53 protein-coding genes are annotated in these 57,671 nt (G+C 57.3%); 30 read left to right on the forward strand and 23 right to left on the reverse strand.

Features of this window, described 5'->3' with window-relative positions; all coding sequences use genetic code 11:
• A partial coding sequence (gene glmS / locus VFA76_15175) for a glutamine--fructose-6-phosphate transaminase (isomerizing) (GenBank protein ID HZR33186.1) occupies positions 1-1,818 on the forward strand: 1,818 nt, incomplete at its 5' end.
• A 39-nt stretch (positions 1,819-1,857) separates the two neighbouring features.
• On the opposite strand, the gene VFA76_15180 is transcribed toward glmS, so the two are convergent.
• A complete protein-coding gene (locus VFA76_15180) occupies positions 1,858-3,081 on the reverse strand; it encodes an AI-2E family transporter (GenBank protein ID HZR33187.1) in 1,224 nt (407 codons plus the stop codon).
• A gap of 240 nt (positions 3,082-3,321) precedes the next feature.
• On the opposite strand from VFA76_15180, the gene dnaK reads away from it, so the two are divergent.
• The 5 genes from dnaK (at position 3,322) to VFA76_15205 (ending at position 8,992) form a co-directional block, all read left to right on the forward strand.
• Positions 3,322-5,262, forward strand: coding sequence for a molecular chaperone DnaK (gene dnaK, locus VFA76_15185; GenBank protein HZR33188.1), 1,941 nt, complete (start codon positions 3,322-3,324; stop codon positions 5,260-5,262).
• Between the two features lie 89 nt (positions 5,263-5,351).
• Entirely contained in the window at positions 5,352-5,537 is a 186-nt protein-coding gene (locus tag VFA76_15190) for a hypothetical protein (GenBank protein ID HZR33189.1), read from the forward strand.
• A gap of 16 nt (positions 5,538-5,553) precedes the next feature.
• Positions 5,554-6,795 carry a J domain-containing protein gene (locus tag VFA76_15195; protein ID HZR33190.1) on the forward strand — a complete coding sequence of 414 codons (1,242 nt, stop codon included), beginning with the start codon at positions 5,554-5,556 and terminating at the stop codon, positions 6,793-6,795.
• A gap of 221 nt (positions 6,796-7,016) precedes the next feature.
• Positions 7,017-8,429, forward strand: a complete 1,413-nt coding sequence (locus VFA76_15200) for an APC family permease (protein HZR33191.1) — start codon at positions 7,017-7,019, stop codon at positions 8,427-8,429.
• Between the two features lie 167 nt (positions 8,430-8,596).
• Positions 8,597-8,992 (forward strand): helix-turn-helix transcriptional regulator, encoded by a 396-nt coding sequence (locus tag VFA76_15205; GenBank protein HZR33192.1) that lies wholly within the window; start codon positions 8,597-8,599, stop codon positions 8,990-8,992.
• Positions 8,993-9,010: 18 nt separating this feature from the next.
• Here VFA76_15205 and VFA76_15210 read toward each other — a convergent pair whose 3' ends face one another.
• Positions 9,011-9,385 (reverse strand): hypothetical protein, encoded by a 375-nt coding sequence (locus VFA76_15210; GenBank protein ID HZR33193.1) that lies wholly within the window; start codon positions 9,383-9,385, stop codon positions 9,011-9,013.
• Positions 9,386-9,505: 120 nt separating this feature from the next.
• On the opposite strand from VFA76_15210, the gene VFA76_15215 reads away from it, so the two are divergent.
• The 10 genes from VFA76_15215 to VFA76_15260 all read left to right on the forward strand — a co-directional run bounded on the left by VFA76_15215 (position 9,506) and on the right by VFA76_15260 (position 16,984).
• Positions 9,506-10,495, forward strand: coding sequence for a histone deacetylase (locus tag VFA76_15215; GenBank protein HZR33194.1), 990 nt, complete (start codon positions 9,506-9,508; stop codon positions 10,493-10,495).
• Between the two features lie 29 nt (positions 10,496-10,524).
• Entirely contained in the window at positions 10,525-11,883 is a 1,359-nt protein-coding gene (gene ffh / locus VFA76_15220; GenBank protein HZR33195.1) for a signal recognition particle protein, read from the forward strand.
• Positions 11,884-11,907: 24 nt separating this feature from the next.
• On the forward strand, positions 11,908-12,594 hold the full coding sequence (locus tag VFA76_15225; protein ID HZR33196.1) for a peroxiredoxin-like family protein: 687 nt from the start codon (positions 11,908-11,910) through the stop codon (positions 12,592-12,594).
• A gap of 307 nt (positions 12,595-12,901) precedes the next feature.
• Entirely contained in the window at positions 12,902-13,153 is a 252-nt protein-coding gene (rpsP, locus tag VFA76_15230) for a 30S ribosomal protein S16 (GenBank protein HZR33197.1), read from the forward strand.
• 51 nt (positions 13,154-13,204) lie between these two features.
• On the forward strand, positions 13,205-13,459 hold the full coding sequence (locus tag VFA76_15235; protein HZR33198.1) for a KH domain-containing protein: 255 nt from the start codon (positions 13,205-13,207) through the stop codon (positions 13,457-13,459).
• A gap of 38 nt (positions 13,460-13,497) precedes the next feature.
• A complete protein-coding gene (gene rimM, locus VFA76_15240; GenBank protein HZR33199.1) occupies positions 13,498-14,076 on the forward strand; it encodes a ribosome maturation factor RimM in 579 nt (192 codons plus the stop codon).
• A gap of 28 nt (positions 14,077-14,104) precedes the next feature.
• The gene (gene trmD, locus VFA76_15245) at positions 14,105-14,935 is read left to right on the forward strand and encodes a tRNA (guanosine(37)-N1)-methyltransferase TrmD (protein ID HZR33200.1); all 831 of its coding nucleotides are present in this window, start codon (positions 14,105-14,107) and stop codon (positions 14,933-14,935) included.
• A gap of 64 nt (positions 14,936-14,999) precedes the next feature.
• The gene (rplS, locus tag VFA76_15250; protein HZR33201.1) at positions 15,000-15,347 is read left to right on the forward strand and encodes a 50S ribosomal protein L19; all 348 of its coding nucleotides are present in this window, start codon (positions 15,000-15,002) and stop codon (positions 15,345-15,347) included.
• A 75-nt stretch (positions 15,348-15,422) separates the two neighbouring features.
• Positions 15,423-16,202 carry a ribonuclease HII gene (locus tag VFA76_15255; GenBank protein HZR33202.1) on the forward strand — a complete coding sequence of 260 codons (780 nt, stop codon included), beginning with the start codon at positions 15,423-15,425 and terminating at the stop codon, positions 16,200-16,202.
• A 38-nt stretch (positions 16,203-16,240) separates the two neighbouring features.
• Entirely contained in the window at positions 16,241-16,984 is a 744-nt protein-coding gene (locus VFA76_15260) for a PIG-L family deacetylase (protein ID HZR33203.1), read from the forward strand.
• A 30-nt stretch (positions 16,985-17,014) separates the two neighbouring features.
• On the opposite strand, the gene VFA76_15265 is transcribed toward VFA76_15260, so the two are convergent.
• Positions 17,015-18,895, reverse strand: coding sequence for a M61 family peptidase (locus VFA76_15265; GenBank protein ID HZR33204.1), 1,881 nt, complete (start codon positions 18,893-18,895; stop codon positions 17,015-17,017).
• Between the two features lie 138 nt (positions 18,896-19,033).
• Here VFA76_15265 and tmk point away from each other — a divergent pair, with 138 nt between their 5' ends.
• The 5 genes from tmk to VFA76_15290 all read left to right on the forward strand — a co-directional run bounded on the left by tmk (position 19,034) and on the right by VFA76_15290 (position 22,953).
• Positions 19,034-19,705, forward strand: a complete 672-nt coding sequence (gene tmk / locus VFA76_15270) for a dTMP kinase (protein HZR33205.1) — start codon at positions 19,034-19,036, stop codon at positions 19,703-19,705.
• 13 nt (positions 19,706-19,718) lie between these two features.
• Positions 19,719-20,819 (forward strand): DNA polymerase III subunit delta', encoded by a 1,101-nt coding sequence (locus VFA76_15275; protein HZR33206.1) that lies wholly within the window; start codon positions 19,719-19,721, stop codon positions 20,817-20,819.
• A 211-nt stretch (positions 20,820-21,030) separates the two neighbouring features.
• Complete coding sequence (locus VFA76_15280; protein ID HZR33207.1) at positions 21,031-21,444, forward strand: RNA chaperone Hfq; 414 nt, start codon at positions 21,031-21,033, stop codon at positions 21,442-21,444.
• 124 nt (positions 21,445-21,568) lie between these two features.
• On the forward strand, positions 21,569-21,838 hold the full coding sequence (locus VFA76_15285; GenBank protein ID HZR33208.1) for an HU family DNA-binding protein: 270 nt from the start codon (positions 21,569-21,571) through the stop codon (positions 21,836-21,838).
• Between the two features lie 77 nt (positions 21,839-21,915).
• Entirely contained in the window at positions 21,916-22,953 is a 1,038-nt protein-coding gene (locus VFA76_15290; GenBank protein HZR33209.1) for a site-2 protease family protein, read from the forward strand.
• Between the two features lie 6 nt (positions 22,954-22,959).
• Here VFA76_15290 and priA read toward each other — a convergent pair whose 3' ends face one another.
• From priA to VFA76_15365, 15 genes are all read right to left on the reverse strand, one after another.
• Positions 22,960-25,440: a primosomal protein N' gene (gene priA / locus VFA76_15295; protein ID HZR33210.1), complete on the reverse strand. Its 2,481-nt coding sequence runs from the start codon at positions 25,438-25,440 to the stop codon at positions 22,960-22,962.
• 13 nt (positions 25,441-25,453) lie between these two features.
• Entirely contained in the window at positions 25,454-26,332 is an 879-nt protein-coding gene (locus VFA76_15300) for a uracil-DNA glycosylase (GenBank protein ID HZR33211.1), read from the reverse strand.
• 3 nt (positions 26,333-26,335) lie between these two features.
• Complete coding sequence (coaBC, locus tag VFA76_15305) at positions 26,336-27,571, reverse strand: bifunctional phosphopantothenoylcysteine decarboxylase/phosphopantothenate--cysteine ligase CoaBC (GenBank protein HZR33212.1); 1,236 nt, start codon at positions 27,569-27,571, stop codon at positions 26,336-26,338.
• Positions 27,572-27,640: 69 nt separating this feature from the next.
• Positions 27,641-27,892: a DNA-directed RNA polymerase subunit omega gene (gene rpoZ / locus VFA76_15310; protein HZR33213.1), complete on the reverse strand. Its 252-nt coding sequence runs from the start codon at positions 27,890-27,892 to the stop codon at positions 27,641-27,643.
• A gap of 23 nt (positions 27,893-27,915) precedes the next feature.
• Entirely contained in the window at positions 27,916-28,602 is a 687-nt protein-coding gene (gene gmk / locus VFA76_15315; GenBank protein ID HZR33214.1) for a guanylate kinase, read from the reverse strand.
• Complete coding sequence (locus tag VFA76_15320; protein HZR33215.1) at positions 28,599-29,486, reverse strand: YicC/YloC family endoribonuclease; 888 nt, start codon at positions 29,484-29,486, stop codon at positions 28,599-28,601. Before VFA76_15320 ends, gmk begins: the two co-directional genes overlap by 4 nt.
• A gap of 2 nt (positions 29,487-29,488) precedes the next feature.
• Positions 29,489-31,342 (reverse strand): ABC transporter ATP-binding protein, encoded by a 1,854-nt coding sequence (locus tag VFA76_15325; protein ID HZR33216.1) that lies wholly within the window; start codon positions 31,340-31,342, stop codon positions 29,489-29,491.
• A gap of 186 nt (positions 31,343-31,528) precedes the next feature.
• Positions 31,529-32,542 (reverse strand): hypothetical protein, encoded by a 1,014-nt coding sequence (locus VFA76_15330; GenBank protein ID HZR33217.1) that lies wholly within the window; start codon positions 32,540-32,542, stop codon positions 31,529-31,531.
• A gap of 47 nt (positions 32,543-32,589) precedes the next feature.
• Positions 32,590-33,534, reverse strand: coding sequence for an RNase adapter RapZ (gene rapZ / locus VFA76_15335; GenBank protein HZR33218.1), 945 nt, complete (start codon positions 33,532-33,534; stop codon positions 32,590-32,592).
• A 75-nt stretch (positions 33,535-33,609) separates the two neighbouring features.
• On the reverse strand, positions 33,610-34,203 hold the full coding sequence (gene raiA, locus VFA76_15340) for a ribosome-associated translation inhibitor RaiA (GenBank protein HZR33219.1): 594 nt from the start codon (positions 34,201-34,203) through the stop codon (positions 33,610-33,612).
• A 44-nt stretch (positions 34,204-34,247) separates the two neighbouring features.
• A complete protein-coding gene (rpoN, locus tag VFA76_15345) occupies positions 34,248-36,047 on the reverse strand; it encodes an RNA polymerase factor sigma-54 (GenBank protein HZR33220.1) in 1,800 nt (599 codons plus the stop codon).
• A 189-nt stretch (positions 36,048-36,236) separates the two neighbouring features.
• Complete coding sequence (lptB, locus tag VFA76_15350) at positions 36,237-36,965, reverse strand: LPS export ABC transporter ATP-binding protein (GenBank protein HZR33221.1); 729 nt, start codon at positions 36,963-36,965, stop codon at positions 36,237-36,239.
• A complete protein-coding gene (locus VFA76_15355; GenBank protein ID HZR33222.1) occupies positions 36,966-39,275 on the reverse strand; it encodes an LptA/OstA family protein in 2,310 nt (769 codons plus the stop codon).
• 201 nt (positions 39,276-39,476) lie between these two features.
• Positions 39,477-41,240, reverse strand: coding sequence for a single-stranded-DNA-specific exonuclease RecJ (recJ, locus tag VFA76_15360; protein ID HZR33223.1), 1,764 nt, complete (start codon positions 41,238-41,240; stop codon positions 39,477-39,479).
• Between the two features lie 3 nt (positions 41,241-41,243).
• Positions 41,244-41,714, reverse strand: coding sequence for a hypothetical protein (locus VFA76_15365; protein ID HZR33224.1), 471 nt, complete (start codon positions 41,712-41,714; stop codon positions 41,244-41,246).
• A 162-nt stretch (positions 41,715-41,876) separates the two neighbouring features.
• On the opposite strand from VFA76_15365, the gene VFA76_15370 reads away from it, so the two are divergent.
• The gene (locus VFA76_15370; GenBank protein HZR33225.1) at positions 41,877-42,155 is read left to right on the forward strand and encodes a DUF507 family protein; all 279 of its coding nucleotides are present in this window, start codon (positions 41,877-41,879) and stop codon (positions 42,153-42,155) included.
• Entirely contained in the window at positions 42,152-42,427 is a 276-nt protein-coding gene (locus VFA76_15375; GenBank protein ID HZR33226.1) for a DUF507 family protein, read from the forward strand. The genes VFA76_15370 and VFA76_15375 overlap by 4 nt, the downstream gene beginning before the upstream one ends.
• A 45-nt stretch (positions 42,428-42,472) precedes the next feature.
• Here VFA76_15375 and VFA76_15380 read toward each other — a convergent pair whose 3' ends face one another.
• Complete coding sequence (locus VFA76_15380) at positions 42,473-44,323, reverse strand: alkaline phosphatase family protein (GenBank protein HZR33227.1); 1,851 nt, start codon at positions 44,321-44,323, stop codon at positions 42,473-42,475.
• Positions 44,324-44,415: 92 nt separating this feature from the next.
• Between VFA76_15380 and queG the strand changes: the two genes are divergently transcribed.
• From queG to VFA76_15395, 3 genes are all read left to right on the forward strand, one after another.
• Positions 44,416-45,495, forward strand: a complete 1,080-nt coding sequence (queG, locus tag VFA76_15385; protein ID HZR33228.1) for a tRNA epoxyqueuosine(34) reductase QueG — start codon at positions 44,416-44,418, stop codon at positions 45,493-45,495.
• Between the two features lie 115 nt (positions 45,496-45,610).
• The gene (locus tag VFA76_15390; GenBank protein HZR33229.1) at positions 45,611-47,473 is read left to right on the forward strand and encodes a tetratricopeptide repeat protein; all 1,863 of its coding nucleotides are present in this window, start codon (positions 45,611-45,613) and stop codon (positions 47,471-47,473) included.
• 153 nt (positions 47,474-47,626) lie between these two features.
• Entirely contained in the window at positions 47,627-48,544 is a 918-nt protein-coding gene (locus VFA76_15395; GenBank protein ID HZR33230.1) for a Kdo hydroxylase family protein, read from the forward strand.
• An 86-nt stretch (positions 48,545-48,630) separates the two neighbouring features.
• On the opposite strand, the gene VFA76_15400 is transcribed toward VFA76_15395, so the two are convergent.
• On the reverse strand, positions 48,631-48,834 hold the full coding sequence (locus VFA76_15400; protein ID HZR33231.1) for a cold-shock protein: 204 nt from the start codon (positions 48,832-48,834) through the stop codon (positions 48,631-48,633).
• 566 nt (positions 48,835-49,400) lie between these two features.
• Here VFA76_15400 and VFA76_15405 point away from each other — a divergent pair.
• The 4 genes from VFA76_15405 to VFA76_15420 all read left to right on the forward strand — a co-directional run bounded on the left by VFA76_15405 (position 49,401) and on the right by VFA76_15420 (position 54,726).
• Entirely contained in the window at positions 49,401-50,189 is a 789-nt protein-coding gene (locus VFA76_15405) for a YihY/virulence factor BrkB family protein (protein HZR33232.1), read from the forward strand.
• A gap of 130 nt (positions 50,190-50,319) precedes the next feature.
• The gene (locus VFA76_15410) at positions 50,320-50,853 is read left to right on the forward strand and encodes a hypothetical protein (protein HZR33233.1); all 534 of its coding nucleotides are present in this window, start codon (positions 50,320-50,322) and stop codon (positions 50,851-50,853) included.
• A gap of 28 nt (positions 50,854-50,881) precedes the next feature.
• Positions 50,882-53,788 carry a hypothetical protein gene (locus VFA76_15415; protein ID HZR33234.1) on the forward strand — a complete coding sequence of 969 codons (2,907 nt, stop codon included), beginning with the start codon at positions 50,882-50,884 and terminating at the stop codon, positions 53,786-53,788.
• Positions 53,789-53,874: 86 nt separating this feature from the next.
• Positions 53,875-54,726 (forward strand): hypothetical protein, encoded by an 852-nt coding sequence (locus VFA76_15420; protein ID HZR33235.1) that lies wholly within the window; start codon positions 53,875-53,877, stop codon positions 54,724-54,726.
• Between the two features lie 25 nt (positions 54,727-54,751).
• Here VFA76_15420 and VFA76_15425 read toward each other — a convergent pair whose 3' ends face one another.
• The 3 genes from VFA76_15425 to VFA76_15435 form a co-directional block, all read right to left on the reverse strand.
• On the reverse strand, positions 54,752-55,771 hold the full coding sequence (locus VFA76_15425; protein HZR33236.1) for a hypothetical protein: 1,020 nt from the start codon (positions 55,769-55,771) through the stop codon (positions 54,752-54,754).
• 279 nt (positions 55,772-56,050) lie between these two features.
• Positions 56,051-56,656 carry an HNH endonuclease gene (locus VFA76_15430; GenBank protein HZR33237.1) on the reverse strand — a complete coding sequence of 202 codons (606 nt, stop codon included), beginning with the start codon at positions 56,654-56,656 and terminating at the stop codon, positions 56,051-56,053.
• 9 nt (positions 56,657-56,665) lie between these two features.
• The gene (locus VFA76_15435; GenBank protein HZR33238.1) at positions 56,666-57,469 is read right to left on the reverse strand and encodes a ComF family protein; all 804 of its coding nucleotides are present in this window, start codon (positions 57,467-57,469) and stop codon (positions 56,666-56,668) included.
• Positions 57,470-57,671 lie beyond the last annotated feature (202 nt).

Raw genomic sequence — 57,671 nt, forward strand, 5'->3', positions numbered from 1 at the left:
GGATTGAAGCGGCTGGAGTATCGCGGCTACGATTCGGCGGGGATTGCGGTGGCGGGCAATGGCGCGGGTCTGGAGATCCGGCGGGCGGAGGGCAAGCTCCGAAACCTGGAAGAAGTGATCCGGCTGAAGCCGCTGAATGGCACCTACGGCATCGGCCACACGCGCTGGGCGACGCACGGCCGTCCGACGGAAGAGAACGCCCATCCCCACCGCGACTGCTCCGGCCGCGTGGTGGTGGTGCATAACGGCATCATCGAGAACTACGTGGCGCTCAAGAAGAAGCTGATGGAAGAGGGCCACCGCTTCTCCACCGAAACCGACACGGAAGTGATCGCCCACCTGGTGGAGAAGTATTTCCTGCTGAAGAAAAACGGCCATGCCATCGCGCTTGAAGAAGCGGTGCGCAAGGCGGTGCGCGAGCTGCGCGGAGTGTTTGCGCTGGCGGTGATCGCGGAAGAAGAACCCAACACGATAGTGGCGGCACGCAACGGGCCGCCGGCGGTGATCGGGTTAGGCAACGACGAATACTTCGTGGCCTCCGATGTGCCGGCGATTCTCTACCACACCCGCGATCTGTTCTTCCTCGCCGATGGTGACCTGGCGGTGATCACCCCGGCAGGAGTGGAACTGAGCGACTTCGATGGGCAGCCGATCGCGCGCCAGGTGCAGCACGTGACCTGGGACCCGATCATGGCGGAAAAGGGCGGCTTCAAGCATTTCATGCTCAAGGAGATTTACGAGCAGCCGCGGGCCATCCGCGACACCACGCTCGGCCGCGTGTCGCAGGAATCGGGGCAGGTATTTTTAGACGAGATGGAGATCTCGGAAGCCGAGTTCCGCGCCGCGCGCAAGCTGAACATCGCCGCCTGCGGCACCAGCTGGCATGCCGCTCAGGCGGGCAAGTTCATGATCGAGCGGCTGGCGCGCATGCCGGTCGAGGTGGATTACGCGAGCGAATGGCGCTACCGCGATCCCATACTCGGCCCGGACACGATTACCCTGTTGATCTCGCAGTCAGGGGAGACGGCGGACACCATCGCCGCCCAGCGCGAGGCCCAGGGCAAGGGCTCAAAGACGCTCGCCATCTGCAATGTCGTCGGCTCCATGGTGACCCGCGAGGCCCAGGGCACGATCTACACGCATGCCGGGCCGGAGATCGGGGTGGCCTCGACCAAGGCCTTCACCGCCCAACTGACAGCACTCTATCTGTTCGCGCTCTATCTCGGTGAAGTGCGGGGCACGCTCTCGCGAGACGAAGCCGGCAAACTGATCCACGAGCTGGCCCTGATTCCGGGAAAACTCGAGACCCTGCTCACCCACGAAGAGGCCTGCGAGGAGCTGGCGCGGGAGTACTCGCGGGCGCAGGACTTCCTTTTCCTCGGCCGGGGCATTCACTATCCGGTGGCCCTTGAGGGCGCGCTCAAGCTGAAAGAAGTTTCCTACATCCACGCCGAAGGCTATCCCGCAGGCGAGATGAAGCACGGGCCCAACGCGCTGATCGATGAAAATCTGCCGGTGGTGATTCTCGCCACCTGCGACAAAAACGATCCCGGCTCAGTGGTGCGCTACGAGAAAACGCTATCTAACTTAAAAGAAGTGAAGGCCCGCTCCGGACAGGTGATCGCCATCGCCAATGAGGGCGACGAAGAGATCGCCGATTCTGCCGACCATGTGCTCTGGATCCCGCAGGCGCCGGAGATGCTCCTGCCCATCCTCGAGGTCGTGCCCTTGCAGCTCCTGGCCTACCACGTCGCCGTGCGCCGCGGCTGCGACGTCGACCAGCCCAGGAACCTGGCCAAGTCCGTCACCGTTGAGTAGGCGTAAAAGGTTCCCACAGTTCTGTTGCAGTGTGGATAGTTACTCTCCCAACCACACTCCAACCGGCCGCAGTGAATCCACGTGATCGCAGATTATCTTGGTCGCGGCCACAATGGGAACAGCGAGCAATAGGCCCATTGCTCCCCAAATCCACGACCAAAAAAGAAGGCCAAGGCTCACCGCTAATGGATTGAGTTGCACCCGGCGGCCGACTAACTTTGGATAAAGCACGTTCATGCTCACCAGATGAAGCACGAAAACGGCCGCAATCACGAGGAGCACGCCCGACCGATCCAGTACGCCGATGCCGCTCGCCAGGGGAGGCACTACGGCCAGCACGATGCCTAGGTACGGAATCACGCTGACAAATCCGCTGATGATGCCGATGAAGTACCAGTAAGAAATTCCAAGCTGCCAAAACACAATCGCACTCACGGTGGAATTAACCAGTCCGACCACCAGATTGCCGATAATAAAGCTGCGGATCATGCTTGAAATTCTGCCTAACGTACGGTGTGCGGTAATACGGTGCTCTTTGGGAAACAGTTGGACTGTGGCGCGTCGGGCGTGCTCCTGCCAGCTCAGCATGAAGTACACCAAAAAGGGTATAAAGCCCAACGACAGTAGAAGATTTCCTACCATCCCGGCCCCTCCCGCTATCAGGTGAAGCACACCGGGCGCTTGCTGCACCTGGACGGGCACGGCGTTCTTGCCCTTGTCCGCAGGCTGGAGCAACTTGGAGGTGTTTTCCTCGATTTTGCGGGTCTTTGACGTGACCTTACTGATGACGCCACGGACCTCTTCCGAGTACTTCGGCAATTCATTGGAGAAGGCAACAACCCGGTTGTAGAAAAAGTAAGTCAATGCTCCAGAGACCGACAACAGCAGCAGAACTGTTATAAGCGCCCCTACCGGACGCGGTACCTTCAACCGCCCCAGCCCATTCACGATTGGTTCCAACATGAAGGCTATGAGTACAGCAGTCAAGACTGTGACCAATACGATTTTTGCCAAATAGAACAGTCCGATCACCGCGACGGTGGCGACAACTAATTGGCCAACAGAGGCAGCACGGATCGACGCATGCAGAATTTCATGCTCTTCTTCCATGGCGGCCGCGGTTTCCGCGGGCAGCACCACGGTGTCTCCGTTCTGTGCGGCTGGCTCTGGGGATTCCTGGGCAGCCCTGTCCACTGGAACCGGTCCTGTGCCCTGGTTGCCTCTGGGGGTTAGCTTGCGCGGTGAAGTAGGTTCTGCGGCCATGGGCTCTTTTTACCTTTCGTGCTGCATCTACGATGCGCCCTAAAACCACCGAAGCAGTACGTCGCGGTGGGGAGCAGGCCCCCTGGAAAATCCTCGTACAAGACTGCATCCGCAAGGCTAACCTAGACATCTAAGACCTTGACAGTAACGCACTCAAGTCTTATCATCAGTCCGCTGTTAGATCAGAGTCTCAGCTGAACTTGTTTAGCTACAATGATTTGCGGCAGGAGGGTTTTTTAAATGGCAAAGATTATTGGCATTGATTTGGGCACTACGAACTCCGTAGTGGCGGTCATGGAAGGCGGCGAGCCGAAGGTCATCCCCAATGAAGAGGGGGGGCGAACCACTCCATCGGTGGTGGCTTTTACCAAGACCGGCGAACGCCTGGTTGGCCAAGTGGCCAAACGGCAATCCATTACCAATCCCGAGAACACCGTGTATTCCATCAAGCGGTTTATGGGACGCCGCTACGATGAAGTTTCTGAAGAAATGAAGATGGTCCCTTACAAGGTGGTCCCCGATGGCGACCGAGTGGCAGTCGAGATCATGGGCAAAAAACACACTCCGCCTGAAATCTCGGCCATGATTCTGCAAAAACTCAAGAAAGCCGCGGAAGACTACCTCGGCGAAAAAGTTGCCGAAGCCGTGATCACCGTGCCGGCATATTTTAATGACGCCCAGCGCCAGGCTACTAAGGACGCCGGGAAGATTGCTGGGCTCGACGTAAAGCGCATCATCAACGAACCCACTGCGGCGGCGCTCGCCTATGGTCTGGATAAAAAGAAGGATGAGACGATCGCGGTCTACGACTTCGGGGGCGGCACCTTCGACATTTCGATTCTCGAGGTCGGCGAAGGCGTCATTGAGGTTAAGGCCACGAATGGCGACACCCACCTGGGTGGCGACAACATCGACCAGCGCATCGTGGACTGGCTCATAGACGAATTCAAGAAGGATGAAGGCCTGGATCTGCACGCCAAGGGCAACGAGATGGCTCTCCAGCGTCTGCGTGACGCGGCCGAGCGGGCGAAGATTGAACTCTCCACCACCATGGAGACCGAGATCAACCTGCCCTTTATTACTGCCGATGCCAGCGGCCCGAAGCATCTGGTGAAGCGTCTCACTCGTGGCAAACTCGAGCAGATGGTGGAAAACATCGTTCAGCGCTCGGTGGGCCCGTGCAAGCAGTGCATGAAAGATGCTGGCGTCACCGCGGACAAGATCAACGAAGTAGTGCTGGTCGGTGGCCAGACGCGCATGCCGCGTATTCAGCAATTGGTGAAGGAGTTGTTCGGTAAAGAAGGTCACAAGGGAGTTAATCCTGATGAAGTGGTGGCAGTGGGTGCGGCCATTCAGGGTGGCGTCCTCAAGGGCGAGGTTAAAGACCTGTTGCTCCTGGATGTGACTCCGCTGACCCTCTCGATCGAAACGTTGGGTGGGGTGGCGACTCCCATGATCCCGCGCAACACGACGATTCCGACGCGCAAGACGGAGACTTTCTCCACGGCTGCCGATAGCCAAACGTCGGTAGAGGTGCACGTGCTGCAAGGTGAGCGACCGCTGGCGCGCGACAATCGCACGCTCGGCAAGTTTCACCTGACCGGCATTCCACCCGCTCCACGCGGCGTGCCGCAAATTGAGGTGACGTTCGACATTGATGCCAACGGCATCCTGAACGTGACCGCCAAGGACACGGCGACGCAGAAGGACCAGAAGATCACCATTACCTCTTCTTCCGGCCTCAGCAAGGAAGAAGTGGAACGCATGGCCAAAGAAGCGGACGCTCACTCGGCGGAAGACAAAGCCAAGCGGGAGGAAATCGATGCCCGCAATCAGCTCGACACCCTGGTGTATAGCGTAGAGAAAATGCTTCGCGAGCACGGTGACAAGATCTCCGGCTCGGAGCGAGGTGACGTTGAAAACGCTGTAGCCGACGCCAAGAAGGCGCTCGAGAGTAACGATAAGGACCAGATGACTCGGGCCCGCGATACCCTCACCCAGGCTTCGCACAAGCTGGCCGAGCAGATGTATCGCGGGGCCCAGCCACAGGGAGCGCCCGGGGCGGGCGCCCAGCCCGGAGCAGCAGGGCCGGGTCCACAGCCGAACGCAAACGGTGGCGGCAGTAAGAAAGAAGGCGAAGTCATAGACGCCGAGTACGTAGATGTAGACGAGAAGAAGTAATTATTCAAAAACTGGGCCACGGATTTACACGGAAGAAGCAATCCGCATATCCGTGAAATCCGTGGCTGATTTTTCAAGGGAGAATTAAATTGCAATTTGAAGTGAAAGGTCAGCAATATTTTTTAAGCTTTGTCTCCGAACGAGGCGGGTGGTATTTGTTCACTCCCTCGCGGAAGGGTATCAAAGGAATTCCTGTGGTGGATGACGACGCACTGTCATTTGTAGGCGGTGTTGATCTGCCGGATGGTATCGAAGGACCGCACAAAATCCAGTAACCCGTAGGTTGGATCAATGCCAACCCAGACCAAAGACTATTACGGCACCCTCGGCGTAAAAAAGAACGCCTCGACGGACGAGATCCGCAAGGCGTTCCGCAAGCTGGCACGTAAGTACCATCCTGATGTCAATCCCGGCGATAAAACTGCGGAAGAGAAGTTCAAGGCCCTTTCCGAGGCCAATGACGTCCTCAGCGATCCTAAGAAGCGCAAGATCTACGATCAGCTCGGCTACTACTCCGACAATATCGATCCGGCCGCAGCCGAGGCTTATGCCCGTGCTGGAGGCGGGGCGGGCGGTGGCGGCGGGTTTGGAGCAGGCGGCTTCGGCGGCTTCCCCGGCGGTCAAGGTGCGGGACAAGCGCAAGGGGTGCCATTTGACTTCGGCGGCTTTGACTTCTCCGACATGTTCGAGGGCAGTGGCGGGCGAGGCGAGCGCAAGCGTGGCGGTGGCGGATTCCGGGACATCTTTTCCGGCATCTTCAGTGGCCGCGGTCAGCAACCCAGTGGCCCCGAGCCGGGCACTGATCTGGAATACCAGGTCACGGTCGGCTTCTGGCAGGCAATTCGTGGCGCCGTGTTGCGCTTGAACATTACCCGTCGCGATACCTGCAGCAATTGCCAGGGTCGCGGCTTTTTGGAAGCCCCGGGCGTGTGTCCGGAATGCAAAGGCACGGGACAAGTCACACAAACCGGTGGACGGATGAAATTCAACGTCCAGTGTCCGCGCTGCCATGGAACGGGAAAGAACGTTACGGTTTGCCCGGTGTGCGGAGGCGAAGGCGTAGTAGAGCGAACTGAGCCTCTGGAGGTACGCATCAAGGCCGGCACTCGCGATGGGCAGCGCATTCGGATCGCAGGTAAAGGTAACGCAGGAGCCCATGGTGGCTCACCGGGGGACCTGTACGTGATTATCCGCACCGGAGAGCATCCGGTATTTAGGCGCGAAGGTGACGATATTTACCTCACCGTGCCGGTAAGCGCGAGCGAAGCCGGCTTAGGCGCCAAGATTGAAGTTCCCACGATTGATGGACGGGCGCTGCTGAAAATCCCGCCAGGCACCCAGTGCGGCCAGAAGCTGCGCCTGCGCGAAAAGGGCGTGCCTTCAGCGACCAGGGATGGCGTACGCGGCGATGAGATCGTCGAAATCAAGATAAGCGTTCCCATGCCGCGTGATGAGAAGACCAAGGAAATCCTGAGGGAGCTCGCCCGGTTAAACCCTGAAGACCCACGCGCGGAGTTGTGGCGGCAAATCTGAACTCTTAACCACGGAGAGCACAGAGCGCGCGGAGGAAAGTCCCCACTCTGAGAAGCAACAGAACTCCTCCGTGGCCTCTGTGTCCTGCGTGGTTTAAGCCTTAAAAAAAATTGCAAAAAACTCTTGCGTCAGCATCAATACCTTGTATTCTGCGATTGCGAGTCAGCTCCACGGTGATTTGACCAGAGAGCCAGGATCGCACGAGGAGGTAGCCGTCGAAATTGGCAAGCACGCCAGCCCGCGTTAGCCAGCACCCAGTTCCCCTTCCGAAGAAATTACAGATCTCCTCCAAGAGAACCTCTGCCAAGCTGCGCCTGTGGCCACTTGTGGCCGCTACGTTTTTCATGGTCTCGGGTGGTACTTACGGTACAGAAGAGATCATGCACGGCGCCGGTTATGGCCGCGCCATCCTGATTCTTCTGCTCACCCCGTTGCTCTGGAGCTTGCCCACAGCTTTCATGATTGGTGAGCTCTCCAGCTCCATACCCGAAGAGGGCGGCTACTACGCCTGGGTACGCCGCGCATTGGGGAACTTTTGGGGCTTCCAGGAGGCATGGCTCTCGCTGGTAGCTTCCATTTTCGATATGGCGATCTACCCCACCCTCTTTGTTGCTTATATGACCCGGCTCGTCCCCTGGTTTGCGGTTGGCCACCGTGGAGTGATGGTAGGCGTAGGAGTGGTTGCGGTGTGCGCGTTACTCAATATTGCAGGCGTGAAAGTAGTGGGCGTGACCTCGCTGTGGCTGTTCTTCATTTTGTCCGCTCCCTTTGCGCTGATCGTCGTATTGGCGCCCTTCAGACATGGAGCGCTGGCGGCTGCCGTGCCACCCACAACCAGCAGCGTAGATATCATCGGTGGGTTGCTGATCGCGATGTGGAACTACATGGGTTGGGACAATGCCTCCACTATCGCCACGGAGGTCCAACGTCCGCAGCGCACTTACCCGCGTGCCATGCTGGCTGCAGTCACCATCGTTGGGCTGAGCTATATGGTTCCCGTGGCAGCGGTGTACCTCACCGGACTGCCAGCCAAAGCATTCGAAACCGGCTCCTGGGCTGATATTGCCGGTATGCTCGGCGGACAGTGGCTGAGGGTAGCGCTCGTCCTGGGCGGCATGATGAGCGGCTTCGGAATGTTCAATGCTCTGGTGATGAGCTACTCGCGCTTGCCGCTCGCAATGGCGCAGGACGGCATGTTGCCAAAGGTGTTTGGGAAATTGCATCCCAAAACACGGGCTCCTTGGGTAGCGATCGCAGTTTGTGCCGTGGGATGGGCATGCTGCCTGGGCTTGGGATTTGAACGGCTGGTCACGATTGACATTCTGATCTACGGCCTTAGCCTGGTGCTCGAATTCCTGGCACTGATCGTTCTGCGCATCCGGGAACCGAACCTGCCGCGCCCGTTTCGCGTCCCCGGCGGAATGCTTGGGGCAGTCATGCTGGGTGTCTTCCCTGCGCTGCTGCTGGGCTTTTCAATAGTGCGAGGACAGCAGGAGCAAATCCTGGGGATGAGCTCGCTGACTTTCGGGCTGTTGCTGATCGGAGGCGGCGGAATCGCGTACATCATCAAGGAAGCTCTGCGTCATACCGGTTGGCTGGCCCCCGCGCCGGAGAACCCACAGGCGACCGCCTAGAGAAAGCCAGGACTGCCAACCCTCGCCTTCTCTTTTTGATTAGCCTTCGCTGCTCCACCCAAATATGCCATCTAGAAAAAAACTTTGCTCCAGATCCTGCCTGGCCTCATCCGATGTGTTCCTTCGTGTCCTTTGTGGTGAGGCCTGTTGTAGTATGAGCTGGAACCGTGGCTGGAAAGCGCAAATCCAAGGGTGCCTACATGATCTCGGCCGTAGCTGAGATGTACGGCATCCATCCGCAAACGCTGCGTTTATACGAACGCGAGGGCCTGCTAAAGCCGTCGCGCACCGAAGGAAACACCCGCCTTTACACTGATGAAGACCTGCAGCGGCTGGAATTCATTCTTTCATTGGCGCGCGACCTCGGGGTGAACATTTCCGGCATTGCCATCATCCTGCAAATGCGCGAGCGTATGGAAGAAATGCAGCGCCAAATCCACGATTTCGTTAACTTCATTCAGCAGGAAGTTCTCAATCGGGCAGGCGCTCACGTCAATGCGGAACAGGGCGCGATTGTTCCGATACGCCGGCCAGTCGTCGGGTCGCCGGCAAAGAGAAAATGACAAATCGCGCTGGTAAGCTTATGCCGCCGGTTTCTTGACGTCTCTGGAACCGCCACTATCCGATTTCGCACGATCAAGATCTTCGTGCGCTACATCCTTTCCATTCACCGAAATGATCGGCCTGGGGCGCTCCTCAGCCCTCGCCGCGGGCTCCCGCGGCGAGGCACTTTCTCTTGCGGCAGAATTGGCTATATTCTCCCCGGCTCGCATTCTTGTAACCTCTTCCGGGCTCTGTAGCACGGTGGGCGGTGTCTCGCGAGTACGCCTGATGCGCGGATGGATACGCATCTTTCGCCGCATCATGCTTTGCGCCTCTTCGAAGCTCTGGCGCGCTCTTTCAATCTGTTCTCTGCCCCGTCGCTCCGCCTTTCGAAACCTGTCGAGCAAACTCATTGGACCTCCCAGACTTCGCCATCTTGTGGGATGCGGCACGCAGTCAAAGGGAAACTGCTCGCCAGAGACTCTGGCCAGAGCTGCTTCACAAGTTAATCATCCGGCGTATATTTCAAACCGATGCTGCCTTTCAAGCTGGTTTATAGCGACGATTACTATTTGCCCATAGGGGCACACGTGTTTCCCGCTGAGAAGTACCGGCTGATAAAAAAGCAGCTGCTGCAAACGGGGATTGCCGCGCCAGAAGATTTCGTCGTTCCGCAACCCGCGAGTGACGAAGACATTCTTCTGGTACACACTCCAGATTACGTCCGCAAACTGAAAACCGGTACATTGTCGCCGCGTGAGGAGATGCTCCTTGAAGTGCCGTACTCGCCCGAGCTGGTTCGCGCCTTCTGGCTGGCGGCGGGCGGCTCCATCCTCGCGGCAAAGAACGCCCTGCGGGATGGATGCGCCGTGAGCGTCGGTGGCGGCTTTCATCATGCCTTTCCCGATCACGGTGAGGGCTTCTGCATGATCCATGATGTTGCGGTCGCGATTCGCCGTCTGCAAAGAGATGGGGTGATTTCCCGCGCCATGACGGTGGACTGTGACGTTCACCAAGGCAACGGAACGGCGGCAATTTTTGGAGGCGCCAAGGCGCAAGGACAAAAACTACCTTCGTGGTCGGCTGCCATGTTCGGCGCACAACCGGAGGACATCGCTCAGAACTCCGGCAGCGTGTTCACCATATCGCTACACCAGGAACATAACTATCCCGCGTGGAAGCCCTCTTCCGACATTGATGTGAACCTTCCGGACGGCATTGGCGACGCTGAGTACCTGGCATGGCTGGACAACGCCCTCAGCTCCGGCCTGCGGCAGTTCCAGCCCGATCTGCTCTGCTACATCGCCGGAGCCGACCCTTATCGCGAGGACCAACTGGGCGGTTTGGGACTCAGCATCGAAGGCCTCAAAAGGCGCGACGAACTGGTGCTGCAGGTGGCGCGTTCGCGTGAGATACCGGTGATGATCACCTACGCTGGCGGCTATGCCCGGCGAGTGGAAGACACTGTGACCATCCATTGCAATACCGTTATTGCGGCGAAGCAGATATTCCAGGCCGGCTGATAAAATAATCGAGAGCAGAGTTTTTCTTTATGTTTGAGAATCTTAGCGAAAAGCTGCAGCGCGCCTTCAAGAACCTCCGCGGCCAGGGCAAGCTCACCGAGGAAAACATCGGCGAGGCGTTGCGTGAAATCCGGCTCGCGCTGCTGGAAGCTGACGTCAATTTCAAAGTTGTAAAAGACCTTATTGATCGCATTCGAGAGAAGGCGCTCGGCCAGGAAGTGATGACTGCGCTGTCGCCGGCAGAGCAGGTGGTCAAGATAGTTCGCGACGAACTGGTTGAACTGCTCGGCCGGGACACTGCGCGAGTGAAGTTTGCCTCCCAGCCGCCTAGCGTGGTGCTGATGGCCGGCCTCCAAGGTTCCGGCAAGACCACCACCTCAGGCAAACTCGCCCACTGGCTGAAAAAAGGCGGCCACCGGCCCATGCTGGTCAGCGTGGACGTTTACCGTCCCGCGGCGCGCGAACAGTTACGAATCGTTGCCGATGCCGTGCACGCGAATATCTATGAGGGCCAGGTAGAGGAAGCCAACACCGCAACTGTAGAGCGTTTGGCCAAAGAAGCGCGCCGGGAAGCCATCAACAGCGGCTCCGACGTGCTGGTGGTGGACACCGCCGGCCGTCTCCATATTGACGAACAACTCATGGACGAGATGCAGTCGCTCAAGCGATTGCTAAATCCGCAGGAGATTTTGTTCGTCGCGGATTCAATGACCGGTCAGGACGCGGTGAAATCCGCCGAGGAATTCCATAAAAAGCTTTCGCTCACCGGGGTGGTGCTCAGCAAGATGGACGGCGATGCTCGCGGCGGCGCTGCGCTCTCCATTCGCCACGTCACGGGTCAGCCCATCAAGTTCATCGGAACGGGTGAGAAATACGATGCGCTGGAGCCATTCCATCCGGACCGCATCGTCTCGCGCATCCTCGGCATGGGCGACATTCTCTCTCTCATCGAAAAGGCCGAGGAGAATGTTGACAAGAAAAAAGCAGAACAGCTGGCCACGAAGGCGTTCGCTGGGGACGGCTTTTCGCTGGAGGATTTCCGCGATCAGCTGCGCCAAGTCAAGAAGATGGGTTCGCTACAGAGCTTAATTGGCATGCTGCCGCGCATTGGGCCATTCTCCGGCTTGCAAGGAATGGCCGACAAAGTGGACGAAAAAGAAATCACCCGTGTCGAGGCCATCATTAATTCCATGACGCCATACGAACGTGAGCACCACGAAGCCATCAACGGCAGTCGGCGGAAGCGCATCGCCCGAGGGTCAGGAACCAACGTGCAGGAAGTGAATCACCTGCTGCGGCAGTATGCGCAAATGCGAAAAATGTTCAAGCAGATCGGCAAGGGCAGCTTCGCCCGCCGATTGGCTGGTATGAAGCTGCCGGGAATGTAAACTGCACCCAAAAGAGTGCACTCAATGAAATGGCGGGGATTGGAAGAGGCGGAAGCCGCAGCGCAATGTGCCACTCTTCAGGAAGAGTTGGACCAGCGCAGGGCCATGGCGGAACAATACGTCCCGGCAGCCACCCAGGCAATCCATCGCCAAACTATTGATTCGTTGCGCGCGTCGGGGATTTCCCGACACTCTCTTTCTAGAGGTGCGCAGGCACCGTCTTTTGAACTTCCGGACCAGAACGGCAACTTGGTCTCTTCGGCTTCCCTATTGAGCGGCTCAAAGCTGGTTGTCTGTTTTTTTCGCGGGCGCTGGTGTCCGTTCTGTGTGGCGCAGATGGAGGCGATGAATCGCATCCATCCTCAAATAAAGAAAGCCGGCGCCGAGTTGATTGCCATCTCCCCGCAAACCGTGCGCCAAGGATTCTTCATGCAGGACCAGCACGGAATTCACTTTCCACTGCTGAGTGATGCTAACAATCAGGTAGCCAGGCAGTTCGGGCTGGTGTACCGCGTCCCTGAACCACAACAGAAAATCTACAGCACTACGTTCGTTAACCTGCCTTTTATCAATGGCGAAGACAGTTGGGAGCTCCCGGCCCCTGGCACCTATATTCTGGGGAAGGAACACGAGGTGCTGTATGCCAGTGCAGATCCCGACTACACGCGCCGGCCGGAGCCGGCAGAGATCCTCTCCTCGTTGGCAGGATAAGTACTTCTGGAAAGGGATCAAGCCATTCTGTTCTAAAAACCGGAATCGAGAGTAGCTCTTGTTCTAAAATCCGGAGCCATAATTTGTTTCACCTTCAGAACAAAGGCGGATTTTTCTGGACACGTGTCGGGTAAACGAGTTAGGGTACTCGCGGAGTCACCAATTCTCGTCTCGTGGGGTGACGCCTTCAACGTCGTTTAGCACCCATACATGCCTCCAAGGAGGGTTGCCAAGCCTTTCAACTTACGGGATAATAAAGGTTTGCTCCCATTCCTCGGATCCGTTTAGAAAGGATGTTGGTTTGTTAATGATTCGTTTGGCGCGCATGGGTGCGCGCAAGCAGCCTTACTATCGTGTGGTTGTGATTGAGAAAGAGCGTGCGCGTAACGGCCGGTCGGTCGAGGTTGTGGGGACTTACAATCCACGGACTTCGCCGGCCAGCATTGATCTGAAACGCGACCGCATCGAGCACTGGGTGTCCAAGGGTGCGACCATGTCAGAGACGGTCAGCAAATTGATGTCGAAGTCTTCCCAACCCAGCTCCCAACCAGCGGCATAGCAGGAGGCGTGAACGCGTTGGACGGTGCCCCACAAACAGGAGTAGATCCAGATGGCCACGGATCAGGGTGGGGATATGCGAAGTCTGGTGGAGCAGATTGCACGCGCGCTGGTGGACGAGCCGGAAAAGGTCGCCGTCCAATCGGTGGAAGGTGAGCAGGTAACAGTACTCGAGTTGCGTGTTTCGCCTAATGACGTAGGTAAAGTCATTGGCAAACAGGGTCGCACCGCACGCTCCATTCGCACCATCTTAAGCGCCGGCGGCATGAAATTGCACAAGCGCTTTACACTGGAGATCCTGGAGTAATTCTGGAGTCCTGGATAGCCGAACAAGACTTCATCAGCATCGCGCTCGTTGTGAAGACGCAGGGCAGACGAGGCGAAGTCGCAGTCGAACTCCACACCGATTTTCCGGAGCGGTTTGCCGAGCGCAGGCGGATCTATGCTTTGGGACGGAACGGCGAGCGCCGGCAGTTGCAGCTGGAATCTTTTTGGCCACATCAGGAACGATACGTGCTTAAGTTTGCCGGCGTGGATTCTATGGACCAGGCAGAAGACCTGGTTGGCAGCGAGCTCCAAATCCACAAGGACGAGCGCGAGAAGCTGGAGCCCGGCTCCGCATACACGAGTGATTTGGTGGGTTGTGCCGTGTGGACAGTGAGCGCCGAAAGGGAGCTGAGGCTCGGTCAGGTAGCGGAAGTGCAATTTGGCACGGGTGAAGCGCCGCTCTTGATTGTGCGAGAAGGCGCGGCCGAGTATTTGTTACCCTTCGCAGCCGAGTATCTGGAGGGGATGGACCTGGAGCGAAAGTGCATTCGGATGCGGCTGCCGGAAGGCTTGCTTGAAGTCAACGCTCCGCTAAGCGAGGACGAGAAGCGGCAGTTTGCTTCGTCTAAACCGAGGCCAAGGCGAAAACAGAAGTGAGAGTTAGTAAACGATAGCGCGATAAGCGATGAAATTCGACCTCATCACAATTTTCCCGGATTTTTTTCGCGGCCCTCTCGATCATGGAATCATTCGACGCAGCCGCGAGACCGGACTAGTTGACGTCCAGGTGCACGACTTGCGTGCCTTTGCTCACGATCGCCATCGAACGGTTGATGACCGCCCATTCGGCGGTGGTGAGGGGATGGTGCTCAAGCCCGAGCCGATTTTCGAATGCGTCGAATCATTGGGGCTGGCATCGCGCGAGTCACGATTAAATGCAGGTGCAAAGCATTCCGTTATATTGCTTTCCCCACGGGGCGAACGCTTCAATCAGCAGACGGCGGAGCGGTTGGCTGGACTAGAACGCATCGTGCTTATCTGCGGACGGTATGAGGGCGTGGATGAGCGCGTCAGCGACTTTCTTGCTGACCGAGAACTCTCGATTGGAGATTACATCCTGAGCGGTGGCGAACTGGCAGCAGCGGTGCTATTAGACACGGTCATCCGGCTTGTTCCCGGAGCGCTCGGCAACGAAGCCTCCGCGCGGCAGGACTCCTTCAGCGGAAATGCCGCCGGCGTACGTGGGGACTATAGCGCAGCCGTGAACAATGCTCCAGATTCAACTTGTGCTTCGGGGGGGCTGTTGGATTATCCCCATTACACTCGCCCCGCGGATTTCAGGGGGCTGCCGGTCCCGCAAGTGCTGGTCTCAGGGGACCACGAGCAGATTCGGCGTTGGCGCCGTCGCACCGCCCTGGAGAAGACATTGCGAAACCGCCCTGATTTGCTGGAACGGGCCGAACTGAGTGGGGAAGATAGAGACCTGCTGGGGCAGGTTACGGGGCGAACAGTTTAGAATGTAACACTTTGGATTTATCAATAAAGGGCTGCGGACTTGCCGCGCCACAAGGAAAAAAAACATGTCGAGCTCACCAATAATTCAGAAGCTGCTGGCCAAGTCGCTGCGTAAAGACGTTCCGCAGTTTGCGCCCGGAGACACGGTCCGAGTACACGTCCGGATCACCGAGGGCGATAAGGAGCGCCTGCAGGCCTTTGAAGGGACAGTCATCTCTCGCACCCGCGGGCCCCAGGCCAGCTTCACCGTCCGTAAGGTGAGCTTCGGCCAGGGCGTGGAACGCATTTTTCCCATCAACTCCAGAGTGATTGACCGGGTAGATGTGGTGCGCTCATCGCAAGTCCGTCGCGCCAAGTTGTATTACCTTCGCGACCTGAAGGGCAAAGCTGCCCGGCTGAAAGAAGTTGAATAGGCTGCGATTTCCTTCTTGCGTGGCGATGGGCCATGGTGGATGATCGTTTTATTCCCCTGAGCCATTGCCCAGTTAGTGTCTCCTCGACCCAAACGCGAAGACGGAAAGCTCTCCAAGGCGGCTGCGAAGCTTCGCCTGCTCAAGCGGCTTCACTGCACGACTCGCTTTGAAAAACGGGCATGGCAAGCGGGCGCACGGCTGGTGGCAGGCGTCGATGAGGTCGGGCGCGGCTCGCTCTTCGGCCCGGTTGTTGCTGCCGCTGTGATCCTCGATCCTGCTTACCGCATCCGCGGGCTCCGCGATTCCAAGCTACTGAAAGCTGATCGGCGCGAGGTCTTGGCAGAGCGGATTCGCGAACATGCCCTCGCCATTGCGGTTGCGGGGGTGGACGCGGCGCGCATTGACCAAATCAACATCTATTACGCGTCCATTCAAGCCATGGTGGACGCGGTGCAGCAGCTTTCGCCGACGCCCGACCATCTGTTAATTGACGCATTGCGCATCCCTTACGAGTGCCCGCAAACCAAGATCATTCACGGTGACGCACTCTCTGCTTCGATTGCGGCGGCTTCAATAATTGCAAAAGTAGAACGCGATCGCCTTGTCTGCGAGTGGGCGCCGGTCTTCCCGGCTTACGATCTTGCCTCCAACAAGGGATACAGCGCGCCCAAGCATATTGCCGCTCTTCGCAAGTACGGGCCATCGCCGCTGCACAGGCAGTCGTTCGCGCCAGTCTGGACGGCGCCCTCTCCACAGGAAGTCTTAGAGTTCATGCTGACCGAGAATTCGCCTGGTGAAGATGCCCAGCCTGAAGAGGTCCTGGAAGTCCTGGCCGAAGCTGCCGCCGGTGACTGACCTTCCTGCAGAATTCAAATCCTGTATGCTGGAACGCCATGCTGCGACTGTTGTGCGTCACCGCCCATCCGGATGATGAAGCCGGCAATTTCGGAGGATCGCTGGCGCTCTACCACGACCGCGGAATCGAAACCCACGTCATCTGCCTGACTCCGGGACAAGCAGCGACGAATCGGGGCGGGGCGCGAAGCGATCAGGAACTGGCAACGCTGCGCCGCAAGGAGTTCGCAGCCTCCTGCGCAATCCTGAAGGTTACGCACTGCGAAGTCCTCGATTACGCGGATGCGCATCTGCACCGTATTGACCTATACAGCGTTGTCGCTGAATTAACAGCACGCATCCGCAAGATTCGGCCTCAAGTGGTAGCCAGTTTTGGCCCTGATGGCGGCGTTACCGGCCATCCGGACCATGCCATGGCGGGAGTATTCACCAGCCTCGCATTCGAATGGGCAGGACGAACCAATGTTTTTCCAGAGCAGCTGAAGGACTCTGTGAAGCCCTATCTGGCACAGAAGTTGTACTATTCCACCGCCGGGATAGTGCTGCCGAACCGGCAACCTACTGCACCCCCACCAAGTACCTGCATTATAGAGATCGGCAATTATCTGGAGATAAAGATCAAAGCCTTCCAGGCACATTCCAGCCAGTCGCCGCTGTTCCCTATTTTCCAGAACACCGTCCGGCAACGCGGGACTCGCGAGATGTTTCACCTGGTGGCGACAAGGACTCCTAGACAAATAGAACAGGAAACGGATCTCTTCGCGGGAGTCACAGAGGACTAGAGAACCGCAATCCCCAATACACAACTGAACTTAATGCGGCTTGATGATATCGGTCAGCAAGTCTGGTTTGCCGTTGTCGCGGACAAGATGCGGATATTTCTCGCCTTCGTGGTAATTCAGCGCATAACTCTTGATGTAATCGGTGTTCTCGACCAGTAGTTCCAGGGGGCCGCTGGCATTTTTGGTCGCCTTCAGTGCGGCGTGCCAAATTTCTGATGAGAACTTACGTCCGTTCACCGCAATCACCTTCATTCCGGGACCGATACCTGCCTGGGCCGCCACCATGCCATGGATTGTGTCAACGATGACTCCGGTGTCCTGTAGCAGCAATCCAACTGAATACTGCGCGTCTATTTCCTTGTCCTGGCCCTCGCGGGCTTTCGCCATTTCAGACTGATTCTCGTCATACGCCACGTGCCATCCACTTCCTTCAATGCCGCCCAGCGGAGCATGCGGCGATTTGCCGCGGAGCCGCGTCGTCCAATATCCGCGCCAATCGTAGGGAGCTGCCTGATTGAGCGCATTCACTATGTCGTCGAATGTATAAGTTTTCACCGCCGGAGGACCGCTCGGCGCTCCGAGGAAGAGTTTGCAGAAGTCATCAAGCGATTTGCTGTTGTGAGTCTGCTGGCGGAGGATCACATCCGCCCACAGCCAGGTGAGCACGTCTTCATCGTAAAAGTCAGTCCCACGTCGCCAGGAATCCCACTGCGGCGGCGAAAAATAGAGAGTCTGCGCGGCATCGGCGGTGTCCTGCAAATCGCGCCAGGTGCGGCCAGGGCGATGGTCCAATTGGGCTGCGATCAACGCCAGTTCATCACGGTACTGATCTGGAGTCCATAACCCGCTACGCGCCGTCAGGACGTCTCCCAGATAGGAGGTCAGCCCCTCATACACCCACAGCATGTCTGTCTTCATGGGCGTCTGATATTCCGGCGTGGCGAGGTCCGCTGGTCGGCGATACTTGCCATTCCACGAGTGCACATATTCGTGCGGCAGCAGGCCGGCGCTGAGCTTGCGCTCGTCGTCATCTATGATTCCGCGTTCGCCAATGCGGCTATCGTTAGATTCGTGATGCTCCAAGCCGAAGTGAGCGACGTGATCGCTCAAGCTGAAGAGAAAGTGGTAGTCGAGGTAGTGCTGCGCACCAAATAGAGCATAAGCCTGCTGCGCCAGGTTTTTGTAGTGGTCCCAAACTTCCGCAGGCGCATCGAGTGCGGCGGCGCTGTCAGCAGCGATGTCCATTTCGACCGGTGGAGTTCGTCCGGCCGCAGTGAGGGGCATCACACGATAGTTCGCCCCAGCGATCACGGGAGAATCTACGAGCGTATAAAGCGAGACGGGCTTGAAGCTGGCCTGGTCGCCGGTTTGATTCGCGATCGGCAGTGCCGTCCCAAATTTCCATCCGGTGGGCAAGCGCAAGTCGGCATTGAAAGTTATCCGGTCGGCAGTAAAACCGCTGGGATAGAGAAGCACCTGGTTCCAGCTAACCACCGCCATTTGTGCGGTGGCTGACGACCCCCCCGAAAAACCGCTCGCCACCGCGGGTGAAAGATAATCCAGTGACGCTTCCACCGAGGTCACTCCCGGCGGAACGGTGATATGAAACGTGAACATGTCCAGCAGGTCTCGCCGCCAGGAAAGGGTTTGGCCATTAGCGGTGAACTTCAGTCCTGCCAAATCGCTGATCGGACCATCGGGTCCGTGTTCGCCGGGAATCCACTTAGGATAATAGAGAGTAAGGGTGCCAGGGCTGGCAGGAATAACCATGTGCGCGTGAAAGATCTTCCGCGCCGCCTCGGTTGCGTCCACGGAAAGCTTCACCGTTGGGCCGTCCTTGGCCAGCAAAGCGTTCGTTACAAATAAGAGAACTACGACCGCAAAGAATCGACGCACCCGCCCCAAGAACATGAACTGGTTCCTCACTTATGCTTGATCGAAGATGGAAAACTCTCGACTATAACAGCCACCTGTAATGCCTGTCGAAGGCCACAGCCCGCGGAGGGCCACCTAAATCGAGGCTTTTCGAATAGCTGCTATGATTTTGCAGTGGCCGAGCGCAAAGGTACGTTCATTACCATCGAAGGGCTTGATGGCTGCGGCAAGAGCACGCAACTGGAGAAGCTCGCGGCTGTACTGCGTGCTGACGGACTCGACGTCGTCGCTACTCGCGAGCCGGGAGGCACCGCAGTAGGAGAGAAAATTCGCGGCGTGCTGCTGGATTCGTCCACCGCCGGACTCTCCCCATGGGCTGAACTTGCGCTGATGTTCGCTTCCCGTGCGCAGCACCTGAAAGAGGTGATCCTGCCGGGGCTACAGGCGGGTCGAATCGTGTTGTGCGACCGCTTTACCGACTCCACGGAAGCCTACCAAGGGGGCGGCAGGCGACTAGGTAGTGAGCCGGTGCTCACCCTGCATCGGACTTTGTGCGGTAATCTGCAGCCAGACTTGACCATCCTCATGGATTCCGAGGTTTCGGCCAGCGTGGCCCGCGCTCGGCGGCGCAATCAGTCCCGTCCAGGGGACCAAGCCGACGAGAATCGTTTTGAGCAGGAGAGTCGAGCGTTCTTCGAGCGCGTACGGAATGCATATTTGGCCATAGCGCGCCGCGAGCCCCACCGGTTCTTTGTGGTGGACGCTCGCCGACAACCCGACGTGGTCCATGCCGATATCGTGAAGGCGGTCCGCGAAAAGTTGCGGCTGGCCGCGAGGACAGCATGAGAGATCTAACCTAATGCCCTTCTCCGACTTCCATGGCAACGAAGAAGTAGTCCGGCGCCTGCGGGGCATGCTGGGGCGTGATCGGCTTCCGCATGCGGTAATCCTGTCAGGGGCGCGCGGAGCTGGAAAGTACACCCTGGCCCAGATGATGGCCAAGGCGATGAATTGTCTTTCGCCGCCGGCCACAAAAGATGGCCTGCCGGATTTCTGCGGGACATGCAAGAACTGCATCCGCATAGCTCAAGCGGACGATTTAGAGGCACGCTGCGCCGAAGCGGTTGAAGCACGGGAGAGCATGCGTGACGCCGACAAGCGCGAGACGCGCATTCTGATCCAAACCCACCCCGATGTGCTGATCATCCCTCCCGATCCGCCGCAGATGCTGATCAAGGTGGACCAGGTAAGGCATGTGATCGGAGGTATCTACTACCGGCCCAGCGAAGGCAGGCAGCGGGTGTACATCTTTACCACTGCGGCGCTTATGAAGGAGGCGGCGAATTCCCTGCTCAAAGTGCTTGAAGAGCCGCCGGAGTTTGCCACCATTTTCCTGCTGGCAGAAAATCCCGGACAGTTGCTCCCGACCATCCGCTCACGCTCGGTCACACTTTCTCTGGCGGCACTTCCGGTCGAAGCCATTGAGCGTGACCTGGCAGAGAGGCGTCCGCAATGGACACCCAAGCAACGCGCGCTGGTGGCACGCCTGGCTGAAGGCGCGATCGGACGGGCCCGCGGCTTTGATTTGACCACCTACACCGAAGCCCGCACCGATGCCTTGACACTCCTGAATTCGGCCATTGCGGCTGCCGACCACAGTGCACTGTTCCGGGTCACCGAGACTTATCGGGCCGGAGCAGAAGGCCAGGAAAAGACCCAACGGCTCATCCGGGCGATTTACTCGCTCTTGCAGGACCTCATCTTCATAGACGCCGGCCTCCCTGAACTGGTGCGCAACACCGACATTGCCGGCGAGCTCAAAAAGATGGCCAAAGCAGTGGACTTTGCGTGGCTCTCCGCGGCGAGTGCGCGGCTGGGAGAGGTTGAAAGCGGCATGCGGAGGAACCTGCTGCGCTCGCTCTCCTTGGACGCGTTCGCCACCGCGTTAGAAAAAGGTTAACAGACCGGCGTGAAGCTCTTAACTAACTGATTGATAACGGCGTCGCAAAATGCGACGTCACCACAGGTGAGTACCAAAGAATTGTTATTGCACCAGTTCTTGTGATACGGTAGGCGAAGATTCACCCTCACGCGAGTAATTCACTAACGGCTAAACAGGGTGGCTGTCTGCGCGCTCCATGTGCGCGCATTTCAACCATGGGCGGTGCGAAATGAAGGAAAGTCTGGATGCAACGGCCGTCGGACGCGCCCTGGAAACAGAAGAATTTTCCAATCGCCGACTGATTCGCCCCACATTCAATCGCGCCGAGCACAACCATAACCGCGTTGAGCCTGCGGGTGAGCGCCGCGACAGGCCCGAGCGTACTGCTGCCATGAGCCCGCGTAAGAGTGCCCCTCCCGAACAGACCAATGCTGAGAACTTCTATTATCAGAAGCAGATGCAGAGCAAGACGCCAATGGTCTTGGTGCTGCGCGATGGGGAAGAGATTCATGGAATTATCGAATGGTATGACCGGAACTGCATTAAGGTAAATCGCAACGGCCAGCCCAACCTGATGATCTACAAGCCCTCCATAAAATACCTGTACAAAGAAAGCGAAAACGGCAAGCGCCACGGCCAGTAAACTCCCTCATTTTTCAAAGCTCGAGAATAAACCTGCCGTTGACAATAGCCTCTCGGCCCTTTAGTATCCGCGATTTAGCAGTCTTCGCAGCGGCAAAGCGGGGACCGCTTCAGTCGGAGCGCCCGTGATCAAGCTAGACATCATCAACGAAGTCGTGAATAAGACGGGAATCACCAAGACCAAGGCCGAATTGGCGGTTGAGACCGTCTTCGAGAGCATGAAAAAGGCGCTATCTCACGGCGATCGCATTGAACTGCGGGGGTTTGGAGTTTTCAACGTACGCCCCCGCAAGACCGGCATCGGGCGCAACCCACGCACCGGAGCCGAAGTCAGCATCCCACCTGGAAAAGCTGTACGCTTCAAGCCCGGCAAGGAACTTCAATCCATAGACTAAGAGACTAAACCTCTCTTTTAGCTCGTCGCTGCTGCAAGTTTCCCCTCTGGGGAGCTTGATACAATCTTTTCAGGCTGATGTCCGAACCTTTTTCGCCAACTTCTGCTACTTACGAGATCCCTGCGCCGGTTGAAGTCTTTACCGTCCGGCCCCCTCGCCGGCGTTATTGGCTGCACGCCTTGCTGTTTCTGGCTACCGTCTTCACCACCCTGGTGGTAGGCGCCCGCATGGAGGACAACTTCCTCAATAACCGACCCACTTTTTCTCGTGAATCCGATAGTCTGCCTTTGTTTCCTGTGGTCTGGACATTGCAACACCCCTCTCGGCTGCTACTCGGAGTTCCGTTCGCGGCCACCCTCATGCTGATCCTGTTGGCCCACGAGATGGGACACTATCTCTACTGTCTGAAATACGGTGTTTACGCGACGCTTCCGTTTTTTATTCCAGCCCCTACCCCGATCGGCACGCTGGGGGCATTTATTCGGATTCGATCACCCATTCGCTCACGTTCGGCGCTTTTCGATATCGGCATTGGCGGGCCGATCGCTGGATTCGTTGTTGCAGTGATCACGCTTGTATTCGCCTTTTCGCTTTCCAAGCCGCTAAATCCGGCCATCCCACCTTCGGACATTCAGTTGGGCTACCCGCTCATCTTTCATTTGGTGTACCGCCTAATGGGCGCGTGGCTGCCGGGCTCGGTAGGAGGCGTAGCCTTAAACGAACTGCACCTACACCCCACAGCCATCGCCGCCTGGGTCGGAATGTTCGCTACGGCCCTGAATTTATTGCCCGGTGGTCAGCTCGACGGGGGGCACATTATCTATGCCGTCTGGCCGCGCGCACACCGTCATGTGACGCGCGTCACGATTGCGATGTTATTGACACTCGGAACAATAGCCGTGTTGCGCGACTTCCGTTTCATTGGAGGCCGCTGGTCAGGTTGGGAGGGCTGGCTGGTTTGGGCGGTCCTGGTCGGCCTCACGGGAATGCGGCATCCGCAGACGATTCCCTGGCCAGGACTGGACAACAAGCGCAAGCTGCTGGCGGTCGTAGCATTAGGAATGCTCATCCTCACCTTCGTTGCCGCTCCCTTGCAGCAAACAGTCTGGCGCTAGTCTTAACTACAGCAGCCAGAGAGCGTCTACATCCACAATAATGCTGGTGTGCGGCATTTTTTCCTGGGCAGCGACAGCCAGCATGGCGCGCAGCAGTGAGTTGAGCTTTTGGCGGCTGGAAGATTTCAGTACAAAGTGGTAGCGGTAGTCGCGCTTAAGGCGCACGATGGGCGCTGCCGCGGGACCGAGCACTCGCACTCCTACATGCGAGGTCTTCTCAAACCAGCGTCCCAGCAATCCAGAATATTTCAGCGCATCATCCAGTTTGGGACTACACACCAATACGTTGGCGAGCGCACCGAAAGGCGGATAGTGCATCCAGCTGCGGTAACGGAGTTCTTTATCGTAGAAACCGCGGAAGTCATGCTGGGCAGCAAACTGCACCGCATAATGATCGGGAAAGTACGTCTGCAGAACAACCTTGCCCGGAGTGCCGCCGCGCCCGGCCCGCCCCGCAACTTGCGTCAGGAGCTGGAACGTGCGCTCAGCAGCGCGGAAGTCAGGCAGACCGAGCGCAATGTCCGCCCCTACCACTCCCACCAGGGTCACTCCGTGCACGTCATGGCCCTTGGCAATCATTTGTGTGCCCACCAGGAGGTCGAGTTCTCCGGCGTCAAGCGCATTCAACATGCGCTCGAAATCGTGGCGTCCACGGACGGTATCCCGATCCAGTCGCCCGATGCGCGCCTGCGGAAACATGCCACGCAGTAGCTCTTCCAACTTCTCCGACCCGGTGCCGACGAATTGGACGTACTCACTGCCACACTTGGCGCAGGTTTTCGGCACCGGCTGACTCTGCCCGCAATAGTGGCATTCCAGACGGCGAGCACTCTTGTGATGGGTCATGGCAATCGCGCAATTTTCGCACTCCACAGTGTGGCCGCAGGCCCTGCAGAGAACGACTGGCGAATACCCGCGGCGATTGAGCAATATCATGACTTGCTCGCCGCGCGTGAGCCGTTCAGCAATCTCCGCCGCCAGCTTGCGCGAGATCACCTGCTCAGCACCGGTTTCCTGGAACTCAGTCCGCATGTCAACGATTTCAACTTCTGGAAGCGGCCGCTTCTCCACCCGGTCCGGCAGCTCAATCAGTGAGTACTTGCTGTTCTGAGCGTTGTAATAGGATTCGAGAGACGGGGTTGCCGACCCAAGTACCACCACCGCGCCCGTCATTTTGGCGCGCATCACGGCTACGTCCCTTGCGTTATAGCGGGGCATTTCTTCTTGCTTGTAAGAGCCATCCTGCTCTTCGTCCACCACCATGAGCGCAAGGTCCGTTACCGGCGCGAACACAGCAGAGCGAGTGCCCACCACAATGCGCGCTTCGCCTCGATGAATGCGATGCCACTGCTCTGCGCGTTCCTGGTCTGAAAGGCCGGAGTGCAGTATTGCAACCTGGTCAGCGAAGATGCGGTGCAGGTCGGCCGCCACCGCGGGGGTCAGACCGATCTCCGGCACCAGCAGGATGGCGGAACGTCCAGCCTGCAACACGGCTTGCATGCTGGCCAGATACGCCGCGGTCTTGCCTGAACCGGTTACGCCGTGCAAGAGAAAACCAGCGAATTTTCTCTCCTCGACTGCAGAATTAATATGGGTAAGCGCATTTTGCTGCGCTGCGGTGAATTGAAATTCGCTTGGTGAAAGCCGGGGGCGCATCGTGGAAACGCTGAATCCTGCCGGTTGCTCACTGATCTCGACCAGGCCGCGCTTGGCCAGTGTCTGCAAAGTGGAGCGCGGAACCTTCAGCTCGCGCAGACTCTCAACCTGCAGCTTTCCGCCCGCATTCGCGATAGCTTCGACAATCGTTCGTTGGTTAGGGTTCAGCGCTCGGGCAGGGTTATGTTCGGCAAGCGGCGTGACCAGGGTGGCAACTTTGATTGTTCGGCCCGCCTCCCGGGTTGCAGAGAGATCATGGCGTGAGATCCACTTGCGGCGGGCTAGCGCGTCAAGAGTGGCTTTGTTGGCACTTGTCCCCGAGATTAGGCTGCCTTCGCGCGCGATCTCGCGTTCCGCCAGATATTCGAGCACCTCGTATTCGGCAGCCAGTTCGGCCTCGGGCTTGTGTGATCTGGTTGAAGCACCCGACATTCCAGCCAGGTGCAATGCCAGCCGGCCCGCATCAGCGATCTGGTAACCGCGATCGCGCTTAAATTCCGCAGCCAGGGGCAGCATGGTTCGAAAAACTTCTCCGAGAGGAGCCAGGTAATATTCCGAGATCCATTGCGCCAGGCGCATCAGGTCCGGATTGAGCACCGGGACAGCGTCCAAGACCTTAAGCACGGCCTTGGTCTGGACCGTGGGCTCACGATCGTGCAGGGAAACTACCACTCCCGAGAGCCGTTGCTCGCGAAATGGGACGAGCACTCGTCCACCCACTACGGGCTGGTTACCGTTCGCCTCCTCTATGTCAGGAGGAACTGCAGGAATGCGGTACGTGAAGGTGGTGTCCAGCGGGACGGGCAGCGCGATGTCGCAGAACTCAGGCATTCTATGGTCGCGTTCACGCCGGGTCTTGTGCCTTCGCGGGTGGCGTCAGACCTAAGTATTTCATCACCATCTGCAGATCTTTCCAGGTTTCTTTCTTCTGCCGTGGATCGCGCAGCAAGAAGGCCGGGTGATACGTGACTGCCAACTTTACAGGTGGAGGCGCTGAATTGGGACGGCCATTGCTCTCCACTCGAGGGTTGAAGTCGTACCATCGGCCACGCAGTTCTGCCATGGGCGCATTGATTGCGAGCAGGGTCTTCGCAGCCACTGCCCCTAAAGCGACAATAACTTTAGGACATATCGCAGCAATTTGGCGCATAAGAAACGGAGAGCAGGTCTCGCACTCGTCGCGCTCCGGAGTGCGATTTCCTGGCGGCCGACACTTAATTATGTTGGCAATATAGACGTCTTCACGCTTCAGGCCCATTGCCAGGATCATGTTCGTGAGTAACTGCCCCGCACGGCCCACGAACGGAATACCCTGCTGATCTTCGTCTGCTCCCGGGGCCTCGCCGATGAACATCAGGTCAGCGTTGGGATCGCCCACCCCAAAAACAATCTGTTTGCGTCCCTGCTTGTGCAGCACGCAACGCGTGCAGTCGCCGAGGTCCTCACGGATAAGCTTCAGCTCGGTAGCCACATTCTTGCGCGGTGCCGAGGGTTGAGCTGTGCCGAGAGCGCTTGTCTGCGACGCGAAGACTTCCTCACCAACTTTGGACACGGAAATCATCTTTGTGCTTTCCTGTGCATTCATTCCCTGCTCCGATTCCGCGATAGCCGTCAGCACAGCCGAGGGCGGCCGGCGATAAAAGTCGTAGATGCCCATTTCGCGGTAGTAATCGAGGCGGGCTGATAGCTGTTCGCGAAGCTTTGGGTCGAGAAAGCCGGCCATTATTTACTTATCTACTCTAGCGGGCGCGTGAACCGGCTGGTGGCGGCGCTGCCGCAGGCGGACCACCTGGTCGAGGACGCGCTGCGCCACGTCCCATTTGGTGGTCTCGGGAACTTCGATTACTTCGTCGTTGGTCAGAATGGTGACGGCATTGCGTTCAGAATCAAATCCGATTCCGGGTTGAGAGACATCGTTGACTACCATTGCGTCGAGGGACTTGCTGGCAAGTTTGCGGCGAGCATTTTCCAGCACATTCTCGGTTTCCGCTGCGAAGCCAATTACCAACTGCTTGTCACGTCTGCGAATCACTTCAGCCAGGACGTCTGCCGTCGGCTCTAAATCAACCGACATCGGGCCACCCCGCTTGATCTTATGGCGCGCCGCGGCTTTGGGCTTGTAATCCGAGACAGCTGCCGTGGCAATTACGACTGTGGCTTCTCCGAGCCTGGACAGCGCGCGGTCACGCATCTGCTCGGCAGTTTCTACCGATATCAGTTCCGCGCCGCCCGGCGCTTGAACCGTCACCGGCCCGCTCACTAGCAACACCTTCGCCCCTCGGCGTAGTGCGGCTTCTGCCAGTGCATATCCCATACGCCCGCTGGAACGGTTGGTGAGATAGCGAACGGGATCAATGTGTTCGCGGGTTGGGCCCGCCGTGATGAGCACTGTCTCAGCAGCGAGGTCTTGAGCAGCTCCCAAGGCTTCCAGTGCGGCGGCGACAATGGCCTCGTTGCTGGCCAAGCGACCGGGACCGGTCATGCCGCAAGCCAGATATCCGGCGTCGGGCTCCACGATGCGAACCCCGCGCTGGCGTAATGTTTCGAGGTTCGCTTGAGTCGCCGCGTGCTGCCACATATTGACGTTCATCGCTGGCGCGATCACCACCGGAGCAGTGGTCGCGAGATAAAGAGTCGAGAGGAAATCATCGGCGATTCCCTGCGCGAACTTGGCAATTAGGTCTGCCGTGGCAGGCGCGACCAATAGCGCATCAATACTCTGCGCGACGGCAATGTGTTCAATGGCAGATTCAACATTCGGCTGATGGCCAGGATCGGATCCAAATAGGTCGGTAATAACTTTTTCACCCGAAAGGGCGGCAAAGGTCAGTGGACGAACAAATTCCTGAGCAGCGCGAGTCATAACTACCTGAACGCGCACGCCACGGTCCTGCAGCGAGCGCACGATTTCAGCGGACTTATAGGCGGCGATGCCGCCGCTCACGCCCAGGGCAATTTTCATTGCGTCAACCCGCACCTAACCAATAGATGCTGCCCGCCACGGCGCAGACTCCAGGCGGCGTCCCGCGATTCACTCGCCGAGGGCGGCATCCGGAATCATGGCCTTGTCGAAAAAGTCGGAGGCCACTTCAGCCGCCGACTTCTCTATCTCGGGGATCAGCCATTTGATCTTGCCAGCCCGAATCTCATCCTGAGCGATTCGGCAAGGCTTGCGAGAATTCGTGTCAATCACGGGGCGGGCGCCCGATTGCAGCAGACGGGCACGGCGTGCCGCAACCAGAATGTACCGATAATTGCTATCGAAACCTTCCATCAGTTTCATTACTTTTCTCCTGCTGCCACTGTTTAGCGGTGCGTGGCCGAGAGAGCAAAAGAAGCCAGAATGGGCTGCAATCGCTCGCGGATGTTGGGCAGAAGAGAGCGGCTAGCCTTGGCCACAATCTCTGCCTCTTTGGGGGAGAGATCCGCTCTGGAACGCGGCAAACGCTCGGCCAGGAAAATGGCTCTGAGTTCGTCAATGGACTGTTCCAGGCGGTCGTTAATCAGAATATAGTCGTAAAAGTGATAATTCTCAATCTCTTTCGCAGCCCCGATCAGGCGACGTTGAATCACCTGGTCTGAGTCCAGGCTACGACGGCGCAAGCGCTGCTCCAAGGTGGGCTTGTCGGGGGGGAGGACGAAAATGCTCACGGCGTCCTGGATTTTCTGCTTCACCTGGGCTGCGCCTTGAACATCAATGTCGAGCAGCAGGTCGTGCCCTGCTTCTTTCGCCTCAGTGAGGAAGCGCTTGGCGGTACCGTAGTAATTCCCAAAGACGTTAGCATGTTCCAGGAACTCGTCCCGGCGGATCATCTCCTCAAATCTGTCAACCGATACAAAGTAGTATTCGCACCCGTCCCGCTCGCTGCCGCGCGGCGACCGAGTCGTGTAGGAGATTGAAAAATCGAGATTATGGACAGATTTGCGAAGTTCGTCCACCAGAGTGGACTTTCCCGAGCCGGACGGCGCCGAGATGATGTAAACCTTGCTCATTCGATGTTCTGGACCTGTTCTCGTGACTTTTCAATCTCTGATTTCATGGCTAATCCCAATTCGGTGATACGCAGCGCCTCGCCCACAACACCGGACGTCTTCGAGAGTAGCGTGTTGGCCTCGCGATTCATCTCCTGAAGCAGGAAGTCCAGCTTTTTCCCGACCTCGCCGCCCGCTTCCAGGAGTGCCACAAAATGGGCGTTATGAGTTCCCAGGCGGACGAGTTCTTCCTGAATGTCACTACGCTCGGCCAGCAGGGCCGCCTCTTGCAGGACCCGCTCGGGCTCGGCCCGGGCCCCGACCAATTCTTGGATGCGGGCTTGCAGCCGCTCCATTTGCGCCTTCAGCATCGCCGAACGCAGCTTCTCAATTTCCGCAGTTGCTGCTTGCAAACGCGTCATGCGGTCGCGGAGCTCGCGCTCAATTCCCCGGCCTTCTTCGGCGCGCATACGGTTCAGGCTGGTGAGTACTTCGTCCACTTTGGCCGCAACTGCGGCCTCCAGTTCGCCGTCCGCCGACGCGGCCGAGGCATCCATGGCTCCCGGAATTCTGAGCAGCGCATTCAAATCGGGATCGGCTGAGATTCCTAAATCCCGCGCCAGATTGCGAAACGCCTCCACGTAGCTGCCGACCAGCTGCCGGTTCACTGCCACAGCTTGTCCTTCTGAGCTCTCGATGCTCAAGGCGACCTCGATGTGTCCTCGCGCTAGCCGCTCTTTGAGCAGACGGCGGAGCCGCATTTCGAGGGAATCGCTGTTGGAGGGCAACCGGAAGTGAAGATCAAGAAACCGGTGATTCACGGACTTAAGGGAAAGAGTGAATCCCGAACGGCCGTTCAGCTGCCCCTTGGCTTGCGCAAAACCGGTCATTGAATGAACAGGCATGACTATTCTGGCAGCGACCCCGCAGTCTGAACTTTGCTTTCGATGTCAACAAATTGCAAATCATGCAAGCGACGATAAGTACCAAGCCGCGTCATCAGATCTTCGTGGCTGCCTACATCGGTAATCGCGCCGCTCTCCAACACCACGATGCGGTTGGCCCGCCGCACAGTGGAGAGCCGGTGAGCAATCACCACCACCGTGCGACCGGTCATCAGATTGGCCAGGGCGGACTGCACCAACGCTTCTGACTCGCTATCCAGCGCGGATGTGGCCTCATCAAGAATCAGAATCGGCGCGTCTTTCAGCAACGCTCGTGCGATCGCCAGCCGCTGCCGCTCGCCCCCGGAAAGGCGCACCCCGCGTTCTCCGATCACGCTGTTGTAGCCCTCCGGGAGTTGCATGATGAATTCGTGCGCCAGGGCAGCCTGGGCAGCATCCGTAACTCGCTCCTGCGAGATGTGGGGCTGCCCATATGCGATGTTGTTTCGCACCGTATCGTTGAACAGGACAGTCTCTTGCGTGACTATGCCGATCTGCCCGCGCAACGAGCTCAAGGTCACGTCCCGCACATCATGGCCGTCAACCAGAAGCCGGCCACCGGTAACGTCATAGAAACGGGGAATCAGGTGAACCAGCGTACTCTTCCCTGCGCCGCTGGACCCGACCACTGCCAGCACTTCGCCAGCCTGCACCTCAAGCTGGATGTCGCGCAGGACCTCGCGTGACTCCCCATTCTGACCGCCATAGGTGAAGCTGACGTGATCGAATCGAATGCTGTGTTCAAACGGCGGCAAGGTACGAGCATTGGATTTTTCCAAGACGGTGTCGGAAGCGTCCATGAAGGTAAAAATGGAAGACGAGGCCCCCAAAGCTTGCTGGAAGTTATTGTTGAATCCTGCGAACTTGCGGACTGGCTCGTAAAGCTTGTAGACGGCCACCAGGAATGCAACATAAGTGCCGGGCGTAAAGAAATGAATATTCACCAGGTTGCGCCCCAGCAATAGGAGGAGCGCGAGCGCTGCGGCGCCGAAGAAGTCCATCAGTGGGGAGCTGGTCGCAGCGGTTGCTACAGAACGTAGATTGGCACGTAGCAGGCGGCGGGCCGCGACTCGGAACCGGCTGCTTTCCCAGGCTTCCATGCTGAACGCCTTGACGATGCGATTGCCGGTGATGCTCTCGTGCAGGATGTTCTGCACATCCGCCAGATTGTCCTGACCGCGGCGAGTCGTGTGCCGGACTCGGCGGCCGATTCGGTTTGCCGAAAAAACTATGAAAGGAATGAATGCAACCAACAGAAAGGCGAACTTTCTGCCCAAAACAACGACCAACGCGGCGATGAATATTAGCGTAAAGACCTGCTGCAAAAACTCGGCAAGCGTAGTAGAGAGAGCAAACTGCACACGCTCGATGTCGTTGATGATGGTAGAGACCAGCGTCGCCGTGGAGTGCCGCTGAAAGAATGCGGCCGACCGACGCAGAATGGCGTTATACAGGTCATTCCGCAGATCGGTAATAACGCTGTATCCGGCGTAATTTACGAGATAAGTGCCGGCATAATCGCAAATGCCTTTCAGGAAAGTGGCCCCCACCATCGCGAAGGCCACCATTGACCATGGGTTCTGAAAATGCGTGGGCACAAGGTGGCGTAGATAGATGGTGTGATTGGTCCCGGGAAAAGTAAACAACGCCAATTGTCTGGATTGCGACGCAGGGTTCAGAACACTATCCAGGATTGGGCCGATCAGTAAAAGGCGGAAGGCATCGAACAATCCCACCAATGCCATCAGTACAACGGAAGCGAACAGTGGCACAGTGTACGGCTTTACATAACGTAGAAGGCGTGTCAGCCGGCGCATAGGCCCGCTCCAAACGGTGCGTACTCAGCGCAACTTACAAGCTGCTCTTGAAGGACCATCTTCAGGTTGACACAATTCGGCTGGGGTGAAGTTTGGCTTTGCACAGGTTAAGCAGCATTTTACTGGAATAGTCACTGTGGGCGACTACTAAAGGTAGGAGACAGTGACTTTGCCCCACCGATTCAATCACTTCCCGGGTACCCAAGCGAGCCCATCGGAGCCTTGGCCGGCAGCGATGGTCTTCTCTACCGCCCAGTTACCGAGATTGATAGCTAGGACTTTGCCGCCCTTAAGACAGGAAACGTAGGCCACTCTGCCATCTGCCCGGACCAGAATTTCCGACGGCCAGTCGGGCACGTGAATGGTGTGTTCCAGTTTGAATTCGGGCAGACTTAAGGCCACAACCTTGTTGGCGGAGGGCAGCACCACCAGCAAGCTGCGGCCATCCTGGGTTGGTTCGCCCGCAAAGCCTATCGCCGGCAATTGGATCCATCGCGCAAGTTGGTTGGTGTCGGTATTAATAACGGCCATCCGTGGTTGGTCTTGGTCGAACGTAAATACCTGTTTTCCGTCAGCAGAGATTGCAATCCGCTGAACTTTTTTGGCAAGCGGGATCACGGCCACCGTCTTTTTGGCGTGAAGGTCCACGACGCTAACGCTTCCTGCGCCAACATTCGAAGTGAACGCGCGCTTTCCGTCAGGAGAAATGACGAACATATGCGATTCCTCCTGACCGGTGGGAACGGAGCCTACAACTTTCCTGATTTTTGTATCAACAATATAGATTGCATTTGCCAACTCAGCGCTGACGTAGAGCAGGCCGTCAGGTCCGAACGTGGCACGATGCGGGCGCACGGGTTTTTCCAAATCAATGCTGCCCACCAGTTTTCGCTTTGCCAGATCAATCACATCAATGGTGTGTCCGTCGGTCCCCGGTTTGCCCACTCCGGAGTTACCGTAAATTGGAACATAGGCGAAGCGGCCATCGGGCGAAACCGCTACCTCGTGGTCGTTGACTCCCACCGGAATTGTTGCGAGTTGCTGGCCGGTTTCCGGCTCAATGACCATCAAGGTGTGCTCGCCCTGGTTCGCCACCAGCAGGAGGCCAGCGGCGGCGTGGGTTTTAGGTTCTTTCGCTCGGACTATGGGCGCTATGATGCAAAGGAGCAGCAGAAGCGAAACCGGAAAGCGAAGTCCCAAGATTCCTCCTGATAAGTTTACGGATAAAAGCCACCCGCAGAACTCTCTCATTTCGGACTGTCCCGGTGGACCACCTTCAAACGATATCCCGCCTTCCGCAATCGCTTGGCCACGTCTTCGGCAATCATCACCGAGCGGTGCTGTCCTCCGGTGCAGCCGAAACCGATCGTCAAATAACTCTTTCCTTCACGCAAATAGTGCGGCAGCAAGTAAACCAAGAGATCAGAGATACGGTTAATGAACTCCTGCGTTTGTGGAAACGAGCGGATGTACTTGGCAACTTTTGGGTGACGTCCCGTGTAAGGCCGGAATTCAGGAATAAAGTGCGGGTTGGGAAGAAAACGTACATCAAAGACTAGATCGGCATCCTCGGGAACACCGTGCTTGTATCCGAAACTGACGCACGAGACCAGAATGTTCTTGCCCTTGGAGTCTGACTGAAAGCGCTGCATCACATGCGCGCGCAGTTCGTGCACGTTGAACTTGGAAGTATCGATCACCAGGTCCGCAACCGCCCGGATAGGACGCAGATGGCGCCGCTCCGACTGCAATGCCGCTTTGACGGGCTCCCTGGTGCCGAGCGGATGCGGCCTACGCGTCTCGCTGAAGCGCCTCAGCAGGATGGCATCGCTGGCCTCGAGGAAGATCACCGTCGTCGGAAGCAAGCGCCCGACCGACTTGATTAACGAAGGCAAACGGTCTAAATGCTGCCCTTCACGGACGTCTACCACAATCGCGGTACGGGTAATTTCCTCGGAGTTCCTGACCAGGTCTGCGAAACGAGGAATTAAATCCACCGGGAGATTGTCAACGCAGTAGTAGCCCAGATCTTCGAAGGTATTGAGGACGCTGTCCTTCCCTGAGCCGCTCATGCCGGTAATGATTACCAGGGCGCGGCCAGCACGGCTTCCTTTACCGTCACGGGAGACGGAGAGTGCAGCTGTGGGATTTACCTTGCGTTTGGTCGCTTGGGAAATGCGGCGCAACGCCATGAGCGGATGTTAGCAGGAAACTATAGAAGATAACCACAGAGGAGATACCCCTCACTGTTCCTCGGTGATCAGAAGCTACGGGGCCTCGATCAACTCCATTTTGCCCTCTTTAGTGCGGTGCAGCACCATGACCTTGCCACTGAGATCGCGGAACACAAAAACATCGCGATCACGGAATTGCGCTTCCTTAATAGCCTCCTCGATAGTCAGCGGGCGAAGCGCGACCGATTCCTGAGATTTCACCAGGTGAGCTTCCGTGGTACGGGAAACCATGGGAAACTTATGCACTACGACCGGCACGGCGGTGGTCGCGTTCACCCCGACTGCGATTTGTAATTCTTGCCGAGGGGCTTCGCCATTCCACTTCTTGTGCGGGTGCCGCTTCTTGGTCCTCCAGCGGGCCTTGTACTTGAGGGCTTGCTGCTCGACTCGCTCCATCGCTTCACCAATGGCCGCCATCATGTCGGATGCCTCGGCCAAACCAACTAACTGTTGATTACGCGGGCTAATAGTGATTTCTGCCCGGTGACGGTGCTTCTCAACTGCAAGAATCACTTTGGCCGGAAAATTATTACCCAAAATCTTTTCGATTTTGACTAAGCCACTTTCAACTGTCTCGCGGATTCGGGGAGTTATTTCGAACTGCCTGCCGGTATATTCAACGTTCATCAACCGCCCCTTCTGGTTCGGGATTATTCAGTACGGGGTTGCAGTTAATTTTTTACCCTGCGCTGGTGGGTACTCGGGATGCGCATGTCTTCCCGATATTTCGCGACCGTGCGGCGAGTGACCTGTATTCCCTGCGATTGCAGGATGCGGGTGATCTGCTCGTCGGTCAACGGTCTGGCGGGATCCTCGTCATCAATCAGTTTCTTGACGCGACGTTTCAAAATCAGCAACGAAGTTGCGCCGCCCTCAGGACCATTTACGCTCTCGCTGAAGAAATATCGTAATTCAAACACACCCTGTGGAGTGTGAGCGTACTTATTCGCGACCGCCCGGCTCACGGTGGAAGGGTGCACTCCGATCTCCTCCGCCACTTCTTTGATCATCATGGGTTTCAGCGCATCAATACCGCGGTCCAGGAATTCCGCCTGGCGGGCAATGATGGAATAACAAACTTTGAGGATGGTCTGCTTGCGCTGCTCAATGTTCTTGATGAGCTGAATGGCAGACTTGTAGCGCTCCTTGACGTAATTGCGAACGTCTTTCTCGGCGGCATCCCGATGCAGAAGCCGGCGATACGCTGGGTTCAACCGTAATTGCGGGACATCATCTTCATTCATCAGCACCAGATACTCATCGCCCTGCTTTACGAAAGCGACGTCTGGCTCGATTAACCGTGGCTGCACCGCGTTGTAGCGCAGGCCTGGCCGCGGGTCGAGCGTCTTAACGAACTCCACCGCCTGCATAACGGCTTCGAGCGGCCTGCCGATCGCCTTTGCCAGCTCCTTGTACTGCTTGTTCTGAACTTCTTTCAGGTGATCATTAATCACGGCCGCGCAGTCCTTCAGTAACTGCTCGGTTGCAGCCGCATCACCGTTCTTTATCTCGCGATGAATCTGCTGGTGATACTTGATCTGGGCCAGGAGGCACTCTCGCAGATCACGGCAGGCCACACCCACCGGATCCAGCTGGCGTACCACTTCCAAAGCCTCATGGAGCGCAGCGCGATCAAAAGCAGCGGGACCGCTCGGGATTGCCCCGCCAGCGGTACTCTGGCCGACTTCGTCAGCACTGGCAGCCTCGGCCGAAAGTTGAAGGCCCTCCGGGTCGGCGGGTGGACCACTGCTCGAGAAATCAGGAACTGCGTTGGCCTCTTTGAGCGCCGCGGATTCTAAGCTCGCCGGTGTCTCTTCAGTACTCGTTTCCTGCGACTCAACGCGATTGAAGAAAGCCTCATCCGGAGAGCCTCCATTGCGCCCAGCAGAGATCTGCGAACCCGCCACTGAAGCACTTCGGCGCGCCACGGCTTTCTCTGGTTCGTGCGCCGCGGCGAGCAGTTCTTCATCAGTGGCCAGCAGATAGCCATCCTCATTCAAGTTGCCAATGACCAACTCCGCAGCGGCGCGCACCTCTTCGCGAACCTGGAGGGAGCCTAGTTGCCACAGCAGGTGGTCGGTCAGTGTCGAAGGTCGGGACAGGAAATTCTCAAAAGACGGCTTTTCGATGGACTCCATCTCGCCCTGGCTGCGGTAGCCGGGATCGAGGTAGTCCTGAAAGAACGAGCCAAAATCAATCTCGTCAAACGGATCTTTCTTTTCTTCCTGGACGGTGGGTTCATCAGCGGCCGCAGTGCGTTCCCGCTCTTCTTCTTTGCTGGCAATGTCATCAATGAGCGGAACGGTGGAATCCAATTCTTCCAGGACGGGATTCTCCACGATCTCGGCATTGATCATGTCCTTGAGCTCAAGCTTGTTGAGCGCAAGCACGCTGACCATCTGCACAAGCCCCGGCGTAAGGATCTGCCGTTGGGTGACCTTCAGATTCAGCTTGGGTTGTAACAGCACCATAATTGCCGAAGGAGCACTATCAGATTACACCAGCCGTCAGCCTCCCCCCAAGCCATTGAGGGGAACTCTGATGACGTCCGTAACCCTTAGTTTTCAATATGATCCATGCAGCTGACCAGTTTCCGATCTTGCTGCCGCTGTCTTCCCGAGGCTCGCCAATGCGCCTTAAGAAAACGCCTGAAACGCAACTCAAACCAGCGAAAAACTCTCGCCTAAATAAACCCGCCGCACTTCGGAATCATTCCCTAATTGTTCGGGAGAACCGGCACGGAAAATACGGCCTTCGTTGATGATGTAAGCGCGATCGGTGACCGAGAGCGTCTCCCTCACGTTGTGGTCTGTGATGAGTACGCCGATGCCGCTCGCTTTCAGATCAAAAATAATTTTCTGTAAATCGAGAACCGCAATGGGATCGATGCCTGAAAAAGGCTCGTCCAGCAAGATAAAGTTCGGAGAAATGCACAGGCAGCGCGCGATTTCCACACGCCGGCGTTCGCCTCCGGAAAGCGCCGTTCCCTTATTTTTGCGAATGACTCCCAGCCCCAGTTGATCAATCAGCCGTTCCATGCGCTCGCGCCTCTCGTGCCACGACATCGGCTGCGCTTCGAGGACTGCGAGGATATTTTCTTCGACCGTTAGCTTGCGAAAGACTGAGGGTTCCTGGGGGAGATAACTGATGCCGTAATTGCGGGCCCGCAGGTACATGGGCACCCGCGTGATCTCTTCACCATCAATCAGGATCCGGCCGGACTCTGGCGGGGTAAGCCCCACAACCATGTAAAAGGTAGTGGTTTTACCGGCGCCGTTGGGCCCCAGCAATCCAACAACCTCTCCTTGATTTACCTGCAGGGAAACGTCTATGACTACTCGCCGGCCCCGGTACGACTTACCTACCTCGTCCGTCGCCAGCGTATGCATTTACTTCGGCCTTGTTTGGGTAATAGCGGGGGAAGTGCCTTTGCTTTCTACGAGAACCCTATCATCGTGACTATAGAAAGTCAACGAATCGCCGTTCACAGAGCCACGTTCGGCATCAAAAATGCTAGGGTTTCCGCCCGTCAGCACGTACTTCGCCTGCGCTGCCGTGTAAACCAGATGGTTTCCCGTGGCCCGGCGACCTGGCTGCTGCACAACAACATGCCCGTCTGCCACCACGTGATCAATCTGGCTGGGTGTATCGTCGGAACCCTTAGCGCTTTCTCTCGCCGCAGGGCGCTGTCCGCGTGGCAATAGATAGGCGATAGCGTCATCCGCCGTGACTGTGCCTTGCGCGCTGCGCATCACCACCCCGCCACTGAAATGTGCTCGACGTTGCGGATCCGAGTAATCCAGATGATTGGCGGTGACGTGGGTTTGACTGATTGCTCCTGTGGCCTCAGTCTGCAGAAAGAGCGTGTCCACCCGCTGCGGGAAAACTCCCTCCGCCAACATACTGCGGTCGGCGCGATTGAAAGTAATGGCGGGTGCGCGGACTACGTTACCTCCCTGCCATAAGCGGGCGCCGCCGGAATAAACGGCAAGATTACTGTTGCGATCAGCCGTCATGGAGGCGGAAACAACGTGAATGGGGTCGGATGAAGCCAGCATGGCGCCGCCGGGCTGGGGTTTCAGTTCGCTGTAGGTTGTCTTGACGTGACCGTTCGCAAGCGCCTGTCCGCTCTGGCGATTCATGCGAAGAACATCCGCCGTAGTGGTCATGCTCTTTTCAACAATCCGTGGAGATCCGTTCAGGGTCAAGATCATGTCTGACGGCGTGTACGTGCCCTTGTCCGCCCAAGCTTCGCGTTGACCTTCGACGTAATGCACCTCGCCGGTTTGCACGACCTTGGAAATGGCGCCCTCATCGCTGAAGCTGGCATCCACAGTGCGACTGGTGCTAACCCGATCCGGTTGGCCGGGATTCTGCGACACGATCTTGGCATCGGGAGCGCCGCGCACAAACTTGATTTGATTGTCGTCGCCGAAAACGGCGTGGAATTTACGAGCGGTTAGGGTGGTGGGAATTGGGACGCTGGATGCTGTCGAGGATTTGGCGATCACCGGCTGCCCGGCTGAGCGCGGCTTGGGTGCGGCTGGACTAGTGAGAATCACAATCTGGGCCTTGCCTGAGGTATCCGCGTGGTCGAGCTGCTGCCCTGGCTTGAAGCGAAAATCAACCGCGTCGGAATCAAGTTCGGCCTGCTGTACCTGGCCAGGAACAGGGACCTGGCTTTGCAACAACTTTACGTCCTTCACAGCCCGCATCTTGGAGAGCTGATTGTCTGCCGCAAACTCCATTGAGACTTGTTGCGCGGTACCCTGCATCGGCTTCGCACCAGCTTGTTCTACATGCACATTGCCGGTAAGCACGCCGGAATGAAAAGTATTGTGAGGATTCAGGAGATAGTCTGCGCGTTCCGCCCTGGCTTTTATGCCGGTCGAGGTCTGGCCCTGAACACTGCCATTGCCGATGATGCGATAAGCAGTATTGTCCGGTTTGAAAAAAATCGTCGCCACATCAGCCGCGATCTTCTCCTTCTCCTGAATCAGCACGGCCTTGTCGAGCACGACCTGTCGTGGGATCTTCGTGACGGCGGCATGGGCCGCAAGGATGTGCGAAGGGTTGGCGCCTAGCACGGTAATGTCCACATTGGAGTCAATAACCAATGTGTTCTCTTTAGCGATGTACCGTGCGCCCACCGCCGAACCGCTGGCCTGGGCCATCTTAAAATTCACTACGCCGTGAGTGGCAGCGTTACCAGTCTTCTCGTTAAAGACCAAGTCCGTGGTGTCAATATGGATTGGGTTCTGCAGCACCTCGGGAGGGGTCTGGTCGGGGCGAGCGGGACCCTGGGCATTGCCCTCCAGGTCGATGTGCACCGGTCCGATTCCCGCGATCTCGCCAGTCTTGGGATCGTACTCAAAATTCTTGCCATAAATCTGATCGAAGCGGTTGGATTCCTTTCCGTAAATGATGATGTTCACATCGCGTAGCGAAGCGCGGCCCCCTTGCTTGAACTGCACCGTTCTTGCGGCGCGCACCGTAAACAGCGTCCGGCCGTGCTCCGACTTGGACAATTCAAAGTCTTGGGTAGACTGCTGGACTTGGTAGGGCAATGGCGCCGGCACCTCATGGCTGACTTGCTCCGCCCGGCGCTGCGCATATAGGTAAAAGAGGACGACGATGACTATGAAACCACCCGCCATCAGTGCTAACCATTTCCGCAGGCCGACTATGGAGATGGGCATTGCTCAAATACTAGCAGGCAGTCGCACCCAGGAACTCATCTCTTAAGTGTCGAAGGACGCCCAGGCAGGTGTGGATTCGGGCCAGCTATCTAACAGGGAACAGTGCATTCACCCAACTCACGTGGGCACAGGCGCCCTCGCCTGTGCGGCGAGGGTAGCTCGCCTTGGGCTGCCGAGGGCGGCTGGCCCCCTACCTAAGTCTCAGTCAGCCGACGCCGCGGCCAGCTGCACGGTACGGATGACGTCGCAGAGTCGTAATTCCAGACCACCGAATTCAGGATGATCGTTGTGCTCCAGAGTAAATGCCACGTCCAACGTATCACCGGCCAGAATCTGTTCTCGCTGGAAACGTTCCGCCATGCGCCAGCCTATTGTCGGAATGCCGGGAGTGAATTTCCCATTTGAAGTAGCCGCAGCCAGCTTCAACTTGATGTGCTTTTCTTTCAGGGTGCGTGGTGGCAACAGAACGCGGCTGTTGCGGGACACGAATACCGGTTCGGGGTTTCCCATTCCAAAGGGTTCCAGTTGCCGCAGGGCATGGAACAGGTCGGGAGTGACCTGGACCAGATCAAGCTCGTCATCCACATGCAACACCGGCTCAAAGTCCGCGAGGGTCAAACGAGCGCGCGCGTAGGAATCGAGTGAGGTGCGTAACTCCGGAATGCCGGCGGACGGGAGCGCAAATCCTACCGCGTGCGCGTGTCCGCCGTAACGTGTGAATAGAGATTCGCAGCTCTCGATCGCCTGCAAAAGGTGAAACGCGGAAATCGAGCGGCCCGATCCGTGAGCTTCCTCGCCCTGGCGCGAGATTACCAGCGTGGGTCTTCCGTAACGCTCTACCACGCGAGTGGCAGCGATGCCGATCACCCCTCGATGCCAGCCCTCACCATCCACCACGATGCAGAACGCCTGGCGCATCTCCGCGGATTCATCCAGGCGAGCACAAATCTCATCAATGATGCGGGCCTCTTCCGCCTGACGATCGCTGTTCAAGCGATTCAGGCGCTCAGCTAATTCTCGAGCGCGGGCGACGTCCTTGACTGTGAATAGCTCGATGACGTCGCGAGCCACATCCATACGACCAGCAGCGTTCAGGCGAGGAGCCAGGCGAAACGCCACATCGGATGACTCCAACCTCCGTGACCCGTCCAACTGTGACACTTCCAGGAGTGCCTTCAGCCCAGCATTCACCGGCGAACGCAGTCCCTCCAAACCGAGCCGCGTGAAAACCCGATTCTCATCGAGCAGAGGGACAGCGTCAGCAATGGTGGCCACCGCAACTATTTTCAAAAAAGACATCAGCAACGGCCGCAGCTCCCGTTTTTCCGGCAGAGCTTTCTCCATCAATGCGTGGGCCAGTTTGAAAGCTACTCCCGCTCCGCATAAAGCCTTGCAGGGATACTCGCATCCCGGCTGGTTGGGATTGAGCACGACCAGAGCATTGGGAACACCCTGCTCTGCGTGAGGCAAATGGTGGTCGGTAACGATCAGGTCCACGCCGGCGCGATGTGCGGTTTCCGCGGCAGCAAATGCGCGAATGCCAGTATCTACGCTCACGATTAAGCGCACGCCCTCCGCAGCCGCCCGCTCGATCACATCATCTTTCATCCCGTAGCCGTCGCGGATGCGGTGAGGCACATGGAAGTCCGCGTGGCCGCCACATAAGCCAATCGCGGTCATCAGAATCACAATGGCAACGGTGCCGTCCACGTCGTAGTCGCCATAAATCAGAATTTTTTCCTGGCGCGCAATCGCGCTACGCAGGCGTTCGACTGCGGCCGCCATTCCGCTCATGGCGTATGGCGAGTGCAGATGATCCAGTGACGGGGAGAGGAAGCGGTGGGCAGCTTCGGCATCCTGAATCCCGCGTTTCAATAGGAGGCGTGCGATAGTCGGAGAAAGACTGGCTTCACTGGCGAGCCGGCTAGCTGCGATCTCGTCAACCGATGCTAATTCCCAGCGCACGAATCAGGGCTCGTCATCCTGGTCGGGCTCGTCAATAGCGATCCCGCCGAAGTCCTCAGCAAGCTCTATCAGATGTTGGTAGCGGTCGTACCACTCGGTGGAAACTTCATAGACGAAGATGGACCCCTGGTAGGCCCATCCCAACTGAATGTATCCGGTTTTCGATAAATAAGCGCGTAGCCAGCGGGCTTCATCCAGGTCTTCCTCATTAGGGTAGTGGGCGTTGCGCAGCCGCTCGACCAGTTCGTCCAGTTCCTCGCGTTGCAATGCCCAGTCGTCCATGGTGAGGAAGGTGGCACCAGCGGCCTTGGCCAGCTCGACAAAATCCTTCCAGCCGTCGGGATTTTCCGCGGAGCTCTTCCACATCACGCTCTGCACTTGTTCGGAGTCCACGTAGGCCGGAAAGCGCTTCATGCCATGACCTTCGATAAAAGCGGTCATGTCATCTTTGAGCGTGGTGAGGTCGTCAGACATGTAGAGTTTGTGGCTAATGCATTCTAGACCCAACTCGCTTTGCGAGCTACTAAGGACAAAGCTGCCGATCTGCGGTTCAGGCGTCCCGAGTGATTATGCTAAACTCAAATTTTGGGCAGAGGCTTCTAGCCCGGACTGTCAGCCTGGACTTCCACCTGAACTATGGTTTTCTCGAAAGAATATGTGGGCTACCTGGCCCGCGAGGTGACCAAGAAACTGGTTGCCGGCAATTTCATTGAAACCCAGCAACTTCCCGCAGTGACGCAGAAAGTGCACGCGGCGCTGTTGGAGGAGATCGCTTTAGAGGACCGCATCAACGACGAGGTGCGCGTCATCCTTGAGGCCTATTCGGAAGAGATGCGCAAGAGCGGGGCCAACTACCAGGAAATGTTTAAAAAGGTCAAAAACGAGCTGGTTCGCAAGTACAAGGCGGTGCTGTGAGGCTCAGCCGAGACAAAGTGAATAAGCTGGCCCACACCGTTTCTGACGCCCTTGCCACCTTGGACGAAGTAGATTTCGTGGAAGATCGCAACACCATTCGCTTGGAAGTTCGACGTCTCCTGGAAGAGTTACTTAATCAGGAGGCCAGGATTGACGCCTCGGCCCGGCAGAAAATCGAAAATCAGAAACGCACCATTCTCGAAGGTTCCCAGGAATGGGACATCCTTTACCGCAAGTACTACAACGAGGAAGTCAAGAAGCTGGGCATTTAAGACCTTAGTTCCCCTTGCAGTTTTCTGTTACTTCTTACCCCACCCTCAGAATCCTGGCGCCTTCTCCTTGTTCCAGTCGCAGGTTCCACCCGTCGCTGGCGGCAGCAGGGTTGGCACCGGCTGCGGCGTGGAGAAATCGAAAAACTCCATCATGTTGTCCGCCGATGCGTCGCGCACGGTCAGCGCCGGCACATTGAAGCGCGTCTCAATGAGCCGAAGAATGGAAGTGAGGTCGCGCCAGGTGTGCGAAACATAGTGCGGCTTCGCCCAGGGAGAAACCACGACCAGGGGAATGCGGAAGCCGGTGTGGGCAAAATCGCCGGGTGGGGTCCCCGAAGGAATCATGGGAGCGATGCCGTCCGGCTTCATGATCGTCGCCGGAACCACGTGGTCGTATAAGCCGCCCCCCTCGTCGAAGGTAAGGATGAACGCCGAAGATTTCCATGAGGGGCTGCCGATCAGTGCATTGATGATCTGGGCCACCCTGGTGGCGCCGTTCTGAAGATTTTGCCCCGGATGCTCATCCAATCCAGCCGAAGAAGCGCGCTCAATGAAGATCACGGATGGCAAGGTGCTTTCGTTCTGCAGGTCGGTGTAATACTGCGAGATTGGGAACAGCTTGGTGTGCTGATTTCCCGAATAATAGCCGGCCCACTGCGTCAAATAAGTGCTGTTGTCCTGGTAATAGTAGCGCCAGGAGACGCCCGCTTGGTCGAGATGATCGAAAATCGTTGCCTGGGGCCAGCCGCCAGTCGGGTACTGATCGGAAAAGATGTGCCCAAACGAAGTTCCAGCAAACAAGTACATACGATTGGGCAGGGTATTGGCCAAAAGCGGCGAGAAGAAGCGGTCACTCGTGCCGAAATTGAACGCCAAGGAATACAAATAGGGCAAGTCGTTCCAGTCGTAATGACCTAGCGCGCGAGTGTTGTACGGATCAATATTGGAGGTGATTCCGGTCTGCAGAAACTTGTCCATTAGTCCGCCATTCACGTCAATATGGCTTTCAGTCCAGGACGGCGTCAGACCCTCAGTACAAACGCTCTGATAATGAAATGGATGTACTGCCACACCATTATTGGCAACCAGCGTGGCGCCCAGCGGCACGCCGTCGACGTTATTGCTGAAGCCGCGATCCACACGGTATTGCCCCAAGCGGCCCAGATAACTGTCGAAGGACCGGTTTTCCTGGACGAGGTAGATGATGTGCTTCAGGTTCGACAAACCAGCATTGTCAGTGACGTTGATGGCGACGCTACTGCTGAACGTCACCGCCGCTGTGTCTTGCGCTTTCACCTGTACCGTGTGCTGCCCAGGCGCCAGGCCGGTGAGGTAAAGATCAGCCGTATTTGAGCTAACCTGCTTGTAACTTACGCCATCAATCAGCACCTGCATCAGCTTCGTGGGCGTCGAATCATTTGCCGCCGCCACCAGATGGGTCGGCAGACTCACGGTTGCTCCCGCGCCGGGTGTGCAGATAGTGACCGTCTGATTGGTGGGATTCAGGGCGCAGGGTGGACTCATTGCAACCTTGATGTTCTTGGAGAAGCTCCCGCTACTGTCCCAGCCCTTTACTGTCAGCGAGTGAGCCCCCGGGGTGAGGTTCACAAAAGTATCCACTGCCTTGCCGCTCACCTTGTATACCAATTTGCTATCGATATAGATCTGCATGGCGGTCACGGTCAGCGAGTCCGTAGCCCCGGCAACCACGCGTGCCGGTGTAACCACCTGTGAGTTGTTCCCGGGAGTGCAAATGGTTACCGTCCGGTTCGTAGTACTAAGGGTGCATGCGGCAGCGGGACGGCCAATAGCAAGCATGGAGCCAAAAATGGGGAGCACGAACAAAGCACGGTGAACCAAGCACTTCGAGAGAATTGAAATTCGAGGTGATCTCATGACTTAGTGCTTAGATGCGAGAGATCGCCTTGGTTGCCTGTCCATAAGGTTCCGAAATCTGCAACAATAGGTTGGTATTAAGTGAATTTCGCATGCAACAACTTTCCTATATTAAGGATGCGGTACTAAAAGCCGCTGCTACGGCCGGATTCGACTTAGCCGGGGTGGCTGGAGTGCACGAGTACGCCGAGCTCAACTTCTTTTCCCAATGGATTGCAGCTGGTCATGCTGGTGAAATGAACTACATGCAAGCACGCAATGAGCACGGAGAATTAAAGCGCGCGTCTTTAGGTTCGGCAGTACCGTGGGCGCGTAGCGTTATCGTCTGCGCCCTCAACTACAACACCGCAGAGCCCTATTCCACTGAGGTGAACAATTCTAAAACAGGCTGGATCTCGCGCTACGCCTGGTCGCAACTGGATTACCACAAAGTCGTCTTGACTCGACTGCAACAGGTAGAAGACGAGTTGCACCGGGCGCTATCTGAAAATGGAACTGACCCAGCGGCCAGCCTGCAGACGCGCTGCTATGTGGATACCGGCCCACTCGTCGAGCGCGTTTACGCCAAGTATGCCGGCGTAGGATGGGTGGGAAAGAACACCTGCGTGATAAACCAGCGGCTGGGATCGTGGGTCTTTCTTGGCGTGATTCTCACGTCGCTGGAGCTCGCGCCTGATGTCCCTGCGGCCGACCGCTGCGGCACATGCACTCGCTGCATTGAGGCGTGTCCGACGGACGCGCTGCTCGCGCCCCATATTCTGGATTCAAATCGTTGCATCTCTTATCTCACCATTGAGAAACGTGGCGCAATTCCGGAAGACTTGCGTGAGGGCATAGGACGGCATCTTTTCGGATGTGACATTTGTCAGGATGTTTGTCCCTGGAATCGGAAATCGCCTGCGACCGGCGAACCACAGTTGCAGCCGCGGCCTGAATTGGTGAGCCCCGCATTGGATTGGCTGGCGCAGATGTCTGGCGAGGAATTCGCCAGCACATTTCGCGGTTCGCCCGTGCGACGGGCAAAGCTCTCGGGATTACGTCGTAACTCGGTGGTGGCCATGGGCAACAGCCGAGATCGTAACTTCATTCCCACTTTAGAAAAACTATCGGCAGATCCAGATCCGGTCGTGGCAGAACATGCCCATTGGGCCCTCGAGCGCCTGAACAGCTAAAGGACTCTTCTGAACACCACTCAATCCGTTTCAATAGGCAAACTGCAGTTTTATGTGCGCTGGAAAGCGTGCTAGCATCTTAACTCGCCAGGCCTGTGTAACAGGAGCCGCGGCCATGCCGAAACCATTCTTTTTGTCGGGTTTAATTAGAAGAATTCTCTTCCTTGCTCTTCTACCCTCATTGGTGCTCAGTCCATCCTCGAGCCGAGCACAAAAGTGGGTTGAGGTCCGCTCCCCGCACTTTGTAGTGGATACCGACGCCGGCGATAAACGCGGACGAGAAGTCGCATTTCATTTTGAGCAGATGCGCGCCACCTTCGGACAGTTATTATCCAAACTTACGGTTAATGTTCCGGTACCGCTACAGATTGTCGCTTTTCGCAAGGGCAACGAATTGAGCCGCTTCGCGCCCGTGTTCAACGGCAGAGCCGTGGAACTGTCAGGTTTCTTTCAATCTTCCACCGACCGCGACTACATCGGCCTGGATGTTTCCCTGGAAGGCAGGTGGGAAGCCGTGTTCCACGAGTACGGTCACCTGCTGCTCAATGGGAATTACCCAGAAACTCAGCCCTGGTTCGATGAAGGCTTTGCCGAGTACTTCTCTACCGTTAACGTGACCAGCAGAGGAATAGAGATCGGCAAACCGCCGATCGGGACCATGGAAATACTTCAACAGTCCCGATGGATGCCCATCGCTGATCTCTTCAAAGTGCGCCACGATGCCAAGGTTTACAACGAAGGTGACCGGCGATCAGTCTTCTATGCCCAATCCTGGCTGATGATGCATTACTTGCAGGACAAGCTTAAGCTCCGCGAGACTGGAATCTATTTTGAGCTGGTCCTGAACCAGCACGTGTCCGTGGAAGACGCCATTCAAAAAGCATTCGGAATGACTCCGAAGCAACTGGGAGATTCGGTGGACCGTTATTACCGCTTGGGAGAAGGCCGCTATGGCATCGCCAAGCTTCCGCTCGATCTGGAAAGCGTGGCCAGCTATGATTCGAAGTCACTCTCTGCTCTTGACAGCCAGGCAATGCTCGGTGATTTCGCCTTGCACACGCGCGACCATCAGAAAGAAGGCGTTGCCATGCTGGAGGAAGTGTTGCAACAGCAGCCAAACAACGCCGCTGCTCAGCGTGGTCTGGGGTTCGCCTTCCTGCACAGTGGAGACTTCGAAAAGTCGGCCGAGCACTTTGAGAAAGCTGCGGCCCTTGAGTCCCAGGACCCCTGGGTGCACTACTACTCTGCATTGTTACGCTATCGCCGAGCGGGAAATTTGAGTCGGTCGCCCGCGGAAAATGAGGCCAGCATACGCGAGCTGCGCACCGCCGTCAGGTTGAACCCCCAATTCGCCGACGCCTTGAAACTCTTAGGCATTTCAGAGATGCAAAACGAAGAGCTGGAGGCCGCCCAGCGTGACCTCGCGGCGGCAGTTCAACTGAGCCCCCGAAACGAAAATTACGCCGCCAACCTGGCGCTGGTCTATCTGCACATGCGAAAGTGGGAGGAGGCCAGGACGTTGCTGACGCGCCTGCAAAACAGCCAGGACCCGAATATTGCTTCCATGGCCAGCCAAAATCTAATGCAAGTGCAGGCTATGCGGGAATCGCACTTGACTGAGGTCTCCCATCCTCGCAGTCTGGACGAGATGACCGCACCGCAGTGGCGGCCAAAACCGAAATCGAAAGACGCGAGCCAGGACTCCGATGAGAATGTCCAGACCATCAAGGCTGACAACACTCCCGTGCATTTCCTGAAAGCCACCTTGGTGCAGGTAGATTGCTCCGCTCCTCCGTCAGCCACGTTGACTTTGGCGTCAGGAGCAAAGACATGGAAGATGACGACTACCGATGTGAAGCGCCTGGTTGTCATCGGAGCCGATGAGTTCTCTTGTCTCTGGCACAATCGGCGGGTCGCGGTGAACTACCGCACTGCCAGCAGTGGCGCCGGTACCCTTGTGTCGGTGGAACTGCAGTAGATCCCGGGTGGCGTTTCGAACTGGCAATCGCGCATGGTTTAACCCGGCATAGTCCCCGGCATAGTCCCCGGCATAGTCATAGATCAGCGTTGAATCTCTGCTCCCATCGTGACCATCTCGGCATTCGCCGAGGCGCAAGGTACAATTCTGTCTATGTCCTGGATCGATGTGGCTGAATTTGGGGTGGGCGGCTGGAGGCCGCAATCCGATGCCGGCGAGCGTTCCCGCTGGTACTGTGAGGAACTGGAACGCGGACAGGTCCTATTCTTTCCCCAACCGCCGTTCGCGTTCGCCGCTGCGGATCGCGAGTTCCTGGTTGGGCTTCCGCCCACTACCTTGCGCCTTCACAAGAACATTTCTTACCGCCCACAAGAGGATATTTTGCGGGGGTTCTCCTCGGATGGAAAGGGAACGCAGCAGCGTATGCACCAGGTGCTGCGCGGATACTCGGAGCAGGTAACCGAGTTCGTGCGCCGGTTCCTTTCACCTTATAGAGAACGCCTGATGCTTGATTTCGCCAGCTTTCGTCCGCAGGAAGAAGCCGGCCGCGACCTGCCGCTGCACAAGCGTAACGATCTGTTGCACGTGGACGCATTCCCCAGCCGCCCGACGCGCGGCGGACGCATTCTCCGCGTGTTCACCAATATCCATCCCAGCAAGGAGCGGGTGTGGTTAACGGCGGAACGGTTTCCAGAACTGGCGCAGCGTTATGCGCGTGATGCCGGCTTACCCAGCATTGCATCTGAAAGCAAACGTGGACTGTTATCGCGGCTGTTGTATTTGGCTGGGCTGAAAGTGGCCGGCCGCTCGGCCTATGATTCTTTTATGCTGCGCTTCCACGATTACCTGAAGGAGAATGCGCAATTCCAGCGGAGCGCAACCAAGGTACGCCTGGCATTTCCGCCGCTGGCCACCTGGATGGTGTTCACGGACGGCGTGCCTCACGCCGCGCTCTCCGGTCAGTTTGCTCTGGAGCAAACCTTCATCGTCCCGCCGGAGGCGCTGGTCGCGCCCGAGCATTCTCCCATTCGCGTGCTCGAAAAGTTGTGCGGAAGAGCGCTGGCGAGCTGAGCCAGTTCTCATCGCTACAAGTAAATAACCCTCTCAGTAGGCATACTGAGAGGGCCGAGCAGCAATGGAGTGCGTAGAAAGGTCAGCTAAACCCGGACTACATTCGCCGCCTGGAAACCCTTGGGGCCCTTGAGCAGGTCGAATTCCACCGTCTCACCTTCATTGAGGGTGCGGTAGCCATTTTCCTGGATCGCGGAAAAATGGACAAAGACATCCTCTCCTGTGGACCGTTGAATGAATCCATAGCCTTTAGCCCCATTAAACCACTTTACTGTGCCCTTCTCTCTCACGGACGAACTCCTTTCGACATCGCGTCAAGGTTTAGCTCCGGCTCTTTCCCAGGGCTTGACCAGTTCTGGTAAGAACGGAGGAACTTCTTTTACATCCCGAACCGGAAGCACAAAAAAAGGCTCCCGAGTCGCGCGCCGCACTGCACCCACGGCAATCGACTCCGGAGCCCATCATGCATACGCCTACTGCTCTGCTGCGTCACCGAATCCATCTTGTTACACTCTACTGGTCTCTGGACCAGACCCTCATGCCCAGTTTTCTGGGCAATGAGCAGGAGATAATATTCAGTGACTTATGTTTTGGCAAGCAGATTAATGAATTTTCATTCCTGGGGAAACGGCAGTTTGAAACGATTTTTAAGCGGGTCTGGCGATGCCGACGCAGCAATGGTGACGGACGATTTACTGTCTTGCCCCGACGGGCCGAAGAGCTTACTGCCTTCTGCCATGAGAAGCGGGCATTGAACCACCCAGGATCCGCTCCCGCCCCACCGCCTCATCCCTCAAACCTGCAGACAGTGGCTTCTCGCTCTGTTTGGCGAAGCGACGTTTGGCGAGAGCAGCTGTTGCCGACCGTCAGCTACCTGATGCGTACCGAGGTTCATACATTCGCATTCTCGGTTGCGGCGAATGCCATCCTTTCATTTTTCCCGTTCGTAATGTTGTTACTTACCTTGAGCCTGAGGGTTTTCCACTCGCGCACCATGTACGACGTGGTATTGCAGCTGCTGCGCGACTACTTGCCCGCCGGCCAGGACTTCGTAATTCGCAATCTGAATGCCCTGGTCGCCGCACGCCATCGAGTGCAGCTCGCTTCTCTGGGGATACTTTTGATCACGTCCACCGGCGTGTTTGTTCCACTCGAGGTGGCCCTGAACCGGGTTTGGGGATTTCCGCGCAACCGCTCTTACCTTGCCAACCAACTCGTATCACTGGGACTGGCGTTTGCTTGTGGGCTCCTGGCGTTGCTCTCCATCGCCCTCACTGCTGAGAACCAACAAGTTCTGCAATTGGTTTTGGGTGGCAAGACCAACCTTGTTTTTCGGACAGCGGCATTTGTAGCGATGAAGGCATTTGCTATCGGCGCGAGTATCGCCATTTATTTCCTTATTTACTGGCTGCTGCCCAATGGGCCGGTGCCGTTGCGTGCGGTGCTGCCCAGTGCGGTAATGGCGGGACTGATCTCGGAGACGCTGAAGTACGCTTACATCCTGGCTCTGCCACACCTTAACTTTCAGGAGGTATACGGGCCATTTTCCATCTCGGTAGCGCTCATGTTCTGGGCCTTTCTTATGGGTCTTCTGCTCCTGACAGGGGCTTACCTTTCGGCCTTGGGCTATAAGAGGGAAACTTAGCTCATTTGTTCGAACCCTAATCTCCCAATTCGGTACTCCCGCCAGAAAAAACTCACGCCTGACACTGCCAACTTCGACTATCTCTTTTACGCTTGATTCCCTAATTACCTGGCGCAAAAGAAACTCCGACGTGATCTTCACTCCCCAGTCCCGTGAAGTATGCCTCGTTGCTGTCTTCGTACTAGGCATTGCGGCTTTGCAAGCACCCGCCCAGGACGCAGCCATTACTCCGCAACAGATGTTGAGCAAGGCAGGACGGATCTTCTCCGGCCACGTGGTGGCCGTCCAGCCGGTCCGCTCAGCCGAAGGAAATGTTGCCAGCATGCGCGTCTCGATCCACGTGGAGCAAGCTGTTCGCGGTGTCAAAGCGGGTGAGACGGTCGCAGTAGATGAGTGGGCCGGCCTATGGCGGAACAGTGGCGACCGCTATCGCGTGGGGCAGCGCGTGATGTTGTTTCTCTATGCTCCCAGTCGAGCAGGGCTGACCAGCCCAGTTGGCCAGGACCTTGGACGGTTGCCTGTTGAAGGCAGCAGGCTGGTTTTGTCCACGCGTCAATCGCAATTTTGGTTTCAGCCGCGAGCAGGCTTGCTCCCCCGGATGCAGTTGAAGCACTTCGTGCGGCGGATGCGGGACTCGCTGAGGCAACAAAATGAAGGCCAGTAGTTGCCTCTGCACACCGACGATGCTCCTTATGGCCGCCATCGTGGCACAGGCGGGGGGCCCTCTCAAAGTTGCCGGAGTGAGTGGATTCAATGCCGGATTGGCAGGCACGCCTCTGCTGTGGTTCCAAGGCACGGTGCGGTACTACACCGATCTGGGTGACTTGAGTCCTGTACTACCACAAGCAAGCGCCAATGCGTTCGTCGCTGATGCCTTCACCCGCTGGACCAGTATCAGCACCGCTGCCATAGCGGCTGTGAACTCGGGGAGCCTGGCGGAAGATGTAAACGGCACGAATGTGACCGGCGGCCCTTCCGGAGTGATCACCATGCCTGCTGACATCCAGCCGACGGCGGTTGGCACTCCGGTCGGCGTTGTCTATGACGCCGACGGAGCGGTGACGGACGCGTTCCTGGGATCGGGTGCTTCCAGCTTGTGCAGCGTGAATGCCGTTTTCGGTGGTCCCGATAACTTCAGCTTGGACGCACACATTTCACATGCCCTCCTGGTGCTAAACGGAAAGTGCGCGCGGACGACCGCCGATTTGACCTACATGAAATATCAACTGGTCCGAGTTATCGGTCGCGTGCTGGGACTCGACTGGGCTGACCTGAACGAAAATGTCGTGAACGGCGTTCCCACGCTCGATGACGAGTTGGGCTTTCCTCTGATGCACGCTATAGAACCTACTTGCATTGCGGTCCCCGCGCCCTGTACGGCTTTTCCTGACCAGCCGAAACTAGAGGACATAAGCGCGCTCTCACGCTTGTACCCGGTTACGACCTCAAACATAGGCAATTTTTCTGGAAAGATATTGTTTGCAAGTACCACGGCCAGGATTGCAGGTAGCGTGTACTTCACCAACAATGGCTCGCGGGCCCAGCCGATGCAGGGGGTGAAGGTGGTTGCGCGCTGGATAGATCCGGCCACTGGCGTTCCCTCTCAACGGTACGTGGCCTCCTCCGTCTCGGGATTTCTATTTCGTGGAAACGCGGGCAATCCGGTGAGCGGGTTCGTGCGTCCCTCGGGAGAACGCTATGACCACTTTGGCTCGAATGCTTCGACCCTCGAGGGCTTTTTCGATCTTGCCGGGCTGCCATTCCCCGATGGGACAAACACCGCGGGCTATCAAATCACGACAGAATCGGTTGACCCGCTCTGCACCTTACTGAGTGGAGTCCACCCTTATGCCGACGGTCAGGTGGCGCTTTCCGGTGCTTCGACAGCTTGGACGGTAACCGTGGTCCCTGGAGACAACATCAGCCACGACATTCTGATGGCTGGCAGTGCGGCGCCGGTTCCGGATGTGATCACATCTTTCGGCAACCCAGCGAAGGTTCCTCCGGCCGGAGACTGGGCCGGCTCTCTTTCCGGCTATGGGAATGTGGACTATTACTCATTCGCTGCCCGGGCTAACCGCACCATGTTGGTCCGCGTGACGGCTACAGATGAGACCAGGCTAGCAACCGAGCACAAGGCTCAGCCGGTACTGGGTCTTTGGGCTTCGACAGACTTGCCGGGCAAGCCGCCTCAAGCTTTCGCCAACTACTTTAGTAGTGGCGTAACCGGCGAAACCAGCCTGAACGCGCTGTTTGAGACTGACGGTATTTTCAAGCTGGGAATTGCAGACAACCGTGGCGATGGTCGCCCCGATTTTCCTTACCATGCAAACATTTTTTATGGCGACACGGTGTCGCCGCTGCGCGTAGGCGTGCAAGGCGGGACTGCCCTTTCCATTCGCGGGATTTCTTTTCAACCTGGCATGGCGGTTGCCGTCGGCGCCAGCATCGCGCCAGTGGTTCAGCAAACTCCTAATTTCGCGGTCGCGATCGCTCCGCCACTCAGTGACGGAGTACAAGACCTCACTCTGTGGGCACCCGATGGCAGCTCGGTACAGATGTTGAAAGCAGTTAGCTATGGCACGATAAGCAGCGACAAAATCGTGCTGCTGCAAGGTTCGAACCCAGGCACGCCCGTCGGAGGAGTGAGCGTGAATCCCTTCCGCGTGCGCGTCCTCCAACAAGACCTGCTAACGCCGGTGGCCGGAGCCACCGTTAAATTCAGTGCCACTCCGCCCACCCTGCTCTTCAGCCCCTGCGGCGCGTCAGCTTGCAGCCTGGTCACCGATGGGCAGGGCGAAGTAACGACCCCCATGCTGGTTACTGCCGCTGGAGCCACCACGGTTATGGCTGCTCTGCCCTCGGGCGCCTTTGTCCAGGGAACTCTGGTGGGGACTTCGTCCGGTCTCGATATTTCTCTGCTTGCGCCACGCGCGTGGCTTTCTCAGGCCGCAACTGTAAACCTGCCGCTTACGGCTCGTGTTCTGAGCAACGGCTCGGGGATTAGCAATCGAAAGGTTAACTATGCCATCCTGCTTGGAAACGCAAGCCTCTCCGCCAGCAGTGCGATCACCGATACCGACGGTTTCGCCACCACGACTCTCAAGATCACTGCGCTCAGCAGTGAAATAGATGTCAGCGCGTGTGTGGCGCCCGCAGGCGCGCCGTGCCAAAAATTTGTCATCTTTGCGGTACCGGTAAGCGCCCAGCGTTTGCAGGCGACCGCAGGAGACCGGCAGTTCATCAATATTGGACAGACCTTCGCGCCGGTCACGGTCCGGGTCACCGATTCCTCTTCTCCTCCCAATCCGGTGGGCGGGGCCCCAGTCTCCTTCCTGGGCGTAGTCTTCCGCTGGGCGCCAACGCCACCCCCGGGATCCCTGCCACCAAAGCCCGTGGTATTGAACTCCTGGCAGCTGAATCTCACTACCGATCGTAGTGGCAGCGTGCGGGTGCTGCCGGCTCCTGCCACTTCGTACGGTGCCGTTACGCTGAAAGTTACGGCAACCAGCGGCAGCAACGCTCAGCAGTTCGAATTACAGAGGCTGTGGCCAGTGCCCACGCCCAACTTCGCCGGTGGGCGACTTAACCCTCGCTAGATCCAGAGACTTAGGCCGGGCCTGCCTCAGCATCTCTGCCCTGCTTTCAGGCATCTAAGCTCTTAATTCCCGTAGAATTGAACCTTATGAAATTTTCGCTCTTGCGCGCTCTTCTTTTGCCACTTCTCGGCTTTGCTCTCACGTTTTCGGTTTCTGTCTTACCCGCTCCCGCCCAACAGGGTGAAGGCGCATTGAACACGGCACAGCCTCAAGGAATCACGGCGGAGGAAATCATCAAGCGCTTCGCCGCTAAAGAGAAACAGTTCAAGGAGACCTGGGAGAATTACACTTACCGGCAAACAGTAAAAGTTCAGACGGTTGATGGGGATACGGTTGACGGTGAGTACCAGCAAGTCTTCGACGTCACCTTCGACAGCCGAGGTCACAAGGTGCAACACGTCGTCTTTGCACCACAGTCCACGCTGCAGAGAATCGGCATGACCAGTGAGGACCTCGACGACATCGAAAACAAACTACCTTTCGTTCTCACCAGCGACGAGATTCCAGAATACGACATCCTCTATGTGGGTCAGCAACAGGAAGACGAGCTACACACGTACGTATTCGATATTGCACCCAAAAAAATCGAAGGGAAGAAGCGCTACTTTCAAGGCCGCATTTGGGTGGACGATCACGACTTTCAGATCGTAAAAACCTCGGGCAAGACCGTTCCTGACATCCGCAAGAAAAACCAGGAGAATCTTTTCCCCAAGTTCACTACCTGGCGACAGCAGATAGATGGACAGTATTGGTTCCCGGTTTACACCAAGGCCGATGATGCTCTGCACTTTGCTACCGGGGATGTGCAGGTGCGCGAGATCGTGAAGTACAGCAACTACCAGCGTTTTGGATCGAACGTAAAAATCACCTACGAGGGGCAGGAGCTGCCCGCGCAAGGCACTCCGCAGCAGAAGAAGCCCGCGCCTCCGCAGAATTAGCCGGTCATTCAGGATTACTGCAGTTCTACGCCGCCGGGGCCAGTGACCGCTCAGCAGCCTGCTGGATAAAGCGCTTCATCACCGTGGCCCACATTACTTTCTTGCGTATGGCGCTCTCTTTGCCGCGACGGCCTTGGGCGAACATCGCAAGCAGCGCCTTAATCTTAAGGACCCGCAGTACACCTTCCTCGGAGGGACTCACTCCGTAGGCCTCGATGAATTCGTCTTGCACCTGTCCGGTAATGCGGCGATTACAGAAGGGATATTTCTCCAGCGCCTCAACCGACGCCAAGAACATCGCCACATCGTTGAAAGAAACTCCGCGCGGAGTCATCCGCGCGTAGTCAGAAATGCCAATTCCACTCTCAGCAACGATCACATTGAGAGGCGTGAAGTCATTCAACACTGCCGAGCAGGGCACTCCTTTGCGAGTACGGGCCAGCGCCGCTCGCGCGCCAGAAACAATGGTACGGATCGCCGAGTCGTCTAAGCCTTCTCCACGGCAGCGCTCGCAAAGCGTCTCGAGTTCGCTCAACAGCGAGGAAGGATCGAGGGGTTCGACACCCTCTGAAAGCGCGCGATGATAGCCACGTAGCCACGCGCCCGCTTTACGGGCCGCGTGCTTCAGCATGTCGTTGTCGGCAAATCCGGGAAGCAGCGCCGCTTTCATAATAAGAGACTGCAGCGGCAATCCGCTGAACTTCTCAGCTACTACGGCGCCCAACTCGGTAAAGTTGCCAATCGGGCGCGGCACGCCATCGAGCTTCTTCTTCTGAAAAGCCTGATAAACACTCTGCAGGTTGCCAAATTCCCACTCGGCCATGCCGCGAGCGCCACGAGGTCCACACTTGTTGCTGCGGTACACCTTAGCCGCAACCCGCTGGTTGCCCTCGGCGAAATCCACAACCAAATCGTAAATGTAGTGATCAGGCTTAGGGGTGTGTCCAACAATCCGCACCCCCCGTGCTGGGCTACTCTGGGGGAAGTACTCGGCCCCGTTCTTCTGAAGCTCGCTAACAATATGGTCCATGACCGCTTCTGGCATTTTTTCTCCGACTCGATAAGTGTTCTGCGGCGCTATGGCAGCAACGAAACGCGTCGCCTCTGGCTGACAAGTCCCAGTACGGGACGAGCCTTACGCAGGTGCAGTTTGGGTTCCAGCTGTAACTAGGGTCGGGTTAAGCTAAGTAATTGAAAATACAATGGCTAGCAGCAAACGATGGGGTAGACTCAAATCTAAGTTCCGGAATGTGGTATCGCCATGCCCACGGTTGGCACAACCGCGTGACCTTAGTACCGAAACAAGTAACCCCACGATAGGGCACTAGTAGAAGAGATATTTACGCCACTTCGCGTCTGAGTGGCCCATCATACGCATGATGTGTCGGCTGGTATGAAGATTGAAGGAACGGGGCTCGCGCAGGAGCTTCATTCGTGCCTCGAGGGGAAACTGATTACCCTTCCGCCGGTTGCAAGGATGGCAGCATGTCACCAGGTTCTCCCAAGTGGAGGCGCCACCTCGCGAGCGCGGCACGACGTGGTCGAGCGTCAGCTCGCTTGAGGGTAGAACGGTGCCGCAATATTGGCAGCTGTTGCGGTCCCGAAGCAGGATGTTCTTTCGAGAAAGAGCCCGCGTCTGGTGCGGGATGCGGCGGTACTCGAGCAGGCGGATAACTGAAGGTACGCGCACCGCAAACCGGGCGGCGTGGAGGTAATGACCATTCTCTTCCTCCGTCATGGCCACCCCCTTCAACACCAGGACAATGGCACGCCGCGCCACACACACGTTAATGGGCTCGTAGGAGGCATTTAGAACCAGCACGGGTGCGTGCATGGCATGGGCGTCATCATGATGGTGCTCCGCCCTAAAGACCGGCTGGAGCGGGTCCCTGCCCTGATAAGCCGCCGAAATGTTTATCTCCAACGACATAATAATTCTTCAAACCCGGGCCGCCATGGCCAGCGGTCCCTCGGCGACATCCCACTCCGGTTCTACAAACGTGCTCTCTGCCTTCAGCACGCGTGCCACCGTTGCCACGAACACCTTAGTAGCTCCTGCACGTCGTAAGATGCGCGCGCACTCAGAAACCGTAGTTCCGGTGGTGAACACGTCGTCCACTAGCAGGATCTCGCGGCCCACCACCAACTCGGGATGACAAACTCGAAAAGCCCCGCGAATATTCTCTCTTCGCTGAGGACGGGTCAGACCTGTTTGCGATTCAGTCGGCCGGCAACGTTCCAGCACCGAAGCGTTCAGCTGTGGTGCGCACCCGGGGAGAACCCCATGCTTCAATGCTTCGCGTGCAATCAGTTCCGCCTGGTTGAACCCTCGTTGCCGCAGTTTACTGCGGTGCAACGGAACTGGAACCATCATCGGTTGGCTGCCGAAATGGTCATTCAGCACCGACGCTCCCTCGGCGAGCATTCTGCCCAGGACTTTTGCCGCGGGGCGGACTTGCTCATACTTAAGCAGATGAATCAGGTCTCGCAGCCCGGCGTCGTAACTGCCGTAAGCCGCCGCCCTTTCAAAAAGAGGCGCCGACCGCTCGCAGTTTCCGCATCTTGCCACCCCATCGGGTGCCAGGGCGAACTGGCTTACGAGCCGCTCCCCGCAGATGGCACAAATTAAGCCGTCAATCGGCCGCATCTCCGCCAGGCACGTTTCGCAGACCGGTAAGCGTGAAATCTTGCTGAGGGGCGCACTGCAGAGGCGGCAATCAGATGGAAACAACGCGGCAAACAAGCTGTCGGCAGCCGTTCCCAGAAGGGAACCGATTGAGGACTGCCCTTTGGAAGATTCAGCCCTGGTAGCCCGAATTAGGTCACCGGTACTGCTGAAGACGACCCTCCCGCGTCCGAAATCGGCCTGTTTTGACGATTCTTGGACGGTGTTCTATCAGTATAGCCAGCTTGTAAAGCAGGTGCAACGGAGGCGCAGCACACCA

Source organism: Terriglobales bacterium (assembly GCA_035651655.1).
Taxonomy (GTDB): domain Bacteria; phylum Acidobacteriota; class Terriglobia; order Terriglobales; family Acidobacteriaceae; genus DASRFG01.

Bases quoted from the DNA above. Each gene is read 5' to 3' on its own strand.
- VFA76_15180 (HZR33187.1), bottom strand. From the start codon at position 3,081: ATGGCCGCAGAACCTACTTCACCGCGCAAGCTAACCCCCAGAGGCAAC.
- dnaK (HZR33188.1), top strand. From the start codon at position 3,322: ATGGCAAAGATTATTGGCATTGATTTGGGCACTACGAACTCCGTAGTG.
- VFA76_15195 (HZR33190.1), top strand. From the start codon at position 5,554: ATGCCAACCCAGACCAAAGACTATTACGGCACCCTCGGCGTAAAAAAG.
- VFA76_15210 (HZR33193.1), bottom strand. From the start codon at position 9,385: ATGAGTTTGCTCGACAGGTTTCGAAAGGCGGAGCGACGGGGCAGAGAA.
- VFA76_15215 (HZR33194.1), top strand. From the start codon at position 9,506: ATGCTGCCTTTCAAGCTGGTTTATAGCGACGATTACTATTTGCCCATA.
- ffh (HZR33195.1), top strand. From the start codon at position 10,525: ATGTTTGAGAATCTTAGCGAAAAGCTGCAGCGCGCCTTCAAGAACCTC.
- VFA76_15225 (HZR33196.1), top strand. From the start codon at position 11,908: ATGAAATGGCGGGGATTGGAAGAGGCGGAAGCCGCAGCGCAATGTGCC.
- rpsP (HZR33197.1), top strand. From the start codon at position 12,902: ATGATTCGTTTGGCGCGCATGGGTGCGCGCAAGCAGCCTTACTATCGT.
- VFA76_15235 (HZR33198.1), top strand. From the start codon at position 13,205: ATGGCCACGGATCAGGGTGGGGATATGCGAAGTCTGGTGGAGCAGATT.
- trmD (HZR33200.1), top strand. From the start codon at position 14,105: ATGAAATTCGACCTCATCACAATTTTCCCGGATTTTTTTCGCGGCCCT.
- rplS (HZR33201.1), top strand. From the start codon at position 15,000: ATGTCGAGCTCACCAATAATTCAGAAGCTGCTGGCCAAGTCGCTGCGT.
- VFA76_15260 (HZR33203.1), top strand. From the start codon at position 16,241: ATGCTGCGACTGTTGTGCGTCACCGCCCATCCGGATGATGAAGCCGGC.
- VFA76_15265 (HZR33204.1), bottom strand. From the start codon at position 18,895: ATGTTCTTGGGGCGGGTGCGTCGATTCTTTGCGGTCGTAGTTCTCTTA.
- VFA76_15275 (HZR33206.1), top strand. From the start codon at position 19,719: ATGCCCTTCTCCGACTTCCATGGCAACGAAGAAGTAGTCCGGCGCCTG.
- VFA76_15280 (HZR33207.1), top strand. From the start codon at position 21,031: ATGAAGGAAAGTCTGGATGCAACGGCCGTCGGACGCGCCCTGGAAACA.
- VFA76_15290 (HZR33209.1), top strand. From the start codon at position 21,916: ATGTCCGAACCTTTTTCGCCAACTTCTGCTACTTACGAGATCCCTGCG.
- priA (HZR33210.1), bottom strand. From the start codon at position 25,440: ATGCCTGAGTTCTGCGACATCGCGCTGCCCGTCCCGCTGGACACCACC.
- VFA76_15300 (HZR33211.1), bottom strand. From the start codon at position 26,332: ATGGCCGGCTTTCTCGACCCAAAGCTTCGCGAACAGCTATCAGCCCGC.
- coaBC (HZR33212.1), bottom strand. From the start codon at position 27,571: ATGAAAATTGCCCTGGGCGTGAGCGGCGGCATCGCCGCCTATAAGTCC.
- rpoZ (HZR33213.1), bottom strand. From the start codon at position 27,892: ATGAAACTGATGGAAGGTTTCGATAGCAATTATCGGTACATTCTGGTT.
- gmk (HZR33214.1), bottom strand. From the start codon at position 28,602: ATGAGCAAGGTTTACATCATCTCGGCGCCGTCCGGCTCGGGAAAGTCC.
- VFA76_15320 (HZR33215.1), bottom strand. From the start codon at position 29,486: ATGCCTGTTCATTCAATGACCGGTTTTGCGCAAGCCAAGGGGCAGCTG.
- VFA76_15325 (HZR33216.1), bottom strand. From the start codon at position 31,342: ATGCGCCGGCTGACACGCCTTCTACGTTATGTAAAGCCGTACACTGTG.
- rapZ (HZR33218.1), bottom strand. From the start codon at position 33,534: ATGGCGTTGCGCCGCATTTCCCAAGCGACCAAACGCAAGGTAAATCCC.
- raiA (HZR33219.1), bottom strand. From the start codon at position 34,203: ATGAACGTTGAATATACCGGCAGGCAGTTCGAAATAACTCCCCGAATC.
- rpoN (HZR33220.1), bottom strand. From the start codon at position 36,047: ATGGTGCTGTTACAACCCAAGCTGAATCTGAAGGTCACCCAACGGCAG.
- lptB (HZR33221.1), bottom strand. From the start codon at position 36,965: ATGCATACGCTGGCGACGGACGAGGTAGGTAAGTCGTACCGGGGCCGG.
- VFA76_15355 (HZR33222.1), bottom strand. From the start codon at position 39,275: ATGCCCATCTCCATAGTCGGCCTGCGGAAATGGTTAGCACTGATGGCG.
- VFA76_15365 (HZR33224.1), bottom strand. From the start codon at position 41,714: ATGTCTGACGACCTCACCACGCTCAAAGATGACATGACCGCTTTTATC.
- VFA76_15370 (HZR33225.1), top strand. From the start codon at position 41,877: ATGGTTTTCTCGAAAGAATATGTGGGCTACCTGGCCCGCGAGGTGACC.
- VFA76_15380 (HZR33227.1), bottom strand. From the start codon at position 44,323: ATGAGATCACCTCGAATTTCAATTCTCTCGAAGTGCTTGGTTCACCGT.
- queG (HZR33228.1), top strand. From the start codon at position 44,416: ATGCAACAACTTTCCTATATTAAGGATGCGGTACTAAAAGCCGCTGCT.
- VFA76_15390 (HZR33229.1), top strand. From the start codon at position 45,611: ATGCCGAAACCATTCTTTTTGTCGGGTTTAATTAGAAGAATTCTCTTC.
- VFA76_15395 (HZR33230.1), top strand. From the start codon at position 47,627: ATGTCCTGGATCGATGTGGCTGAATTTGGGGTGGGCGGCTGGAGGCCG.
- VFA76_15415 (HZR33234.1), top strand. From the start codon at position 50,882: ATGGCCGCCATCGTGGCACAGGCGGGGGGCCCTCTCAAAGTTGCCGGA.
- VFA76_15420 (HZR33235.1), top strand. From the start codon at position 53,875: ATGAAATTTTCGCTCTTGCGCGCTCTTCTTTTGCCACTTCTCGGCTTT.
- VFA76_15425 (HZR33236.1), bottom strand. From the start codon at position 55,771: ATGCCAGAAGCGGTCATGGACCATATTGTTAGCGAGCTTCAGAAGAAC.
- VFA76_15430 (HZR33237.1), bottom strand. From the start codon at position 56,656: ATGTCGTTGGAGATAAACATTTCGGCGGCTTATCAGGGCAGGGACCCG.